At 69.4% G+C, this 55,952-nt stretch carries 55 protein-coding genes and 3 tRNA genes (2 of these 58 cut by a window edge); 42 read left to right on the top strand and 16 right to left on the bottom strand.

Annotated features, from left to right (window positions below; translation table 11 throughout):
- On the bottom strand, positions 1-84 hold the start of the coding sequence (locus AC3A5K_RS04950) for a C40 family peptidase (RefSeq protein WP_487616410.1). 435 nt of this gene lie to the left of the window's left edge; 84 of the gene's 519 nt are visible here — the first part of the coding sequence; the start codon lies at positions 82-84; its stop codon lies off the left edge, out of view.
- A 136-nt stretch (positions 85-220) separates the two neighbouring features.
- Between AC3A5K_RS04950 and AC3A5K_RS04945 the strand changes: the two genes are divergently transcribed.
- The 6 genes from AC3A5K_RS04945 to mdtD all read left to right on the top strand — a co-directional run bounded on the left by AC3A5K_RS04945 (position 221) and on the right by mdtD (position 6,967).
- Positions 221-700: an FKBP-type peptidyl-prolyl cis-trans isomerase gene (locus tag AC3A5K_RS04945; protein ID WP_487616409.1), complete on the top strand. Its 480-nt coding sequence runs from the start codon at positions 221-223 to the stop codon at positions 698-700.
- Between the two features lie 91 nt (positions 701-791).
- Positions 792-2,033: a DUF418 domain-containing protein gene (locus tag AC3A5K_RS04940; RefSeq protein ID WP_487616408.1), complete on the top strand. Its 1,242-nt coding sequence runs from the start codon at positions 792-794 to the stop codon at positions 2,031-2,033.
- 16 nt (positions 2,034-2,049) lie between these two features.
- A complete protein-coding gene (locus AC3A5K_RS04935; RefSeq protein WP_487616407.1) occupies positions 2,050-3,297 on the top strand; it encodes an NAD(P)/FAD-dependent oxidoreductase in 1,248 nt (415 codons plus the stop codon).
- Positions 3,294-4,685, top strand: coding sequence for a glutathione-disulfide reductase (gene gorA / locus AC3A5K_RS04930; RefSeq protein ID WP_487616406.1), 1,392 nt, complete (start codon positions 3,294-3,296; stop codon positions 4,683-4,685). Before AC3A5K_RS04935 ends, gorA begins: the two co-directional genes overlap by 4 nt.
- A 30-nt stretch (positions 4,686-4,715) precedes the next feature.
- Positions 4,716-5,513 carry an N-formylglutamate deformylase gene (gene hutG / locus AC3A5K_RS04925; protein ID WP_487616405.1) on the top strand — a complete coding sequence of 266 codons (798 nt, stop codon included), beginning with the start codon at positions 4,716-4,718 and terminating at the stop codon, positions 5,511-5,513.
- 77 nt (positions 5,514-5,590) lie between these two features.
- Positions 5,591-6,967, top strand: a complete 1,377-nt coding sequence (gene mdtD, locus AC3A5K_RS04920) for a multidrug transporter subunit MdtD (RefSeq protein ID WP_487617054.1) — start codon at positions 5,591-5,593, stop codon at positions 6,965-6,967.
- A 72-nt stretch (positions 6,968-7,039) separates the two neighbouring features.
- Here mdtD and AC3A5K_RS04915 read toward each other — a convergent pair whose 3' ends face one another.
- Positions 7,040-7,957, bottom strand: a complete 918-nt coding sequence (locus AC3A5K_RS04915) for an AEC family transporter (RefSeq protein WP_487616404.1) — start codon at positions 7,955-7,957, stop codon at positions 7,040-7,042.
- A gap of 154 nt (positions 7,958-8,111) precedes the next feature.
- A complete protein-coding gene (gene parE / locus AC3A5K_RS04910; protein ID WP_487616403.1) occupies positions 8,112-10,001 on the bottom strand; it encodes a DNA topoisomerase IV subunit B in 1,890 nt (629 codons plus the stop codon).
- A 294-nt stretch (positions 10,002-10,295) separates the two neighbouring features.
- Between parE and AC3A5K_RS04905 the strand changes: the two genes are divergently transcribed.
- The 18 genes from AC3A5K_RS04905 (at position 10,296) to AC3A5K_RS04820 (ending at position 26,333) form a co-directional block, all read left to right on the top strand.
- Complete coding sequence (locus AC3A5K_RS04905) at positions 10,296-10,583, top strand: hypothetical protein (protein WP_487616402.1); 288 nt, start codon at positions 10,296-10,298, stop codon at positions 10,581-10,583.
- Between the two features lie 137 nt (positions 10,584-10,720).
- Positions 10,721-12,421, top strand: a complete 1,701-nt coding sequence (pyrG, locus tag AC3A5K_RS04900; RefSeq protein ID WP_487616401.1) for a CTP synthase — start codon at positions 10,721-10,723, stop codon at positions 12,419-12,421.
- On the top strand, positions 12,418-13,251 hold the full coding sequence (kdsA, locus tag AC3A5K_RS04895) for a 3-deoxy-8-phosphooctulonate synthase (protein ID WP_232149866.1): 834 nt from the start codon (positions 12,418-12,420) through the stop codon (positions 13,249-13,251). The genes pyrG and kdsA overlap by 4 nt, the downstream gene beginning before the upstream one ends.
- An 80-nt stretch (positions 13,252-13,331) precedes the next feature.
- Complete coding sequence (locus tag AC3A5K_RS04890) at positions 13,332-13,745, top strand: DUF2314 domain-containing protein (protein ID WP_487616400.1); 414 nt, start codon at positions 13,332-13,334, stop codon at positions 13,743-13,745.
- 38 nt (positions 13,746-13,783) lie between these two features.
- Entirely contained in the window at positions 13,784-15,070 is a 1,287-nt protein-coding gene (gene eno, locus AC3A5K_RS04885; RefSeq protein WP_487616399.1) for a phosphopyruvate hydratase, read from the top strand.
- 18 nt (positions 15,071-15,088) lie between these two features.
- The gene (ftsB, locus tag AC3A5K_RS04880) at positions 15,089-15,451 is read left to right on the top strand and encodes a cell division protein FtsB (protein WP_487616398.1); all 363 of its coding nucleotides are present in this window, start codon (positions 15,089-15,091) and stop codon (positions 15,449-15,451) included.
- Complete coding sequence (gene ispD, locus AC3A5K_RS04875) at positions 15,451-16,167, top strand: 2-C-methyl-D-erythritol 4-phosphate cytidylyltransferase (protein WP_487617053.1); 717 nt, start codon at positions 15,451-15,453, stop codon at positions 16,165-16,167. The genes ftsB and ispD overlap by 1 nt, the downstream gene beginning before the upstream one ends.
- 94 nt (positions 16,168-16,261) lie before the next feature.
- Complete coding sequence (gene ispF / locus AC3A5K_RS04870; protein WP_487616397.1) at positions 16,262-16,753, top strand: 2-C-methyl-D-erythritol 2,4-cyclodiphosphate synthase; 492 nt, start codon at positions 16,262-16,264, stop codon at positions 16,751-16,753.
- Positions 16,750-17,844, top strand: a complete 1,095-nt coding sequence (gene truD / locus AC3A5K_RS04865; RefSeq protein ID WP_487616396.1) for a tRNA pseudouridine(13) synthase TruD — start codon at positions 16,750-16,752, stop codon at positions 17,842-17,844. Before ispF ends, truD begins: the two co-directional genes overlap by 4 nt.
- Before the next feature lie 66 nt (positions 17,845-17,910).
- Entirely contained in the window at positions 17,911-18,162 is a 252-nt protein-coding gene (locus AC3A5K_RS04860) for a hypothetical protein (protein WP_487616395.1), read from the top strand.
- Positions 18,163-18,584: 422 nt separating this feature from the next.
- Complete coding sequence (locus tag AC3A5K_RS04855) at positions 18,585-20,252, top strand: 3-hydroxybutyrate oligomer hydrolase family protein (protein ID WP_487616394.1); 1,668 nt, start codon at positions 18,585-18,587, stop codon at positions 20,250-20,252.
- A 119-nt stretch (positions 20,253-20,371) separates the two neighbouring features.
- Positions 20,372-21,016 carry a transcriptional repressor LexA gene (gene lexA / locus AC3A5K_RS04850; RefSeq protein WP_487616393.1) on the top strand — a complete coding sequence of 215 codons (645 nt, stop codon included), beginning with the start codon at positions 20,372-20,374 and terminating at the stop codon, positions 21,014-21,016.
- A gap of 184 nt (positions 21,017-21,200) precedes the next feature.
- Entirely contained in the window at positions 21,201-22,244 is a 1,044-nt protein-coding gene (recA, locus tag AC3A5K_RS04845) for a recombinase RecA (protein ID WP_487616392.1), read from the top strand.
- A complete protein-coding gene (locus AC3A5K_RS04840) occupies positions 22,222-22,818 on the top strand; it encodes a regulatory protein RecX (protein WP_487616391.1) in 597 nt (198 codons plus the stop codon). Before recA ends, AC3A5K_RS04840 begins: the two co-directional genes overlap by 23 nt.
- Before the next feature lie 160 nt (positions 22,819-22,978).
- On the top strand, positions 22,979-25,624 hold the full coding sequence (gene alaS / locus AC3A5K_RS04835; RefSeq protein ID WP_487617052.1) for an alanine--tRNA ligase: 2,646 nt from the start codon (positions 22,979-22,981) through the stop codon (positions 25,622-25,624).
- 160 nt (positions 25,625-25,784) lie between these two features.
- Complete coding sequence (gene csrA, locus AC3A5K_RS04830; RefSeq protein ID WP_487616390.1) at positions 25,785-26,009, top strand: carbon storage regulator CsrA; 225 nt, start codon at positions 25,785-25,787, stop codon at positions 26,007-26,009.
- 52 nt (positions 26,010-26,061) lie between these two features.
- Positions 26,062-26,154 (top strand) — tRNA-Ser (locus AC3A5K_RS04825).
- Between the two features lie 102 nt (positions 26,155-26,256).
- Positions 26,257-26,333 (top strand) — tRNA-Arg (locus AC3A5K_RS04820).
- Positions 26,334-27,121: 788 nt separating this feature from the next.
- Here the strand turns inward: AC3A5K_RS04820 and AC3A5K_RS04815 are convergent.
- From AC3A5K_RS04815 to AC3A5K_RS04790, 6 genes are all read right to left on the bottom strand, one after another.
- Entirely contained in the window at positions 27,122-28,405 is a 1,284-nt protein-coding gene (locus AC3A5K_RS04815) for a nucleotide sugar dehydrogenase (RefSeq protein ID WP_487616389.1), read from the bottom strand.
- Between the two features lie 72 nt (positions 28,406-28,477).
- Positions 28,478-29,326 (bottom strand): alpha/beta hydrolase family protein, encoded by an 849-nt coding sequence (locus AC3A5K_RS04810; protein ID WP_487616388.1) that lies wholly within the window; start codon positions 29,324-29,326, stop codon positions 28,478-28,480.
- Entirely contained in the window at positions 29,323-30,135 is an 813-nt protein-coding gene (thiD, locus tag AC3A5K_RS04805; RefSeq protein WP_487616387.1) for a bifunctional hydroxymethylpyrimidine kinase/phosphomethylpyrimidine kinase, read from the bottom strand. Before thiD ends, AC3A5K_RS04810 begins: the two co-directional genes overlap by 4 nt.
- Before the next feature lie 233 nt (positions 30,136-30,368).
- Positions 30,369-31,769: a PhoH family protein gene (locus AC3A5K_RS04800; RefSeq protein WP_487616386.1), complete on the bottom strand. Its 1,401-nt coding sequence runs from the start codon at positions 31,767-31,769 to the stop codon at positions 30,369-30,371.
- Between the two features lie 124 nt (positions 31,770-31,893).
- On the bottom strand, positions 31,894-32,376 hold the full coding sequence (locus AC3A5K_RS04795; protein WP_487616385.1) for a peroxiredoxin: 483 nt from the start codon (positions 32,374-32,376) through the stop codon (positions 31,894-31,896).
- 83 nt (positions 32,377-32,459) lie between these two features.
- Positions 32,460-33,059, bottom strand: a complete 600-nt coding sequence (locus AC3A5K_RS04790; RefSeq protein ID WP_487616384.1) for a glycine cleavage system transcriptional repressor — start codon at positions 33,057-33,059, stop codon at positions 32,460-32,462.
- A 185-nt stretch (positions 33,060-33,244) separates the two neighbouring features.
- On the opposite strand from AC3A5K_RS04790, the gene dapA reads away from it, so the two are divergent.
- Positions 33,245-34,147: a 4-hydroxy-tetrahydrodipicolinate synthase gene (dapA, locus tag AC3A5K_RS04785; RefSeq protein WP_487616383.1), complete on the top strand. Its 903-nt coding sequence runs from the start codon at positions 33,245-33,247 to the stop codon at positions 34,145-34,147.
- 21 nt (positions 34,148-34,168) lie between these two features.
- Positions 34,169-34,690: a hypothetical protein gene (locus tag AC3A5K_RS04780; protein WP_487616382.1), complete on the top strand. Its 522-nt coding sequence runs from the start codon at positions 34,169-34,171 to the stop codon at positions 34,688-34,690.
- 71 nt (positions 34,691-34,761) lie between these two features.
- Here the strand turns inward: AC3A5K_RS04780 and fdxA are convergent, their stop codons facing one another.
- On the bottom strand, positions 34,762-35,085 hold the full coding sequence (fdxA, locus tag AC3A5K_RS04775) for a ferredoxin FdxA (protein ID WP_487616381.1): 324 nt from the start codon (positions 35,083-35,085) through the stop codon (positions 34,762-34,764).
- A 153-nt stretch (positions 35,086-35,238) separates the two neighbouring features.
- Positions 35,239-35,314, bottom strand: a tRNA-Glu gene (locus AC3A5K_RS04770).
- A gap of 127 nt (positions 35,315-35,441) precedes the next feature.
- Here AC3A5K_RS04770 and pcnB point away from each other — a divergent pair.
- From pcnB to AC3A5K_RS04730, 8 genes are all read left to right on the top strand, one after another.
- On the top strand, positions 35,442-36,767 hold the full coding sequence (gene pcnB / locus AC3A5K_RS04765; protein ID WP_487616380.1) for a polynucleotide adenylyltransferase PcnB: 1,326 nt from the start codon (positions 35,442-35,444) through the stop codon (positions 36,765-36,767).
- A 22-nt stretch (positions 36,768-36,789) separates the two neighbouring features.
- Positions 36,790-37,284, top strand: coding sequence for a 2-amino-4-hydroxy-6-hydroxymethyldihydropteridine diphosphokinase (gene folK / locus AC3A5K_RS04760; RefSeq protein WP_487616379.1), 495 nt, complete (start codon positions 36,790-36,792; stop codon positions 37,282-37,284).
- 4 nt (positions 37,285-37,288) lie between these two features.
- Entirely contained in the window at positions 37,289-38,107 is an 819-nt protein-coding gene (gene panB, locus AC3A5K_RS04755; RefSeq protein ID WP_487616378.1) for a 3-methyl-2-oxobutanoate hydroxymethyltransferase, read from the top strand.
- Between the two features lie 23 nt (positions 38,108-38,130).
- Positions 38,131-38,514 carry a GFA family protein gene (locus AC3A5K_RS04750; protein ID WP_487616377.1) on the top strand — a complete coding sequence of 128 codons (384 nt, stop codon included), beginning with the start codon at positions 38,131-38,133 and terminating at the stop codon, positions 38,512-38,514.
- Between the two features lie 57 nt (positions 38,515-38,571).
- Positions 38,572-39,432 carry a pantoate--beta-alanine ligase gene (gene panC / locus AC3A5K_RS04745; RefSeq protein WP_487616376.1) on the top strand — a complete coding sequence of 287 codons (861 nt, stop codon included), beginning with the start codon at positions 38,572-38,574 and terminating at the stop codon, positions 39,430-39,432.
- 111 nt (positions 39,433-39,543) lie between these two features.
- Positions 39,544-39,924, top strand: a complete 381-nt coding sequence (gene panD, locus AC3A5K_RS04740; protein WP_487616375.1) for an aspartate 1-decarboxylase — start codon at positions 39,544-39,546, stop codon at positions 39,922-39,924.
- A 5-nt stretch (positions 39,925-39,929) separates the two neighbouring features.
- Complete coding sequence (pgi, locus tag AC3A5K_RS04735; RefSeq protein WP_487617051.1) at positions 39,930-41,456, top strand: glucose-6-phosphate isomerase; 1,527 nt, start codon at positions 39,930-39,932, stop codon at positions 41,454-41,456.
- The gene (locus AC3A5K_RS04730) at positions 41,453-41,956 is read left to right on the top strand and encodes a GNAT family N-acetyltransferase (RefSeq protein ID WP_487616374.1); all 504 of its coding nucleotides are present in this window, start codon (positions 41,453-41,455) and stop codon (positions 41,954-41,956) included. Before pgi ends, AC3A5K_RS04730 begins: the two co-directional genes overlap by 4 nt.
- 64 nt (positions 41,957-42,020) lie before the next feature.
- On the opposite strand, the gene queG is transcribed toward AC3A5K_RS04730, so the two are convergent.
- Entirely contained in the window at positions 42,021-43,091 is a 1,071-nt protein-coding gene (gene queG, locus AC3A5K_RS04725; protein WP_487617050.1) for a tRNA epoxyqueuosine(34) reductase QueG, read from the bottom strand.
- 44 nt (positions 43,092-43,135) lie between these two features.
- Between queG and AC3A5K_RS04720 the strand changes: the two genes are divergently transcribed.
- The 6 genes from AC3A5K_RS04720 (at position 43,136) to AC3A5K_RS04695 (ending at position 50,730) form a co-directional block, all read left to right on the top strand.
- Positions 43,136-44,644: an NAD(P)H-hydrate dehydratase gene (locus AC3A5K_RS04720; RefSeq protein WP_487616373.1), complete on the top strand. Its 1,509-nt coding sequence runs from the start codon at positions 43,136-43,138 to the stop codon at positions 44,642-44,644.
- Positions 44,641-45,126, top strand: coding sequence for a tRNA (adenosine(37)-N6)-threonylcarbamoyltransferase complex ATPase subunit type 1 TsaE (tsaE, locus tag AC3A5K_RS04715; RefSeq protein WP_487616372.1), 486 nt, complete (start codon positions 44,641-44,643; stop codon positions 45,124-45,126). Before AC3A5K_RS04720 ends, tsaE begins: the two co-directional genes overlap by 4 nt.
- Before the next feature lie 88 nt (positions 45,127-45,214).
- On the top strand, positions 45,215-46,690 hold the full coding sequence (locus tag AC3A5K_RS04710) for an N-acetylmuramoyl-L-alanine amidase (RefSeq protein WP_487616371.1): 1,476 nt from the start codon (positions 45,215-45,217) through the stop codon (positions 46,688-46,690).
- A gap of 138 nt (positions 46,691-46,828) precedes the next feature.
- Positions 46,829-48,676, top strand: a complete 1,848-nt coding sequence (gene mutL, locus AC3A5K_RS04705; RefSeq protein ID WP_487616370.1) for a DNA mismatch repair endonuclease MutL — start codon at positions 46,829-46,831, stop codon at positions 48,674-48,676.
- 1 nt (position 48,677) lies between these two features.
- Positions 48,678-49,631 carry a DUF1684 domain-containing protein gene (locus tag AC3A5K_RS04700; RefSeq protein ID WP_487616369.1) on the top strand — a complete coding sequence of 318 codons (954 nt, stop codon included), beginning with the start codon at positions 48,678-48,680 and terminating at the stop codon, positions 49,629-49,631.
- Between the two features lie 25 nt (positions 49,632-49,656).
- Positions 49,657-50,730 carry a TraB/GumN family protein gene (locus AC3A5K_RS04695; RefSeq protein WP_487616368.1) on the top strand — a complete coding sequence of 358 codons (1,074 nt, stop codon included), beginning with the start codon at positions 49,657-49,659 and terminating at the stop codon, positions 50,728-50,730.
- Between the two features lie 13 nt (positions 50,731-50,743).
- Here AC3A5K_RS04695 and rnfB read toward each other — a convergent pair whose 3' ends face one another.
- The 3 genes from rnfB to AC3A5K_RS04680 form a co-directional block, all read right to left on the bottom strand.
- Positions 50,744-51,163, bottom strand: a complete 420-nt coding sequence (gene rnfB, locus AC3A5K_RS04690) for an Rnf electron transport complex subunit RnfB (RefSeq protein WP_487616367.1) — start codon at positions 51,161-51,163, stop codon at positions 50,744-50,746.
- A gap of 82 nt (positions 51,164-51,245) precedes the next feature.
- Positions 51,246-53,318: a methionine--tRNA ligase gene (metG, locus tag AC3A5K_RS04685; RefSeq protein ID WP_487616366.1), complete on the bottom strand. Its 2,073-nt coding sequence runs from the start codon at positions 53,316-53,318 to the stop codon at positions 51,246-51,248.
- A 159-nt stretch (positions 53,319-53,477) separates the two neighbouring features.
- On the bottom strand, positions 53,478-53,903 hold the full coding sequence (locus tag AC3A5K_RS04680) for a DUF2147 domain-containing protein (RefSeq protein ID WP_487617049.1): 426 nt from the start codon (positions 53,901-53,903) through the stop codon (positions 53,478-53,480).
- 184 nt (positions 53,904-54,087) lie between these two features.
- Between AC3A5K_RS04680 and apbC the strand changes: the two genes are divergently transcribed.
- Together apbC and dcd are read left to right on the top strand one after the other, a co-directional pair.
- Entirely contained in the window at positions 54,088-54,942 is an 855-nt protein-coding gene (gene apbC / locus AC3A5K_RS04675) for an iron-sulfur cluster carrier protein ApbC (protein ID WP_487616365.1), read from the top strand.
- A 295-nt stretch (positions 54,943-55,237) separates the two neighbouring features.
- Positions 55,238-55,813, top strand: a complete 576-nt coding sequence (gene dcd / locus AC3A5K_RS04670; RefSeq protein ID WP_487616364.1) for a dCTP deaminase — start codon at positions 55,238-55,240, stop codon at positions 55,811-55,813.
- A gap of 116 nt (positions 55,814-55,929) precedes the next feature.
- On the opposite strand, the gene AC3A5K_RS04665 is transcribed toward dcd, so the two are convergent.
- Positions 55,930-55,952 carry the final stretch of an HIT domain-containing protein gene (locus tag AC3A5K_RS04665; protein WP_487616363.1) on the bottom strand. The gene runs 397 nt beyond the window's last position, so only the last 23 of its 420 coding nucleotides appear in the window; its start codon lies beyond the right edge, outside the window — the gene reads right to left on this strand; its stop codon occupies positions 55,930-55,932.

Here is a 55,952-nt window from a genome sequence, read left to right as displayed (position 1 = left end):
GGGTGGCGCAGTGGGGCGCACGTCGGGTCGTCCACAGCCGGCGAGGGCGAAGGTGACCAGTCCCAGTGCCAGGATGCGGCGCATGGTTGGCGTGGATGTGGCGGAGTCCGGATAATGCAGGGTCGGGGGCACGAGGCGCGTCCGTCGGCGAACAGCCGGCATCGTGCCGCAATCCCGCCTTTTTCCTCAAGCGGCGTCGTCCGCGTTACCGGGTAATCCAATGAAGATCGAGAAAGACCGCGTCGTCCGTTTCCATTACAGCGTCGCCGAAGCCGGCCAGGAGCCGGTGGAAACCTCGCGCGACCGTGACCCGCTGGCCATCCTGTTCGGCCACGGCAACATCATCCCGGGTCTGGAAAAGGCGATGGACGGTCACGAGGCCGGCGACACCTTCAAGGCCGACGTGACCGCTGCCGATGCCTACGGCGAGCGTCGCGAGGGCATGGGCCAGCGCGTGCCCAAGAAGCACTTTGGCGCGCAGAAGCTCGCCCCCGGCCAGCAGGTCGTGCTCAACACCAGCTTCGGCCCGCGTGCGGTGACGATCGAGAAGGTCGGCATGAGCGTGGTCGACGTCGACCTCAACCATCCGATGGCCGGCAAGGACCTGCAGTTCGACATCGAGATCGTCGAAGTGCGCGAAGCGTCGAAGGAAGAGATCGAGCACGGCCACGTGCACGGCGACGGCGGCCACCAGCACTGAGTCCACACCGCGGCATGCCGTCCGGCGTGTCGCGTCCGCGGTCCGGGCCATCGATCGCGGTGGCCGGGCCCCGACTGGAAGAACGAGGACGATGCAGGCGCAGACCGCAATGCTGGGCCCGGTGGCGACACGCGACCGGCTGACGGTCATGGACATGCTGCGCGGCGTTGCGCTGCTCGGCGTGTTCGCGATGAACATCGAATGGTTCTCGCGGCCGTTGCAGGCGATGGGCAGCGGCATCCCGGCCGATGCCACGGGTCTCGACCATGCGGTCGCCTGGGGCGTGCACGTGCTGGTCGCCGGCAAGTTCTGGACGATGTTCTCGCTGCTGTTCGGGATGGGGTTCGTGCTGATGGCCGACCGCATCGCGGCCGCCGGGCGCGTCGTCGAACGGGTCTTCGCGCGGCGCATGGCAGCGTTGCTGGTCTTCGGCCTGCTGCACATCGCGCTGCTGTGGCCGGGCGACATCCTGCATACCTACGCGGCGGCCGGTCTGCTGCTGATGGTGCTGCGTGGGCTGTCGCCGACGTGGCAACTGATGCTGGGTCTCGGGCTGTACGTCGGCATGGGTCTGTTCTACCTGGCCAACGCGGCGATGCTGCTGGTGGTGCCCGAGGCCCTGATGGCCGGCCTGCGCGCGGAATTCGCGGCGGCGGCGGCCAATGCGGCCGTGGTCTATCCCGACGGCGGATTCGCGGCGATCACCGCGCGCCGGGTGCTGGATTACGTGCAGGTCGGCCTGCAGGGCCAGATGATCCTGGTGCCGATGGCGGCCGGTGTGTTCCTGGTCGGCAGCTGGCTGATGCGCGGTGGCTGGCTGCACGATCCGGCGGCGCATCGTCGCTTCTGGGGGCGGCTGCTCGCGGTCACGCTGCCGGTCGGCGTGTTGCTCACCGGCGCCGGCGTCGCCCTGGGCACAACCTTCGAGGACGGCGTATTCGATCCGCGCGCGATGGCGTCGGCGGCGCTGATGCTGCTGGGCGCGCTGCCGCTGTCGCTGTCCTATGTGGCGCTGCTGGTGCTGGCCTGGTCGTCCGTCCGCGGCGCGCGCGTGCTCGGCGTGTTCGCACCGGCAGGGCGCATGGCCTTGACGCATTACCTCGGCCAGTCGCTGATCTGTTCGCTGCTGTTCTACGGCTACGGATTCGGCCTGTGGGGCGAGCTCGGCCGTACAGCGCAGACCGGCGTGGTGCTGCTGGTGTTCGCGCTGCAGGTCGCGGTCAGCCATGTCTGGCTGACCCGGCATCGCTACGGCCCGATGGAATGGCTGTGGCGTTGGGCCACCTACGGCCGGCGTCCGCAGTGGTCGCGCGTCGCGGCGGTGCCGGCATGACGCCTGGGACCGTGGCATGAGCGCGCGCGACGACGTGCTGATCGTCGGCGGCGGGGTCATCGGCCTCGCCAGCGGGCTGGCCCTGCTGCAGGCCGGACGCCGCGTGCGCGTGCTCGAAGCGGGCACCGCCGGTTGCGGCAGTTCGCACGGCAACTGCGGCACGATCACGCCCAGCCATGCCGCGCCGCTGGCCGCGCCCGGCACGATCGGCAAGGCGCTGCGCTGGATGTTCACGCCGGATGCGCCGTTCCGCGTGAGTCCGCGCTTCGATCCCGCGCTGTGGGCCTGGATGATCGGCTTCGCACGGCGCTGCAACCGGCGCGACTGGCTGCGGGCGATGCAGGCGCGGGCGACGATCCTGCAGGCCTCGCGCGCGGCGTTTCCGGACTGGATCGCCGCGCACGGCATCGACTGCGAGTTCGAGCCGTCCGGTGTGGATCACGTCTACCGCGACCGCGCGCAGTTCGATGCCTTCGCCGACGAGGCCGCGCAGCTGCGTGCGCTGGGCATCCCGGTGGAGACGATCGACGGTGCGGCCTATCTGCGCGAGGAGCCGGCGCTGCGCGAAGGCGTGGTCGGCGCGGTGCGGTTCGCCGGCGATGCGCGTCTGCGTCCCGACCGCTACGTCGCCGGCCTGGCGCAAGCGTTCCGCGCCGCAGGTGGCGTGCTGCTCGAAGACTGCGAAGTGCTGACCGCCGAAGAGACCGGCGACGGCGTGCGTGTGACCACCACGCAGGGCGCGTTCGACGGACGTGACCTGCTGCTGGCCACCGGCGCCTGGTCGCCGCTGCTGGCGCGGAGCCTGCAGCTGCGCGTGCCGGTGCAGCCGGGCAAGGGCTATTCGATCACCTATTCGCGGCCGTCGCTGACACCGCGGCGCCCGATGGTGCTGCACGAGCGCAGCGTCTGCGTCACCGTCTGGGACAGCGGATTCCGCATCGGCAGCACGATGGAGTTCTCCGGCTACGACCGCTCGCTCAACCGCGTGCGCCTCGATGCGCTGGAACGCGGCGCCGGTGAATACCTGCACGTGCCGGTGGGCCCTGTGCGCGAAGAAGAGTGGTACGGCTGGCGCCCGGTGAGCGTCGACGACATGCCATTGATCGGTCCGGCGCCCGGTCGCCGTCACGTCTGGCTCGCCACCGGCCATGGCATGCTCGGGGTCAGCATGAGTGTCGCCACTGCCCACCTGGTCCGCGATCTGATCTGCGGACGCCAGACCGCCTTCGACCCGTCTCCCTACGCGCCGGCGCGCTTCGCGTGAGCGCGCCGCGCCCGGACGATGCGGCCCTGCTGCATTTCGATCTGATCGTGCTGGGCGGTGGCTCCGGCGGCCTGGCTGCGGCGTTCCGCGCGGCCGAACACGGACAGCGCGTCGCGCTGGTCGAGCCGGATGCGCTCGGCGGTACCTGCGTCAACGTCGGCTGCGTGCCGAAGAAGGCGATGTGGCTCGCGGCCGATCTCGGCGCGCGCATCGCCCAGGGTGCGCAACTGGGATTCGATCTGCCGGCCGACGGGCGTGTCGCCTTCGACTGGCCGATGTTCATCACCGATCGCCAGCGCTACATCCACGGCATCCACGACAGCTACCGCAAGCGGCTCGATCGCGACGGCATCTTCGTGCTGCCTGCGCGCGGACGCCTGGCGGGGCCGGGCCGGGTCGAATGCGATGACGGCACCTGTCTGGCCGCGCCGCACATCGTGCTCGCCACCGGCTCGTCGCCGCAGCGGCCGGACATCCCCGGCGCGTCGCTGGGCGCGGTGTCCGACGATTTCTTCGCCTGGTGCGGGGCGCCGCCGCGCGTCGCCATCATCGGCGGCGGCTACATCGCGATCGAACTGGCCGGCGTGCTGCAGGCGCTGGGCAGCCAGGTCGATGTCTACGTCCGCGACCAGCGGCTGCTGCGCCAGGCCGACGCCGAGATCGTCCTGCAGCTGCAGGAAAACTACCGCCAGCAGGGCGTCGAGCTGGTGTTCGGCTACGGGCTCAAGGCGCTGCATCGCAGCGACGACGGCCGCCTGCGGCTCGAGGCCGAGGACGGCAGCGTGCAGGACGGCTACGACGAGGTCCTGTTCGCGACCGGACGCGGGCCCAATACCGGCGACATCGGGCTGGAAACCGTCGGCATCACGCCCGATGCCAATGGCGACATTCCGGTCGATGCCTGGCAGGCCACGCCGGCGCCGGGTGTCTATGCGGTCGGCGACATCTGCGGCTGCGGGCCGGCGTTGACGCCGGTCGCGATCGCCGCGGCGCGGCGCCTGTGCGACCGCCTGTTCGGCGGCCGCCCCGACGCGAAGCTCGATACCGCGAACGTGCCCTCGGTGGTGTTCTCGCATCCGCCGCTGGCGATGGTCGGGCTGACCGAGGCCGAGGCCCGGGAACAGCACGGCGACGACGTGCACATCTACCGCAGCAACTTCCGTCCGATGCGCGAGGCGCTGGCCGAATCGAACCAGCGCAGCCTGTTCAAGCTGGTCTGCGTGGGTACCGAGCGCCGCGTGGTCGGCCTGCATCTGCTGGGCGATGCCGCCGACGAGATCCTGCAGGGCTTCGCGGTCGCGCTCAAACGCGGCATCACCCTCGACGACCTGCACGACACGATCGCGATCCACCCGACCAGCGCCGAGGAAGTGGTGCTGATGCGCTGAGCCGGGCGGCGACCGGCCTACAATGCGGCCATGCGCACCGACCTGCTCGACCTCCATCGCGGCGACGCGCCGCTGCTGATCAGCATTCCGCACAACGGCACCCGCGTGCCCGACGCGATCGCCTCGCGGCTGACGGATGAAGCCCGCCGCGTGCCCGACACCGACTGGCACGTCGCCGATCTCTACGCGTTCGCCAGAGCACTCGGCGCCTCGTTGCTGGTGCCCACGCATTCGCGGTACGTCGTCGACCTCAACCGGTCCGAGGACGACGTCTCGCTGTATCCCGGCCAGAACACGACCGGCCTGTGTCCCGTCGTGCGCTTCGATGGCGGCCCGGTGTACCGCGATGGCGGCGCGCCCGACGCGGCCGAGATCGCCGGACGCGTCGACACGTACTGGCGGCCGTATCACGCCGCGCTGGCCGGCGAACTGGCGCGCCTGCGCGCGCTGCACGGACGCGTCGTGCTGTGGGAGGCGCATTCGATCCGCGGCACGCTGCCGTTCCTGTTCGAGGGCCGGCTGCCGGACCTCAATCTCGGCACCGCCAGTGGCGCGAGCTGCAGCGCGGCCCTGCAGGCGACGCTCGGCGATGTACTGGCCGCGCAGTCCAGTTACGACGCGGTCGTCAACGGCCGCTTCAAGGGCGGCCACATCACCCGCCATTACGGCCAGCCCGCTGCGGGTGTCGAAGCGGTGCAGCTGGAGATCAGCCAGCGCTGCTACATGGACGAGGCCACGTTCGACTGGGACGCCGGCCGCGCCGCCGCGCTGACGCCGGTGCTGCAGGCGCTGCTGACGGCCGCGATCGGACACGCGCGCCGCGCATGAGCCGCACCGGCCCGCGGCGCACGTCGGACGCGGGCCGCAGCGCACGCGACGCGGCGCTGCTGCGGCCGTTCCGGCCGATGCTGTGGCTGGTCGCGGCCGCGGTGTTCATGCAGATGCTGGACACCACGATCGTCAACACGGCGCTGCCGTCGATGGCCGTGGATCTGGGGCAGTCGCCGCTGCGGATGCAGTCGGTCGTCGTCGCCTACGCGCTGACGGTCGCGATGCTGATCCCGGCCTCGGGCTGGCTGGCTGACCGGTTCGGCACGCGTCGGCTGTTCGTCTCGGCGATCGTGCTGTTCACCGTGGGCTCGCTGGCCTGCGCGCTGTCGCAGGATCTCGATGCGCTGGTCGCCTCGCGCGTGCTGCAGGGCATCGGTGGCGCGATGATGATGCCGGTCGGGCGACTGGCCGTGTTGCGCGCGGTGCCGCGCACGGCGTTTCTGGCGGCGATGAGTTTCGTCACCGTGCCGGGGCTCATCGGTCCGCTGATCGGCCCGGCGCTCGGGGGCTGGCTGGCCGATGTCGCGTCCTGGCACTGGATCTTCCTGATCAACCTGCCGCTGGGCGTGGTCGGCGCGATCGCGGCCCTGAAGTGGATGCCCGACCTGCGCGCGCCGGTCTCGCGCTTCGACCTGCCGGGCTACGGCCTGCTGGCCTTCGGCATGATCGCGGTGTCGCTGTCGGTCGAGGCGCTGTCGGGCCATGCGGCGCGCCATGCCGCGCTGGTGGTGCTGCTGGTCACCGGGCTGGCGGCGCTGGTCGCGTACTGGCTGCATGCGGCGCGCGCGGTCGCGCCGCTGTTTCCCTTGTCGGTGTTCCGCACGCGCAGCTTCAGCGTCGGCCTGCTCGGCAACCTGTTCGCGCGCCTCGGCAGCAGCGGCATGCCGTACATGATTCCGCTGCTGCTGCAGGTCGCGCTCGGCTTTCCGCCGACGCAGGCCGGCCTGATGATGATTCCGGTTGCGCTGGCGGGCATGTTCTCCAAGCGCATCGTCGTGCCGCTGGTGCAGCGCTTCGGTTACCGCAACGTGCTGGTGGTCAACACCGTGCTGACCGGGCTCACGATGGCGAGCTTCGCGCTGGTCGATGCGGGCCAGCCGGTGTGGCTGCACGTGCTGCAGTTCGCGGTGTTCGGCGCGGTCAACTCGCTGCAGTTCACCGCCATGAACACCCTGGCCCTGCGGGATCTGTCCGGTCCCGAGGCGAGCGCGGGCAACAGCCTGCTGTCGATGGTGATGATGCTGGCGATGAGCCTGGGCGTCGCCACGGCGGGCGGCCTGCTGGGCGCCTTCAGCGGTGAGCCGGTGGATGCGACGCCGGTGCTGGCCGCGTTCCGCTGGACCTTCGTCTGCATCGGCGCGCTGACCCTGGCGTCGGCGGCGATCTTCGCCCAGCTCGGCCCCACGCATCGGATTCCCGACAAGGTCGTCGGCACCACCGAGCAGCATTGACGGCTGCGCCCTCGGCTTCATCGGCAGCACCCGACTGCAGACGCGGGCGAAGCCGGCACGGCCCGGTTCCGGTCACCGCATCAGCAGGCCGGGCAACTGCAGCGCGAGCGGCACGGTGACGATGGCGAGCAGCGTCTGCAGGGTGATCAGAGACGCCATCAGCGGCGCATCGCCGCCCATCTGGCGCGCCATGATGTAGGCGTTGGAGGCCGCCGGCAGCGCCGCGTAGAAACAGGCCGCGCGGGTGACATCCGCATCGGCGCCGAGCGCGCGGCAGACGAGTACCGCCAGCACCGGCAGCGCCACGAGCTTCAGGACCGATGTGGTGACCAGCGCGACCGGACGCGCCGCCGACCAGCGGAAATCCAGACCGCCGCCGACGCAGAGCAGGCCCAGCGCGAGCGACGCGCTGCCGACGATGTCGAGCCCGTTGCCGAGCGGCGCCGGCACCGTCACGCCGATGACGTTCACCAGGCCGCCGGCCACCGTGGCCAGGATGATCGGGTTCTGCGCCAGCATCGCGCCGATGCGCGCCAGGCCGACGCGGGTGCCGCCCCACCACGCCAGCGCGACCACGGCGACGACGTTCACCACCGGCAGGCAGATCGCCAGCGCCAGCATCACCAGCGCGGCGGCATCGTCCTCGAACAGCAGCGAGGCGACCGCGAGGCCGAAATAGGTGCTCGGACGCACGGCGCCCTGGATGATCGACGAGCGGCTGGGGTCGGGCAGGCGACGGATGAAGCGCAGCGCCAGCACCAGCAGCGCGACCATCGCCAGCGTCGGCAGCAGGGTGGCCGCGGTCAGGTCGCGCAGCGCGCCGCCGGAAAATTCCAGCCGCGCGGTATTGATGAAGAGCAGGGCCGGAAACGCGACGTAGAACGAGAACCACTCGATCGCCGGGAAGAAGCCCTCGGGCGTCCAGCGGCTGCGGCGCAGCCAGACGCCGAGCAGGACGATCAACAGGACGGGGATGGTGTAGTCGAGCATCGGTCAGGCGATGCGGCCGGGCAGGGCGGCGTGATCCGCCGCCACGTTGCACGTCAGTGCAGAGGCGAGCGCCGCCCGGTCCAACGATGCAGGCACGTCCCGCGATCGCCGGGGTGCCCGCGCCGTCGCCGCGGCAAGGTGGAAGGCGTCGCCGTCAGACTTCCAGCGTTGCCAGATCACCCTTGGTCTCCAGCCACGCCTTGCGGTCGCCGGCGCGCTTCTTCGCCAGCAGCATGTCGATCAGCGAATGCGTCTGCAGGCTGTCGTCGTCGGTCAGCTGCACCAGGCGGCGCGTGTCGGGATGGATCGCCGATTCACGCAGCTGCGAGGGATTCATTTCGCCCAGACCCTTGAAGCGGGTCACGTTGATCTGGCCCTTGAGCTTCTCGCGCGCGATCTTCTCGAGCAGCAGGCGCTTCTCTTCCTCGTCGAGCGCGTAGAAGACCTGCTTGCCCACGTCGACGCGGAACAGCGGCGGCATCGCGACGAAGATGTTGCCGGCCGCGACCAGCGCCGGGAAATGGCGCAGGAAGAGCGCGCACAGCAGCGTCGCGATGTGCAGGCCGTCGGAGTCGGCGTCGGCCAGGATCACGACCTTGCCGTAGCGCAGACCGGCGATGTCCTCCTTGCCCGGATCGCAGCCGATCGCGATCGCCAGGTTGTGCACTTCCTCCGAGCCCAGCACCGAGGTGCTGGCCACTTCCCAGGTATTGAGGATCTTGCCGCGCAGCGGGAGGATCGCCTGGAAGTCCTTGTCGCGCGCCTGCTTGGCGCTGCCGCCGGCCGAGTCGCCCTCGACGAGGAACAGTTCGGTACGCGAGAGATCCTGGCTGATGCAGTCGGCCAGCTTGCCCGGCAGCGCCGGACCCTGGGTGACCTTCTTGCGGACGATCTGCTTCTCGGTCTTGAGCCGCGCGCTGGCGCGGTCGATCGCGAGCTGGGCGATCTTCTCGCCCAGATCCGTGTGCTGGTTGAGCCACAGGCTGAAGGCGTCGTGCGCGGCGCCTTCGACGAAGCCCGCGGCCTGGCGCGACGACAGCCGCTCCTTGGTCTGGCCGGAGAACTGCGGGTCGGTCATCTTCATCGACAGCACGAAGGCGACGCGGTCCCAGACATCTTCCGGCGCCAGCTTGACGCCTCTGGGGAGCAGATTGCGGAAATCGCAGAACTCGCGCAGCGCGTCGGTGAAGCCGGTGCGCAGGCCGTTGACGTGGGTGCCGTGCTGCGCGGTCGGGATCAGATTGACGTAGCTCTCCTGCACCAGCTCGCCGTCGACCACCCACGCGACTGCCCAGTCGACGGTCTCGGTGTCCTTCTTCAGTGCGCCGACGAACAGCTCCGGCGGCAGCAGTTCGCGTTCGGCCAGTTCGCCCTTGAGGTAATCGCGCAGACCGTCCTCGAACAGCCACTGGTCGCGCTCGCCGGTGGCTTCGTCGAGCAGGGTCACGGTCAGGCCGGGGCACAGCACGGCCTTGGCGCGCAGCAGATGACGCAGGGCGCGCACGCTGAACTTCGGGCTGTCGAAATACTTCGGGTCGGCCCAGAAGCGCACGCGCGTGCCGGTGTTCTTCTTGCCCACCGTGCCGACCACTTCCAGCGGCGACGCGCGGTCGCCGTCGCGGAAGGTGATGCGGTGTTCGTTGCCGTCGCGCTTGATGTGTACTTCCACCAGCGTCGACAGCGCATTGACCACGCTGACGCCGACGCCGTGCAGGCCGCCGCTGAAGGTGTAGTTCTTGTTGCTGAACTTTCCGCCCGCGTGCAGGCGCGTGAGGATCAGCTCGACGCCCGGAATCTTTTCTTCCGGGTGGATGTCGACCGGCATGCCGCGGCCGTCGTCGGACACCTCGCAGCTGCCATCCTTGAACAGCGTGACGGCGATCTCGCGGGCGTGTCCGGCCAGCGCTTCGTCGACGGCGTTGTCGATGACTTCCTGCGCCAGATGGTTCGGGCGCGTGGTGTCGGTGTACATGCCGGGGCGGCGCTTGACCGGATCCAGGCCGGAGAGGACTTCGATGTCGGCGGCGTTGTAACGGGTGTTCATGCGAGCCCGGAGCGGAGAGACCGGCGCATGGTAATGGATCGGGCCTGGACCCACCTCGATGCGCACGAACGGGCGGAATCCCGCCACGACCGCATGTAAGCGATTGCAGTTCCGTTACCCCTGTGTGGACGCGATGTAATGCGGCCGTTGTTCAGGCTGAAGCCGGTTGTGGCTGGCTAGGTTGGACCTGTCGACGGCGGCATGCATCGACACTTCGCCGGCCATCCCCCTGATCCATGCCGGCGTGATTGATCCCCTTTCAGCTGTTCTTTCATCCGTTCCAGGGAGAGTCCAATGAAGACCCGCAACGTACTGTTCGCCGCCATCGTCGCCACCGCCTTCGCCGCGCCGGCCTTCGCGCAGGACGCGACCATCGACCAGCAGGCCCGCGCCGCGCAGGCCGCCGCCCAGCAGGCCGAGACCGATGCGCAGACCGCCGAGGCCGCCGCCCAGGCTGCCGAGAACGCCGCGGTCGAGAGCACCTACGCGTCAGACGCCGTGAACGAGGCCTATGACGCCCAGGCCGAGGCCGAGCAGCAGGCTACCCAGGTCGAAGAGGAAGAAGAGGAAGATCCGGCCTGATTCCAGCGCCCGCATCCCCTTCGCGACGCCCCGGCCAGCCCGGGGCGTTCGCATTTTCCGGCCCCGCGTGGCCAGGAGGCCGGGCGCCGATTGGCGTCAGCCTGTAGAATGGGGCTTTCCAGCGACCCGCTGTGCTCATGACTCTCCCCAACAGTTCCGTCACTCCGCTCGTCTTCGTCACCGGCGGCGTGGTCTCTTCTCTCGGCAAGGGCATCGCAGCCGCGTCCCTGGCCGCCATCCTCGAAGCCCGCGGTCTGCGGGTGACGATGATGAAGCTCGATCCCTATATCAATGTCGATCCGGGCACGATGAGCCCTTTCCAGCACGGCGAGGTCTACGTGACCGACGACGGCGCGGAGACCGACCTCGATCTGGGCCACTACGAGCGCTTCATCAATGTGCGCCTGTCGGGCAAGAACTCGATCACGACCGGCAAGATCTACGAGAGCGTGATCCGCAAGGAACGCCGCGGCGATTATCTCGGCGCGACCGTGCAGGTCATCCCGCACATCACCGATGCGATCAAGCGCGCCATCGACGAGGCCACCAAGGGCTACGACGTGGCCCTGGTCGAGATCGGCGGCACGGTGGGCGACATCGAATCGCTGCCGTTCCTCGAAGCCATCCGCCAGATCCGCACCGACCGCGGCAGCGAAAAAGCCGTCTTCATGCATCTGACCCTGGTGCCCTACATCGCGGCGGCCGGCGAGCTGAAGACCAAGCCCACCCAGCATTCGGTCAAGGAACTGCGCTCGATCGGCATCCAGCCCGACATCCTGCTGTGCCGCAGCGAGCAGCCGCTGCCCGATGGCGAGCGCCGCAAGATCGCCTCGTTCACCAATGTCTCGGAGAAGGCGGTCATCTCGGCCGTCGATCTCGACAACATCCACAAGATCCCGATGTGGCTGCATGCCCAGGGCCTGGACGAACTCGTCGTCGAGCGCCTGCGCCTGGGCGAGAAGGCCAAGCCGACCGCGGACCTGTCGGAGTGGATCGACGTGGTCAACGCGGTCGAGCACCCGGTCGACGAGGTGACGATCGGCGTCGTCGGCAAGTACGTCGACCACAAGGACGCCTACAAGTCGGTCGGCGAAGCGCTCAAGCACGGCGGCATCCGCCAGGGCACGAAGGTCGGCCTGAAGTGGATCGAATCCCAGGACATCGAGCGCGACGGCGCGTCCGCGTGGCTGGGTGACGTCGACGGCGTACTGGTGCCCGGCGGCTTCGGTGATCGCGGTTTCGAAGGCAAGGTGCTGGCCTCGCAGTACGCCCGCGAGAGCGGCCTGCCGTATTTCGGCATCTGCTACGGCATGCAGGCGGCGGTGGTCGACATGGCCCGCAACGTCGCCGGCCTCGAAGGCGCCAACAGCACCGAGAACGACCGCCAGTCGCCGCATCCGGTGATCGGCCTGATCACCGAGTGGCGCACCCAGTCGGGCGAACTCGAGCGTCGCGACGAGAAGAGCGATCTCGGCGGGACGATGCGCCTCGGCCTGCAGGAGCAGCGCCTCAAGCCCGGTACGAAGTCGCGCGAGGTCTACGGCAAGGACGTGGTGGGCGAGCGTCACCGCCATCGCTACGAGTTCAACAACCGCTACCGCACCCAGCTCGAGGACGCCGGTCTGGTGATCTCGGCCAAGTCGATGGACGACCTGCTGGTGGAAATGGTCGAACTGCCGCAGCACCCGTGGTTCATCGCCTGCCAGGCGCATCCCGAATTCCTGTCCACGCCGCGCGGCGGGCATCCGCTGTTCATCGGTTTCGTCGGCGCCGCCCGCGCGCGCCGCGCCGGCGAGGCGCAGGTGGACACCACGCGCCTCAAGGAGGCCCACGCATGAAGCTCTGTGGATTCGAGGTCGGTCTCGACCAGCCGTTCTTCCTGATCGCCGGTCCCTGCGTCATCGAGTCCGAGCAGTTGCAGCTCGACGTCGCCGGCCAGCTGAAGGAGATCACGTCCGATCTCGGCATCAACTTCATCTTCAAGTCCAGCTTCGACAAGGCCAACCGCACCTCCGGCACCAGCTTCCGCGGCCCGGGCATGGAAGAAGGCCTGCGCGTGCTGGCCGAGGTGAAGCGCCAGCTCGGCGTGCCGGTGCTGACCGACGTGCACGAATACACGCCGATGGACGAGGTCGCCTCGGTCGTCGACGTGCTGCAAACGCCGGCCTTTCTTGTGCGGCAGACCGATTTCATCAAGAAGGTCTGCGCCGCCGGCAAGCCGGTCAACATCAAGAAGGGCCAGTTCCTGTCGCCGTGGGACATGAAGCCGGTCGTCGAGAAGGCGAAGTCCACCGGCAACGACCAGATCATGGTCTGCGAGCGCGGCGCGAGCTTCGGCTACAACAACCTGGTCAGCGACATGCGGTCGCTGGCGGTGATGCGCGAGACCAATTGCCCGGTCGTGTTCGACGCGACCCATTCGGTGCAGCTGCCGGGCGGGCAGGGCAATTCCAGCGGCGGCCAGCGCGAGTTCGTGCCGGTGCTGGCGCGCGCGGCAATTGCCGTCGGCGTGGCCGGTGTCTTCATGGAAACGCACCCCAAGCCGGAAGAAGCGCTCAGCGACGGCCCGAACGCGTGGCCGCTGGGGCGCATGCGCGCTCTGCTGGAAACCATGCTGGAACTCGACGCCGTCACCAAACGCGCCGGCTTCGCGGAAGCCGACCTCTGACCGGCTGGTGGCCCTGGCTGGCCGCGCTGGCGCTGTGCACGCTGGCGATCGTGCTGGCCGTGCGCAGCGCGCATCGTCAGATGCGCACTGCGATGCCGATCTCGCAGGACGACCGGTTGCTGCATGAGGCCAGCGCCCGCGCGCAGGCATCGATCGACGCGATGCGCCCGCACATCGGCACGCACCGGCAGGCGGGGGTGAAGTTCCCGCTGCGCAACGCCGCCGGCGACATCGAACACGTGTGGGCGACGCCGGAGGCGATGGACGATACGATCGTGACGGCGCGTGTCGTCACGCCCTTCGTCGATGGCGCCCTGCCGGACGATCCCGTCGCCGTGCCGCTGGCCGAGATCGAGGACTGGCAGGTGTTTCTCGATGATGGTCGTATCCTCGGTGGCTACGGCACGCGCGCCCAGATGGCGATCGCGCGTCGTGACGGCCATCCGATTCCCGGGCATGTGCTGGCCCAGGAAGCGCGCTTCGTCGACGCCTGAGTTCCGTTTCCCCTCCCAATGAGACCTACGACCCGACTATGACCGCCATTGCCAAGATCCACGCCCGCGAAATCCTCGATTCCCGCGGCAATCCCACCCTGGAAGCCGAAGTCACCCTCGAAGACGGCAGTTTCGGCCGCGCGATGGTGCCGTCCGGTGCATCGACCGGCGCGCGCGAGGCGGTGGAACTGCGTGATGGCGACAAGACCCGCTACCTGGGCAAGGGTGTGCGCAAGGCCGTGGAGAACGTCAACGGCACCATCGCCGAGACGCTGACCGGCTTCGATTCGGCCGACCAGGCCGGCCTCGATGCACGCCTGATCGATCTCGACGGCACCGAGAACAAGGGCCGCCTGGGCGCGAACGCGCTGCTGGGTGTGTCGATGGCGAATGCGCACGCGCTGGCCGCGTCGAAGAAGATCCCGCTGTGGAAGCTGCTGGCCGGCGATCGCGCCCCGGTGCTGCCGGTGCCGATGATGAACATCATCAACGGCGGCGCGCATGCCGACAACAACGTCGATTTCCAGGAGTTCATGGTGCTGCCGGTCGGCTTCTCGAGCTTCTCCGAATCGCTGCGTGCGGGCACCGAAATCTTCCATGCGCTCAAGTCCGTGCTCAAGGGCCATGGCCTGAGCACCGCGGTCGGCGACGAAGGCGGCTTCGCGCCCGACTTCCGCAGCAATGTCGAAGCGCTGGACACCATCCTCGAAGCGATCGGCAAAGCCGGTTACAGCGCCGGCGACGACGTGCTGCTGGGCCTGGACGTGGCCTCGAGCGAGTTCTTCGACAACGGCAAGTACCACCTGGTCGGCGAGGGCAAGCGCCTGACCGGCGAGCAGTTCGTCGACTTCCTCGCCGACTGGGCCGCGCAGTACCCGATCGTCACGATCGAAGACGGCATGGCCGAGGACGACTGGACCGGCTGGAAGCAGCTGACCGACCGCATCGGCGACAAGGTGCAGCTGGTCGGTGACGATCTGTTCGTCACCAATCCGCGCATCTTCAAGGAAGGCATCGATTCGAAGACCGCGAACGCGATCCTGATCAAGGTCAACCAGATCGGCACGCTGACCGAGACGCTCGAAGCCATCGCGATGGCGGACGCCGCGAAGTACGCATCGGTCGTCTCGCACCGCTCCGGCGAGACCGAGGACACGACGATCGCCGACATCGCGGTCGCCACCACGGCCACGCAGATCAAGACCGGTTCGCTGTGCCGCAGCGACCGCGTCGCCAAGTACAACCAGCTGCTGCGCATCGAGGAAGCCCTGGGCGCGAACGCGCGCTACGCGGGCCGCGATGCGTTCGTTTCGCTGACCCGCTGATCCGGACCTGCCATCGCCATGCGCGTCCGCGCGTTTCTCCTCGTGCTGCTGGGGCTGGCCGGGCTGCTGGCTTGGCTGCAGTTCCGGCTGTGGTTCGGCGTGGGCGGCACGGCCCAGGTGGACGAATTGCGTGGACGCGTCGAGGCGCAGGCGCGCCAGAACGAAGGTCTGCAGCAGCGCAACGATGCACTGGCGGCTGAAGTCACCGACCTGAAGTCGGGCGAAGCCGCGATCGAGGAACGCGCGCGCGGCGAGCTGGGCATGATCAAGCCCGGCGAAACCTTCTATCGCGTGGTCGACGATGCACGCATCGCGCCGCTGCCGGTCGAGCATGGTCTCGATCCGGAGGCGGCGGGTTCCACGCGCGGCGAATCGCCGTGATCCCGGACCAGGCGCGCGGCGGGCTCTGGGCCATCGTGCCCGCCGCAGGCCGCGGTACGCGTTTCGGCGGTGATGTGCCGAAGCAGTACCTCGCAGTCGGCGGCCGCAGCGTGCTGGCGCATACGCTCGACGCGCTGTCCGCGCATGCGGGCGTGGCCGGCGTCGTGCTGGTGCTGGGTGCGGGCGAGTCGCCGGCGTCGGCGGACGTGCAGACGGCGTTGCGTGGCAAACCGCTGCTGACGGCAGTGGGCGGCGCGACGCGCGCCGATTCCGTGCTGGCCGGCCTCGCCGCGTTGCCGGATACCGTGCGCCCCGACGATTTCGTGCTGGTCCACGATGCGGCCCGGCCCAACCTGTCGCACGCCGATCTGGATGCCTTGCTCGAGCGCGGTCGGCTCGACCCGGTCGGCGCGATCCTCGCCGCGCCGGTGCGCGACACCCTCAAGCGGGCCGGCGACGACGGCGGCATCGACGGCACCGAGCCGCGCGAGCGGCTGTGGCGCGCGTTGACCCCGCAGCTGTTCCGGCGCCTGCAGCTTGCACGCGCCTTGGATGCGGCACGCACGCGTGGCATCGCGGTCACCGACGAGGCGATGGCGATGGAGCTGCAGGGTGCGCGGCCGCTGCTGGTGGAGGGCGCCGACGACAACTTCAAGATCACCACCCCCGCGGATCTGGCGCGGTTCGACTTCGAACTGGCGCGACGCGCCCGCTGAATTCCTGGCGGGCCTGCGGGTGCACGCACGGCCGCCGTCTTCGCGCATCACGGCCAGTGTCGGGGTGCGATTCACTCCTATCGAAGCGAGTTCCATGTCCACACATCCCAACATCCGCATCGGCCAGGGCTTCGATGTCCATGCTTTCGGCGATGGCGACCACGTGATGATCGGCGGCGTCCGTGTGCCCCACGGCCAGGGCGTGCTGGCGCACAGCGATGGTGACGTGGCCCTGCACGCACTCTGCGACGCGATGCTCGGCGCGCTCGCGCTCGGCGACATCGGCGTGCACTTCCCGCCCAGCGACGACCGCTGGAAGGGTGCCGACAGCCGCGCGCTGTTGCGCCACTGCAATGCGCTGCTGGCGGACCGCGGCTGGCAGGTCGGCAATGCCGACATCACGGTGATCTGCGAACGCCCGAAGGTGGGGCCGCATGCGGATGCGATGCGCGCCGCGATCGCCGATGATCTCGTCATCGACATCGACCGGGTGTCGGTCAAAGCCACGACCAGCGAGCGCCTCGGCTTCACCGGCCGCAGCGAAGGCATCGCCGCGCAGGCGGTGTGCCTGCTCGTCGCGGCGTGAGCGCACCGACCGCGCTGCCGCGCGCCTACGGCGATGCGGTGCTGACCGCGACGATCCGTCAGGACCCCGAAGATTTCAGGGTCGAGGAGCGCGATGCCTTCGAGGCATCCGGCGCCGGCGAACATCTGCTGCTGACGATCGAGAAGCGCGGCATGAACACCAGCTTCGTCGCACGGCTGCTGGCGCAGTGGGCCGGTGTCGACGAACGCGCGGTGGGCTACGCCGGGCTCAAGGACCGGCACGCAATCACCACGCAGCGTTTCAGCGTGCAGTTGCCCGGGCGTGCCGATCCCGATCCCGCCGCGCTCGAACGGATGGGCGAGGGCGACGGGCAGTCGCTGCGCGTGATCGCGGCGTTCCGGCATTCGCGCAAGCTGCCGCGCGGTGCGCTGGCGGGCAACCGCTTCGTGTTGACCCTGCGCGATGTGCTGGGGGCACACGAGGCGATCGAGACGCGTCTGCGCACCATCGCGGACGGCGGCGTGCCGAACTGGTTCGGCGAACAGCGCTTCGGACATAGCGGCGGCAACGTGGCGAAGGCCTTGGCGATGTTCGCGGCGCCGCGTCGGCGGCTGGGGCGCGAGCAACGCGCGATGCTGCTGTCGTCCGCGCGCTCGGCGCTGTTCAACCGGGTGCTCGCTGCGCGTGTGACGGCAGGCGACTGGGCGAGCGGACTGGAGGGCGAGGTCTGGATGCTCGACGGCAGCCGCAGCGTGTTCGGCCCCGAACCGGCGAGCGACACCCTGGCCGCGCGCGTCGCGGCGCGCGACATCCATCCGACCGGCCCGATGTGGGGCCGCGGGGACCTGCGCAGCGCGTCGGCCGCACGGGCCTGCGAACTCGAGGCACTCGACGACCCGGAATCGCGCGCACTGCGCGAGGGTCTGGAAGGTGCGGGGCTGTCGCAGGAGCGCCGGGCGACGCGCCTGATGGCCGATGCCCTGACCTGGCGCTGGCTCGCCGGCGACGTGCTGGAACTGGGCTTCGGACTGCCGCCCGGCTGCTATGCCACCGCGGTCCTGGCCGAACTGGGCGGGATCGGCAACGCGGCTGCAGACCGGCTGCGCGCGCATCCGCCGACGGACGGCTGAGCCGGGTGCCACGCGCGGGTGTATAGCGGACGCAGGCCGCTGCTGCGGTCGCGATGGAGTCCGCCCATGTCACGACTTCCAGTGGCAAACCCGTGTCGGGTCCTGATGCTGGGCGCAGTGGTGCTCGTCGCCAGCTGCGCCTCGCAGACACCGCGGACGACGGCGCTGCCGGCCGGTCATCCGGGCACGCACGTCGACGACGGGACGTATATCGCCGCGGTCGAACAGAAGGCGCGCAGGCGCGGCCTGCAGGTGCAGTGGATCCATCCGCCGCTGCGTCGCGTCTCGCCCTCCGAGTCCACACGCACCGACCCCTGATGTGCCGCGCGGGGCGGGTGCATCGCGGTCGTGCGATCGGGATGTTTTGAGGATCACGTGCAGCGCGAATCTGGCGGACACCCGTTTTCCGGCACGTTGCGCTCGCGGATGATCGAAAGGCTCAGGGAAGCGATGATCGCGTGCTTGGGCAGGCATGTCCTCGGGTCGATGCGCACGGCCTTTGATGCGTCGAGGTGGTCGTGCCTGACGACTGCAGCCGCACTGCGTGACGCCCCGGCAGCACGCCGCGGCGCATCGCGATGTCCTCGCTCCGGTTGGCTCCGTCAGCGGGATCGCTGGTGCATGAGATCGAGCCACCTTCGAAGGGCCCCGACCGCGTGCGCGGACGCGATGTGGGCAGCCTGATCTCCGCAGACACGGCACGTACGATGGGCCGCGTCCCGACTGCTTCGATGACAGCCATGCCGTCCACCGTTTTCGCCCATGTCCGCAGCACCGCCCATCGCGGCGCCGACGACCTGTTGACAGCGGGGCTCGGGCTTGCCGGTCTGCGCACGACGCGACCACCGGCCTTTGCCGATGCCGCGCATCCGACACCGGCCGAACTGCGCCGCCGCGCGATCTGGGCGAACTGGCGCGGTATTGCCGATCTGTCGGTGTCCGGTGCCTGCAGGGATGTGGCGCCGGTAGACGGCCTCGAATACCACGCGCTGGCGACCGTGCCCGGCGCGAGCCAGCCGCACCGGGTGATGGTGCAGGTGCCCGATACCTTCGATCCGGCCAGACCCTGCATCGTCGTCTCCGCGGCCTCGGGCTCGCGCGGGATCTACGGCGCGATCGCGGTCGCCAGTGCCTGGGGGCTGCCGCCCGGTTGCGTGGTGGCCTGCACCGACAAGGGCGCCGGCACGGACTACGTGGATCTAGAAGCCCGATCCGGCATCGGCATCGATGGCCGCGTGGTCAAGGATCCCGCCAACGCCGCGTTCGCGGTCGACGCGCCGGGCGCCGGCGGGATCGCGATCAAGCACGCGCATTCGGGCGACAACCCGGAGGCCGACTGGGGACGCCACGTGCGCCAGGCGGCCCAGTTCGCGCTGAAGGTGCTGGCGGACGCGTTTCCGGACGCGGGCCCCTTCGATCTGCGCACGACACGGATCATCGCCGTCGGCCTGTCCAACGGCGGTGGCGCGGTGCTGCGCGCGGCGGAGCTGGACGGCGACTGGCTCGATGCCGTCGTCGCCGGCGCGCCCAGCGTGGATACCGACGGCGCGGGGGCGCGCAGCCTCTACGACTACGCGACCGAAGCCGCGCTGCTGCTGCCCTGCGCGCTGCACGTCGTCGACGATCTGCCACTGCCTCTGCCGCCAGCGCAGGCGGTTGCGCGTGGCAAATCGCTGCGCGCGACGGGCTGGGTCGAAGGCGGCGATCTGCATGCGCAGGCGCGTTCGGCGCGCGCGCGGCTCGAGGCCGGCGGTTGGACCGCACGCGCGCTGCGCGCGGCCGCCATCCCGCTCGCCTTCGATCTGTGGCGCGCGATCGCGGTGACCTACGCCTCGGCCTACGGTCGCTACGCGGTCGACGCCCATCCCTGCGGCTACCGGTTTTCGGCACTTCGCGAGGACGGGACCCCGCGCCCCGCGCGGCTAGAGGCGCGGGCGTCGTGGTGGGCGGATGCCACCGGCCTGCCGCCGGGCGCCGGCGTCGGCATCGTGGACCCGCTTGCGACGGGACCCGATCCTGCAGTTCCAAGGCTGCTGGCCCTGCGTGGACTGGTCGACCGCGACGGCGTAGACGGCAGCCGCGTCCGCGCCGGCATCGCGGAACTCCGATGCAGGCCGCCGGCTGCCGGCGTGCCGGTGGTCATCGTGCACGGCGCAGACGACGGCCTGATCTCGATGCGCTTCTCCAGCGCGCCCTACGTGGCCGCCGCGCGCGCGGCCGGCCGTGATGTGCGCTTCCGGCAGGTTGCCGGTGTCCAGCACTTCGACAGTGCACGCGCGCTGCCCGGGGTGGCCGCGCGCTACGCGGCGCTGCTGCCGCATGTGTTCGCCGCGCTGGACCAGGTATGGGCCCATCTCGACGGGCAGGCACCGCTGCCTGCGGATGCCGTCATCGAAGGCGTCCCGTAGACGACGCGTCGGCCGCCCATGCGCTGCGGATGGGCCACTGCCGCGTGCCCGGCGCCGGTCCTGGAGCAGGCAGGGCTCCCGGCTTGCACCTGGATCCGTTAGTAGTAATACTACTAACCATGAATCTCTCCCCGACCCAGCGCGCCATCCTCGACATGATCGGCGACCGCATTGAGTCCGAGGGCATGCCGCCTTCGCAGACCGAGATCGCGCGTGCGTTCGGCTTCAGCGGCGTGCGCGCGGCCCAGTACCACCTTGATGCCCTCGAGGCGGCCGGTGCGATCGAACGCCTGCCGGGACGCGCGCGCGGGATCCGCCTGCGGGTCGCGTTGCAGGCCGCCCAGCACAGCCTGCCGCTGGCCGATGCGCACGCGGCAGATGCGCTGCGCCTGCCGGTGCTGGGACAGGTGGCGGCCGGCCTGCCGATCGGTGCCGACATCGGATCCGACGATTACGTGGTGCTCGATCGCGTGTTCTTCTCGCCGTCGCCCGACTACCTGCTCAAGGTCAAGGGCGACTCGATGCGCGACGAGGGCATCTTCGAGGGCGACCTGATCGGCGTGCACCGCACGCGCGATGCGCGTTCGGGCCAGATCGTCGTCGCGCGATTGGACGATGCGATCACCGTCAAGCTGCTGAAGATCGGCAAGGACCGCATCCGCCTGTTGCCGCGCAACCCCGACTACGCACCCATCGATGTATTGCCCGATCAGGACTTCGCCATCGAAGGCCTGTATTGCGGCCTGGTGCGGCCGAACCGGTGAGCGCGTTCGGCACCTATCGTCGTCGCGGCGTTTCCCGACTGCCCGACGCTTCCTTCGCCACTGATCGGCATGTGTGCCTGGCCCTAGCGTCAGAACCGCCACGCCACCGAGTCGCAGCCTGTGCGATCCACGCCTGCGACGATGCCTTCATCAACCCGGAACACGAATGACAAGGACCACCACGATGGACGAGAACAAGAAGCGCGCGCTGTCTGCAGCCCTGGGCCAGATCGAGAAGCAGTTCGGCAAGGGCTCCGTGATCCGCATGGGCGACCGCGTGTCGGAAGTGGTGCCGGTGATTCCGACCGGTTCGCTGCAGCTCGATCTCGCACTCGGCATCGGCGGCCTGCCGCGCGGCCGCGTCATCGAGGTCTACGGTCCCGAGTCCTCGGGCAAGACCACGCTGACCCTGCAGACGATCGCGCAGTGCCAGAAGCTCGGCGGCGTCGCGGCGTTCATCGACGCCGAGCACGCACTCGATCCCACCTACGCCGCGAAGCTGGGCGTCAATGTCGAGGACCTGCTGGTCTCGCAGCCCGACACCGGTGAGCAGGCGCTCGAAATCGCCGACATGCTGGTGCGCTCGAACTCGGTCGACATGGTCGTCATCGACTCCGTCGCCGCGCTGACCCCCCGCGCCGAAATCGAAGGCGAGATGGGCGACCAGCTGCCGGGCCTGCAGGCCCGCCTGATGAGCCAGGCGCTGCGCAAGTTGACCGGCAACATCAAGCGCAGCAACTGCATGGTGTTCTTCATCAACCAGCTGCGCATGAAGATCGGCATCATGATGCCGGGCCAGAGCCCCGAGACCACGACCGGCGGCAACGCGCTGAAGTTCTACGCCTCGGTCCGCCTCGACATCCGCCGCATCGGTGCGATCAAGAAGGGCGACGAGATCATCGGCAACCAAACCCGCATCAAGGTCGTCAAGAACAAGATGGCGCCCCCGTTCAAGCAGGTCATCACCGAAATCCTCTATGGCGAAGGCATCAGCCGCGAAGGCGAGCTGATCGACATGGGTGTCGAGGCCAAGCTGATCGAGAAGGCGGGCGCCTGGTACAGCGCGGGCGACGAGCGGATCGGGCAGGGCAAGGAGAACGCCCGCCAGTACCTCAAGGACAACCCGGAAGTGGCCGCGCGCATCGAAGCGGGCATCCGCGAGAAGCTGCTGCCGGCAGCCGTGCTGGCGGCAGCAGCAGCGGGCAATGACGAAAACGACGACGACTGAGTCGGGGCCGCTGGCCCCGATCGACGCCCCGGACCGCCAGACGGCGGCCGGGGACGACGTTCGCGACGACGCCGGTGCAGACGATGCGCCGGCGTCGCCGCGTCGGCGCCGCAAGGACGCCACGCCGGCCCAGCGCGCATTGGCGCTGCTGGTCCGGCGCGAACATTCGCGCCCTGAACTGCGGCGCAAGCTGCTGGCCCGTGGCGTCGACGAGGCCGACGCCGACGCCGCGGTGGACACGATGACCGAGGCGGGCTGGCAGGACGATGCCCGCTTCGCCGCCAGCCTGGCGCGGGCCCGGGTCATGAACGGCTACGGCCCGATGCGGATCGAAGCCGAGCTCTCGACCCACGGTCTGGCGCCGGAGATCGTCGCCGGCGCGTTCCAGTCGCTGGAGGACGACGGCGATGCCGACTGGCCGGCGCGCGCGCTCGACCTGCTGACGCGGCGTTTTGATGCGGAGGTCCTGGCCGGCGACCCCGCTGCCCGGCGCAAGGCCGGGGATTTCCTGATGCGTCGCGGTTTCGGCGCCGGGGTCCTGCACAGCGCGATCCGGCGGTTCTGCGGACGCTAGCGATTCCGCGGGGACACCGCGCCCCGCGTCCGTCTGCCAGGCGGGCATCGGCCCCGGCCGGCCTGCTACCCTTTGACGATTGGGCGACAGCTTCTGACCGACACCGCCACGCGGCGGATACGGATCGCAGCGCATGCCCGTTTTCGTCAACGCCAGGCATATGACCACGCACACCCCCACCAGCACCGCCCAGATCCGCAGCGACTTCCTCGAGTTCTTCAAGGCCAGGGGCCACACGGTGGTGCCGTCGGCGCCGCTGGTGCCGGGCAACGACCCGACGCTGCTGTTCACCAACTCGGGCATGGTGCAGTTCAAGGACGTATTCCTGGGCGCCGAGAAGCGCAGCTACGTGCGCGCGGCCGACGTACAGCGCTGCCTGCGCGCGGGCGGCAAGCACAACGATCTCGATGTCGTCGGCTACACCGCGCGTCACCACACCTTCTTCGAGATGCTCGGCAACTGGTCGTTCGGCGACTACTTCAAGCAGGACGCCATCGCCTGGGCCTGGGAGCTGCTGACCCAGGTCTGGAAGCTGCCGGCCGAGCGCCTGCTGGTGACCGTCTACCAGACCGATGACGAGGCCTACGCGCTGTGGCGCGACATGGTCGGTATTCCGGAAGACCGCATCGTCCGCATCGGCGACAACAAGGGCGCGCCGTATGCGTCGGACAATTTCTGGCAGATGGCCGACACCGGCCCCTGCGGCCCGTGCACCGAGATCTTCTACGACCACGGCGCGCACATCGCAGGCGGTCCGCCGGGTTCGCCCGACGAGGACGGCGACCGGTTCATCGAGATCTGGAACCTGGTCTTCATGCAGTTCGACAAGCAGCCCGACGGCACCTTGCTGCCGTTGCCGGCGCCGTGCGTCGACACCGGCATGGGCCTCGAACGTCTGGCCGCGATCCTGCAGGGCGTGCACAGCAATTACGAGATCGACCTGTTCCAGGCCCTGATCCGCAAGGCCGGCGAACTGACCGGCACGCAGGATCTGGAGAACAAGTCGCTGCGCGTGATCGCCGATCACATCCGAGCCTGCAGCTTCCTGATCGTCGATGGCGTGCTGCCTTCGAACGAAGGCCGTGGCTACGTGTTGCGCCGGATCATCCGCCGCGCGCTGCGCCACGGCTGGATGCTCGGCGTGCGCCAGCCGTTCTTCAGCGCGATGGTCGACACCCTCGACGCCGTGATGGGCGATGCGTATCCGGAACTGCGCGAGAAGCGCGAGCTGGTCGAACGCGCGCTGCGTGCGGAAGAAGAGCGCTTCGCGGAAACACTCGATGCCGGCATGCGCATCTTCGACGAGGTCGCGACGCGCAGCCAGGGCGCGATCCCCGGCGAGGATGCGTTCCGCCTCTACGACACCTACGGCTTTCCGCTGGACCTGACGGCCGACATCGCGCGCGAGCGTGGCCTGGACGTCGACATGGCCGGCTTCGACGCGGCGATGCAGCGCCAGCGCGAAACCGCGCGTGCGGCAGGCCGATTCGCGTCCAGCACCAGCCTGCCGGCGGATCTCGTCGCGCAGCTGTCGCCGACCGAATTCGTCGGTTACGACGCGACCGAGGCCGATGGTCTCGAAGTGGTCGCGCTGCTGAAGGACGGACGCCCGGTCGATGCGATCGCCGCCGGCGACGAGGCGGTCGTGCTGCTCGCACGCTCGCCGTTCTATGCGGAATCCGGCGGTCAGGTCGGCGATACCGGTGCACTGGCTGCGGACGGCCTGCAGTTCCGCGTCGACGACACCCAGAAGTACGCCGGTCAGTTCCATGGCCACGTCGGCACGCTGGTCGAAGGCGCGCTGCGCCTTGGCGATCGTGTGGGCGGCCGCGTCGATGCCGCGCGTCGCGGCACCATTCTGCTCAACCACAGCGCCACGCATCTGCTGCACGGCGCGCTGCGCGATCTGCTCGGCACGCATGTCGCGCAGAAGGGCTCGCTGGTGGCGCCCGAGCGCCTGCGTTTCGACTTCTCGCATTTCCAGCCGGTCGCCGGCGACGAACTCGCCGAGATCGAACGCCGCGTCAATGTCGAAGTCCGTGCGAACCATCCGGTGTCGATCGAACAGATGGACATGCAGGCCGCACTCGACGCCGGCGCGATGGCCCTGTTCGGCGAGAAGTACGGCGAGCGCGTGCGCGTGGTGACGATGGGCGAGTCCGTCGAACTCTGCGGCGGCACGCATGTCGACCGGACGGGCCGCATCGGACTGTTCAAGCTGGTGTCCGAGGGCGGCGTCTCCGCCGGCGTGCGGCGCATCGAAGCGTTGACCGGCCAGGCCGCGCTCGATCACGTGCGCGCCGAGGAGGAGCGTCTGCGCCAGGCGGCGGGCCTGCTCGGCGGCACTGCAGCCGACGTCGGTGACCGCGTGCGCGCACTGCTCGATCGCCAGAAGCAGCTCGAGCGCGAACTCGATGCGCTCAAGGCGAAGGCGGCAAGCGGCGCGACGGCGGATCTCGCCTCCGCTGCGATCGACGTCGCCGGCCTGAAGGTCGTGGCCGCGCGCATCGAAGGTCTCGATGCGAAGGCGCTGCGCGATGCGGTCGATCGCATCAAGCAGCAGCTCGGCGATGTCGTCGTCGTGCTTGCCGGCGTCAACGGCGGCAAGGCCGCGCTCGTCGCCGGTGTCGGCGGCGCGGCGACGGGCCGGGTCAAGGCCGGCGAGCTGCTGTCGGATATCGCCGGACGCATCGGCGGCAAGGGCGGCGGCCGTCCGGACCTGGCCCAAGGCGGTGGCGACGATGGTCCTGCGCTGCAGGCCGCGCTGGCCGACGTCGGTCGCTGGGTCGCCGAGCGGGCCGCATAAGCGCGCGCTAAATGCGTTCCGACGGCAGTTGACCGGCCGTCGTGCACGCGACATCCTTCCCGCTTCACGCTGGTCTGTAATCGGTTTCCATAGGTCGAGAGCGGTCCGAGTTGCAGTCCATGCCGGCAGGGTGCTCCCGTGTCGGCTCGAGGAGAGTTCTATGTTGATTCTGACCCGACGCGTCGGCGAGACGCTGATGATTGGGGATTCGGTCTCCGTGACCGTGCTGGGCGTCAAGGGCAACCAGGTGCGCATCGGCATCAACGCACCGAAGGATGTGGCCGTCCATCGCGAGGAGATCTACCAGCGCATCCATCGCGAAGGCGGCGACGAAAACGCCGATCTGCACGAAGACGTGCAAGAAGATTTGCCGCAGACGAGGTGACCGGCTATTCTTCGTCCCGCGCTCGGTTGTTACCTGCCGAGCGTGTTGATCCGGAGAGTTGCCCGAGTGGCTGAAGGGGCTCCCCTGCTAAGGGAGTATGGGGCTTAAAACTCCATCGAGGGTTCGAATCCCTCACTCTCCGCCACTGCTTGATTCAATCGGATTCCGGGAGGAATCAACGAAAAAAATCTCGCAGAGCGGTTGACGAAACGCTCGTCATTCTGCAAAATTCCGCTTCTGTTCAAACGCGCCCGTAGCTCAGTTGGATAGAGCACCAGGCTACGAACTTGGGGGTCGGAGGTTCGAATCCTTCCGGGCGCACCAGAACACACAAGGAAGCCAGCGATCACTCGCTGGCTTTTTTGTGTGTGCGTGTTTCGTCGGTAGTCGAGCGCATGCAGGGCGTGCAGGCAAACATGCGTTTCGACGGCGGTGTCGTCTGCCCGCCGGCGCGATCCCGGGACATTGCGCTCGTAGCTCTATGCCCGATGGTCCAAAGCTGCACATGCAATTGCGTCGCTTGAGCCGACGTCACGAAATCGCGTCCAGGGACTGCGCAGCGCAGTCCGACGCAGTGCGATTGCGCTTGCTGGCCGCGCTTCTGCCAAGCCGGCTGTGACGCGCGCTCTGACGCAGCACGCGGCCTTACGCGTTCGCTTTCGCATGCGGATGCTCTGGAGCGCCTGGAGCAGCGCTGTCGATGATGCAGCGAACTTATCTGTCGGCTCTCGCGCGATGAGATGTCCCGTCTGCGCTTTCTTTCCACGCGGCGTCGTCTGCACGGTGGCGCTGCGCACACACGGTCTCGCCGCTTGAATCGGCGGCTCTGGGCGCGATGCTCATCCTTCGTCATCAAACCCGGCCACAGGCCAGACGTCGAGATGCGGCAGACCTTGAAACCCGGCGCTGTTTGATCGGCGAGTGCGGTGACCGATGCAGTCACGCCGCGTGCGGACAGGCGACGCGACGCCGTGCGCGGGGACTCAAGCTGCGGCACTGTGAAGGCGCGCAGGCGTACCCGCCGACGCGCGCATCACGCGCGCGAACTTACTGGACAGGTTCGAAGCCGAGGCTGGATCGACGCGCGCGTGTACGCGTCGCCCGCCGTGCGCTCAGAGGCGCGCGTCCGCCTCGGGCAGCGCGGCCTTGACGTCGAACAGCACCGCGCCGGTCTTGCCGAACGCGCGGATGCCGGCGCTGCCGAGTGCGATGAACTGCGTATGCGGGACGGCGAGGATCATCGCGTCGTAGGTCTCCGCGGCGGGTTCGGTCATCAGCGCCAGCCCGTGTTCGGCCTGCGCGTAGGCGGGCGCGACCCAGGGATCGTGGACGTCGACCTGCACGCCGTAGCTCTGCAGTTCGTGCACCACGTCGACCACGCGCGTGTTGCGCAGGTCCGGGCAGTTCTCCTTGAACGCCAGGCCCAGCACCAGCACGCGCGCGCCGGCGGTCTGCAGGCCGCGCTGGTGCATCAGCTTGACCACGCGCTGGGCCACATGCAGGCCCATGCTGTCGTTGATGCGGCGTCCGGCCAGGATCACTTCGGGGTGGTAGCCGATCTCCTGCGCCTTGTGCGTCAGGTAATACGGATCCACGCCGATGCAGTGGCCGCCGACCAGGCCCGGCCGGAACGGCAGGAAGTTCCATTTGGTGCCGGCGGCTTCGAGCACCTCGTGCGTGTCGATGCCCAGGCGTTCGAAGATCAGCGCCAGTTCGTTGACCAGCGCGATGTTGACGTCGCGCTGCGTGTTCTCGATCACCTTGGCCGCTTCGGCGACGCGGATGCTCGACACGCGATGCGTACCGGCCTCGACGATGTCGCGGTACAGCGTGTCCACGAATTCGGCCGACGCCGGGCAGGAGCCGGCGGTGACCTTCAGCGTGTTCTCCAGCCGGTGCTGCTTGTCGCCCGGATTGATCCGCTCCGGGCTGTAGCCGACGTGGAAATCCTCTCGGAAGCGCAGGCCCGATGCCTGTTCCAGAAGCGGCACGCAGATCTCTTCCGTGGCGCCCGGATACACGGTCGATTCGAAGATCACCACGTCGCCGCGGCCGATCACTGCGCCCACAGCGCGGCTGGCGCTTTCCAGCGCGGACAGGTCAGGGCGCTTGTAGGCATCGACCGGCGTCGGCACGGTCACGATGTGCACATTGCACTCGGCGAGGTCCGCGGCTTCGGCGGTGTAGCGCAGCTGCGTGGCCGCGGCCAGGTCCTGTTCCGACAGTTCGCGCGTGTGGTCGTGGCCGCTGCGCAGGCCGTCGATGCGCGTCTGGTCGATGTCGAACCCCAGCGTGGGATGTCGGCGTCCGAATGCCACGGCCAGCGGCAGTCCCACATAGCCCAGTCCGACGATGGCGATGCGGATGTCGTCACGTGCGGGCAGCGTTGCGCTCATTGCGTCGGTTCACATGGAAAAGTGCCGACGGAGTGTAGCGGACGCCGGCATCGCGGCCGCCGCTCGGTGTCTTCAACCGCTCGCGAGCAAGGCGTCGACCACAGCAGCGGGATGCCGCATCCAGGCAAAATGGTCGGCGGGTACGCCCAGCGCGTTCGCGTCCAGCGTGGTGACGGCCGGCGCGTGCGTCGCGCCCAGTTTCGACAGCAGAAACGCGAGCGATGACGGCGGCCCCAGCCAGTCGTCCGCGAGGCAGACCGCGTGGACGGGCACATCGACGCGGCGCAGCGCGGCCTCGAGATCGCAGGCCAGACCCGCCGCGCGATAGCGGCCGCTCAGACCGCTGCGGCTCCAGTCGGCGATGACGCCGGGCGCTTCGTTGCCGGCAAAGCCGAGCCGCCGCCCGGGCAGCACGCCGCGCACGCGCGACAGCCACGCGAGGAAGCGGTACAGTGGCGGCAGCATGCAGCCGCGCGGCATCGGAAACGCGCGCCAGTACGGTGCGCCGCTGGCGACCAGCCACAGCGCCTGCGCGGCATCCGGCCGATGGGCGAGATGGCAGCAGGCGAGCTGACCGCCGAGGCTGTGGCCACCGACGACGCGGCCGATCGGACCGAGCGCCCGTTCGATGGCCGCTTCACTGGCCACGATGTCGTCAGCCAGCAGGGCGCGGTAACCCCAGTCCACGCCGCGGCCAGCGCGCAAGGCGCTCGAGCCGATGCCGCGCCATTCGTGCAGGAACACCGCGATGCCGCGCGCCGCGAGTGCCTCTGCAAACGGCAGATAGTGTTTCGCCGGCACGCCCATCGCAGGCAGCCAGAGCAGGGCGCGTCGGGGCTGCGCGGGGAGGCGTGCGATCAGCTCGAAGCGGTGGCCGTCTTCGGCGGTCAGCACATCGACACGGGCCACGACCTCACTCATCGGGTGCGCGGGGCGAGGTGTCCCAGCACGCTGACATCGCTGTTGCCGGGCCGGTAGGCGGCGCGCATCGCCGCATGCACGTAGTCGATCGCCCCGCGACAGGCATCGGCCGGGGTGTCGCCCCGTGCGATGCGTGCAGCGATCGCCGAGGACAGCGTGCAGCCGGTGCCATGGCCGTCGATCGCCATCCGCGGCGCGCGATGCGCGAAGGCGGTGCCGGCGTCCGCATAGCGGTCGACGACCTCGTCGCCTTCGTCCAGATGCCCGCCCTTGAGCAGTACGCCGCGCGCACCGAGCGCGCGCAGCGCGTCGCGCGCGGCGTCGGCGGCGGCTGCATCGACGATCGGATGGCCGAGCAGGAGTTCGGCCTCGGGCATGTTCGGCGTGAGCACGGTCGCGCGCGGAATGAGCCGCGTACGCAGCGCACCCAGTGCATCGTCGTCGAGCAGCTTGGCGCCGGAGGTGGCGATCATGACCGGATCCAGCACCACCGGCACATCGGGGCGCAGGGCCAGCGCATCCGCCACCACGGTGACGATCTCGGCCGTGGCCAGCATGCCGATCTTGACCGCGCGCACGTCGAAGTCGTCGAAGCAGGCGTCGATCTGGGCGAGCAGGAATGCGAGCGGCGGTGCGTGCACGGCAGTAACGCCGCGCGTGTGTTGTGCGGTCAGGGCGGCGATCGCCGACAGGCCGTGGATGTCGTGCGCGGCGAAGGTCTTGAGGTCGGCCTGGATGCCGGCGCCGCCGCCGGAATCGGAACCGGCGATCGTCAGGACGGAAGGCGGGCGCGAGAAAGAAGGGCTCATGGACGCATTGTGCCTGCCGTGCAGGCGATGCGCAGGCGGGAGGTCGCACGACGTGTCGTGATCGCCGGCTTGCCGGGCATGCGATGACGCAGGTGCCTATCGTTTGCGTGGCGTCGATGCGATCACGCCCGGCCATGCGGGCGCGCAACGTGTGTCTGCTTGTCCGAACCGGGACCGTGAGGCCCCGGTCCGGTGCCGGCATCAGCAGGCAGCCGGGCGCATGTGCCCGGCCGTTACAGCACTTCGGACGCGAAGTCGGCCAGACGCGAACGCTCGCCGCGACGCAGGGTGATGTGCGCGCTATGCGCCCAGTTCTTGAAGCGGTCGACCGCGTAGGTCAGGCCCGATGTCGTCTCGGTGAGGTAGGGCGTGTCGATCTGCTCCACGTTGCCCAGGCACACGATCTTCGTGCCGGGACCGGCGCGGGTGATCAGCGTCTTCATCTGCTTGGGCGTGAGATTCTGCGCCTCGTCGAGGATCAGATACCGCGACAGGAACGTGCGCCCGCGCATGAAGTTCATCGAGCGGATCTTGATGCGCGAGGCCAACAGATCGTTGGTCGCCGCGCGGCCCCAGCTGCCGCCTTCCTGGTTGTGCGTCAGCACTTCGAGGTTGTCGGTCAGCGCGCCCATCCACGGCGTCATCTTTTCCTCTTCGGTGCCGGGCAGGAAGCCGATGTCCTCGCCGACGCTGACCGTCGCGCGGGTCATGATGATCTCGCGGTAACGCTGCTGGTCCATCGTCTGCGCCAGCCCCGCCGCGAGTGCGAGCAGCGTCTTGCCGGTGCCGGCGGTGCCGAGCAGGGTGACGAAGTCGATCTCCGGATCCATCAGTGCATTGAGCGCGAAGTTCTGCTCGCGGTTGCGCGCGTTGATGCCCCACACCGCGTGCTGCGTGTGGCGGAAATCGTCGACGATCTGCAGCGTCGCGCGGCCGTCCTCGACGCGTGCGACCCGGAACTCCGATTCCTCGTCGCCCGGCAGGTACAGGAACTGGTTGGGATACCAGCCGTCGTCCTCGTCGGCGGCCAGTTCGTAGAACGTGCGGCCCTTGTCGGTCCAGGACTTGAGGTCCTTGCCGTGGCGCGACCAGAAGTCGTCCGGCAGCGCGGTCGCGCCGGTATAGAGCAGGCTGAAATCGTCGAGCGCGCGGTCGTTCTCGTAGTCCTCGTTCGGGATGCCGGCGATCGCCGCCTTGATCCGCAGATTGATGTCCTTGGAGACGAACACCACCGGGTAGTCCGGTTCGGTGCGCACCAGGTCGAGGATCGCGCCGAGGATCCGGTTGTCGGGCGCGGCCGCGCCGAACGAGGTCGGGTCTTCGCTGGGCGTCGTGGTCTGGAACCGCAGTTTGCCGACGCTCTGCACGCCACGCAGCTGCAGGCCCTGGGGACGCAGCAACGGCAGGCCGTTCGCGATCTGGTCGCTGCCCGCCGCTTCGATCAGTTCGTTGAGGAACCGGCTGACCTGTCGCGCATTGCGGCTGGCTTCGCTGGTGCCTTTCTTGCCGTTGTCCAGCTCTTCGATCACCTGCATCGGCAGGTAGACATCGTGCTCCTCGAACTTGAACAGCGCTGTGGGATCATGCATGAGCACGTTGGTGTCGAGAACGTAGACGCGCTTGCCTTTGGTCATCATCGGAGTGTCGGCGTTCCGTGTTGAAAAGGGATGACGGGAGTGGAGCTTTCGTTGCACACGCACGGCCGCGCCGCCGTGACCCGCGATGCGGGACGGCGAGTGGCACGTTCGGAAGTGGCCGTCACTGCGACTGCGCAGCCTGCAATGCGTCGAGCACGGCCTGCGCATGGCCCGGCACGCGGACCTTGCGCCACTCGGCCGCGATGCGGCCGTCGGGATCGATCAGGAACGTGCTGCGCTCGATGCCCAGCACGGTCCGGCCATACATGTTCTTTTCGCGGATCACGTCGAACGCGCGACACAAGGCTTCGTCGCCGTCGCTGACCAGCGGAAACGCAAAGCCCTGCTTGGCGCAGAAGTTGTCGTGCGATTTCACCGAGTCGCGCGAAACGCCCAGCACGTCGGCGTCGAGTGCCTGGAGCTGCGGCAGCAGCGCGCTGAAATCCAGGCCTTCGGTCGTGCAACCGGGCGTGGAATCCTTCGGGTAGAAGTAGAGGACGAGCCAGCGTCCGGCGTGATCGGCCAGTGTGGCCTTCGCGCCGCCCGACAGCGCCAGCGGTAGCTGCAGGGTGGCTTTTGCGAGCTTCTTGCGTGTTCCGCTCATCGTTCGAACGGGCGTTCCATTGCGACGGTCGTACTCACAATGCGCGCGTGTTCCTGCTTTCGCAAGCGTCCGCGCGCATCACCTCAGAACTTCATCGGATCCATGATCGCGTCGAGGTTCAGGTGGTCGCAGAACTCGAGGAAATCGTCGCGCAACGCGGCGATGTGCATGTTCGCCGGGATGCCGATGGTGATCTGCGCCGAGAACATGTCGGCGCCGGTCTGCATCGCGCGGTAGCGCGAGGAGTGCAGGCTTTCGATCGTGATGCCCTGGCGATCGAAGAAGTCCGCCAGCTGGAACAGGATGCCGGGCTTGTCGGCCGCAACCACTTCCACCACATACGGCAGCAGGTTCGACTGCACCGGTTTCGGCCCGGTGCGGTACCACACCAGCTTGAGGTCTTCCTCGCGCTCCAGGCGCGTGAGCATCGCTTCGAGCTTGGCGACCGCATCCCAGGGGCCGTTCGCAAGCGCGGTCACCGACACGTCGCGACCCACGGTCGACAGCCGGGTATCCACGAGGTTGCAGCCACTGTCGGCGATCCGGCGTGAGACCGACAGCAGCGGCGAGGCCGGATGCGTCGTATACGCGTTGATCAGCAGGTAGTTCTCGTTCGGCGACGGACGGGAAGCGGTATCGGAATCGGTCAAGGCGGGGTCCGCGGCGGGAAATCGGTGTGGCAAGGGGAATCGGCTGCGACTGGAGGTGAACCGCAGCCCGGCGCGGGCGGCGAACGCAGCCAGCATACTTGCCCGTACTTCACGGCCGCAAGTAACATCGGCCGGCGTTTTCCCGCGCCATTCCGCCGTCCGCGGGCCATCCGGCCACACGCGCCGACGCCCGCCCCACGTCTTCTGGAATCTCCATCTTGCGTCTCTCCGGCAGCATCACCGCACTCGCGACACCGTTCACCGCCCAGGGCGATCTGGATCGTCAGGCGTGGAAACGGCTGGTCGCGTCGCAGCTCGAGGCCGGAACGCAGGGACTGGTGGTGGCCGGGTCGACCGGTGAGGCCGCGATGCTGGACGAGGCCGAGTACGACTGGCTGGTGACCTCGGCGCTGGCCCTGGTGGCCGGGCGCGTGCCCGTGCTTGCGGGCACCGGGCAGTCGTCCACCGCGCGCACTATTGCACTGACCCGCCATGTCACTACGCTGGGCGTGGACGCTGCGCTGGTCGTCGTGCCGCCGTATGTGCGGCCGACCCAGGCCGGCCTCGTCGCGCATTTCCGCGCGGTCGCCGAGGACGGCGACGTGCCGGTGCTGCTCTACAACGTGCCCGGCCGGACCGGTTCGGACATGCTGCCCGACACCGTCGCGACGCTGGCTGCGCACCCGCGCATCGTCGGCATCAAGGAAGCGCACAACGGCATCGAGCGCATGCAGGCGCTGCTGGCACTGCGCGGCGACGGTTTCGTGGTGCTGAGCGGCGATGACCCGACGGCCGCGCGCGCCATGCTGGCCGGCGCCGACGGCACGATCTCCGTCGTATCGAACATCATTCCTGGCGCCTTCCGGCAGCTCTGCGATCTCGCGCGCGACGGCCGCGCGGACGAGGCGCAGGCCTGGGACGTGCGCCTGCAGCCGATCCACGATTTTTCCGGTATCGAGCCCAACCCGATTCCGGTCAAGGCGGTGCTGGCGCGGCAGGGCTACGGCCACGGCTTGCGCCTGCCTCTGACCACACTGGCCGACGCGCACCGCGCGCAGGCCGACGATGCAGCGCGACTGGCGGCGGACCTCGAAGCGTCCTGCCGCGCACGCGCTGCCTGATTTCCCAGGAGACCTGTCCCGATGCGTCCATCCAATTCCTTCATCCGCCCCGTCGGCATCGCCGTGCTGACGGCTGCCATCGTGGGCGCCAGCGGCTGCAGCTGGCTCAAGCGCGATAACGCGCTGTACGCCGGCAGCCCGGAGAGCCGTCCGCTCGAAGTGCCGCCGGATCTCGACCAGCCGCGCACCGACGGTGCGATGGCGCTGCCGCCTGCTGAAGGCTCGGTCACGCGTTCGGGCACGGCCGCCGCGTCGTCGGCGCCTGCCGCGTCGAATGTCGCGTTCAACGTGGCGGGCGCGCGCGACGACGTGTTCACCCGCGTCGGCGAGGCGTTGGACGGCACCGAAGGCGTCACCGTCTCCAGCCGTTCCCAGGCTCTGGGCACCTACGAGGTCGCCTATGCCGACAGCCAGTTCCTGGTGCGCGTGAGCGCGGCGCAGGGCGGTGCTTCGGTGAGCGCGGTCGATCCGCGCGGCGTGGCCGCCACTGGCGATGCGCCGGTGCGCCTGATCGCCACGCTGCAGGCGGCGCTGGCCAACTGATCCGTCCGGCAGTCACGGACACGAAACGGGCGCCATCGGCGCCCGTTTTCAATTCCGGCTGCGGCGCGTGTTCAGCGCTCCAGCAGGGGCAGCTTGTCGGGCTTGCCTTCCCAGTCCTTGGCGTCGGGCAGGCCGTCCTTGCGGGTGGTGATCACCGGCCACGCACGCGACAGTTCGGCATTGAGCGCGACGAACTGCTCCTGTCCGGCCGGCACGTCGTCCTCCGGATAGATCGCGTTGATCGGACATTCCGGCTCGCACAGGGTGCAGTCGATGCACTCGTCCGGATCGATGACCAGGAAGTTCGGGCCTTCGTGGAAGCAGTCCACGGGACACACTTCGACACAGTCGGTGTATTTGCACTTGATGCAGTTTTCGGTCACGACGAACGGCATGGGCGTTTCGGTGCGGCTACGAAGGCGGGGGAGTGTAAGGCAGTCGATCGATGCGCTGTGCGAAGCGTTCGCATTTGCCGCAGTGCCATCCGGTCGATGCGGCGCTGACGCCCAATAAAAAACCCGCGTCCGGAGACGCGGGTTTTTCGGATATGGTGCTCCCTACGGGATTCGAACCCGTGTTTTAGCCTTGAGAGGGCCACGTCCTGGGCCTCTAGACGAAGGGAGCGATGTAGGCCGCGGAGCGGCAACCGGTTGGACGACCGGTCTGCAAAACGTTGGATCACGTGTGCAGCTTGCTAGTATATCAGGCTTGCGGGCGCCGCAACGGCAGCCTCTGGAAAATTTTCACATTGATGGACAACGTTCGACCCACCCCCGTCGCTGACCTGCGGATCATCCCGCGCGACCAGCATTCGATCTCACGGCGACAGATCAGTCAGAACGCGCTGCGCGTGCTGTATCGCCTGCACGAGGCCGGCCACGCCGCCCATCTCGTCGGCGGCGCGGTGCGCGACATCCTGGTCGGCCTTGCGCCGAAGGATTTCGACGTCGCCACGGACGCCACGCCCGAAGAGGTCAAGGCGCTGTTCCGCAACTGTCGCCTGATCGGGCGCCGGTTCCGTCTGGCGCACGTGGTGTTCGGCCGCGAGATCATCGAGGTCGCCACGTTCCGCGCGAACGTCGACGACGGCAGCGGTGACCGCGAAGTGCACGACGGCGGTCGCCTGTTGCGCGACAACGTCTACGGCACGGTCGAGGACGACGCGGTCCGCCGCGACTTCACTGCTAACGCGCTCTATTACGCGATCGCGGATTTCTCGGTGCGCGATTACACCGGCGGCTTCGAGGACGTGCAGAACCGCGTGCTGCGCCTGATCGGTGATCCCGACACCCGCTACCGCGAGGATCCCGTGCGGATGCTGCGCGCGGTGCGGCTGGCGGCGAAGCTCGACTTCGCGATCGAACCCGGTACCGCCGAACCGATCCCGCGTCTGGCGCATCTGCTGGGCGAGGCCGCGCCTGCGCGCCTGTTCGAGGAGTGCCTGAAGCTGTTCCTGTCGGGGCATGCGGTCGCCAGCTTCGAGCGCCTGGAAACGCATGGCCTGTTGCAGGCGCTGTTTCCCGAAACCGCGGCGGCGCTTGCGAGCAATCGCAGCGGCGCGCTGCGCGCGATGGTCCTGGCCGGACTGCGTTCGACCGATGCGCGCATCGCCGCGGGAGATCCGGTCTCGCCGGCGTTCCTGTTCGCGACGCTGCTGTGGCCCGCATACTGCCGCGCGATGATGAAGCTGCAGTCCGAGGGCGTGCAGCCCGTCGACGCGCAGCGCCGCGCCGCCGACCGGGTCACGCTGCACCAGCTGGCCACGATCGCGCTGCCGCGCCGCTTCTCGTTGCCGATGCAGGAAATCTGGCTGTTGCAGACCCGGTTCACGCAGCGCCAGCGCAAGCGGGTCACGCGCACGCTGTCGCATCCGCGCTTCCGCGCCGCGTTCGATTTCCTCGTGTTGCGCCAGGCCGCGTCCGACGGACATACGGCCGACGTCGCGTTCTGGCAGGAAGCGCAGCACGATCCGGACCATGCGATCGCCCTGTTCCCGGCCGAGGACGAGGCGGGCGGCGAAGACGGGCAGGCACCGCGCAAGCGTCGTCGCCGTCGCCGGACCGCGGCGTCCGAGTGATCCGCACGATCGCGCCGCGCTGATGGGCGTGCGGATCTTCGTCGGCCTGGGCGCGAACCTGGGCGACGCGGCGGTTACGCTGCGCGCCGCGGCCGATGCGCTGTCTGTGGCGGACGGGTTCGCGGACGTCCAGTGCTCGCGGCTGTATCGCACGCCGGCCTGGGGGCGCGAAGACCAGCCGGACTTCATCAATGCGGTCGCGTCGGCGACCACCCCGCTGCCGCCGCTGGATGTGCTCGCGCGGCTGCTCGACATCGAACGCGCATTCGGGCGCAGCCGCGCGCCGGACGGCAGCGACCGCTGGGGCCCGCGCACGCTGGATCTGGACCTGCTGCTCTACGGCGACGAGCGCATTGCGCTCCCCGGCCTGGCCGTGCCGCATCCGCATCTGCACGCACGGGCGTTCGCACTCGTGCCGCTGCTCGAACTGGCGCCCGCGGCGACGATTCCCGGCATCGGATCCGCGGCCGATGCGCTTGCGCGCGTGGATGGCGGCGGCATCGAAGCGCTACGCTAGACCGATGACGACTTCCGCATCCGCTGCTCCGGTCACCGTGCCGGCCCTGTTCGAGGCCCGCGCCGCCGGCCGCCGCCTCGCCATGCTGACCGCGTACGACGCCGGATTCGCGCGCGTGCTCGACGCTGCCGACGTCGATCTGCTGCTGATCGGCGATTCGCTCGGCATGGTGGTGCAGGGCCACGGGTCCACCTTGCCGGTGACCGTCGACGACATCGCGTACCACACGGCCTGCGTCGCACGCGTGGTGCGGCGCGCGCTGGTGATCGCCGATCTGCCGTTCCAGGCCGATGCGACGCCCGAGCGCGCGCTCGACGCCGCGACGCGCCTGCTGCAGGCCGGCGCGGGCATGGTCAAGCTGGAAGGCGCGACGCCGAACAAGTGCGAGGTCGTGCGGTTTCTGGTCGAACGCGAGATTCCGGTCTGCGCGCATCTGGGCCTGACCCCGCAGTCGGTGCTGCGCTTCGGTGGCTTCAAGGTGCAGGGCCGCGGCGACGCTGCCGCGCAGGCATTGCGCGACGACGCCCGTGCGATCGCCGAGGCCGGCGCGTCGCTGATCGTGCTCGAAGGTGTGCCGGCGCCGCTGGCCGCGGATGTCACCCGCGCATCGCCCGTGCCGACGATCGGCATCGGCGCCGGACCCGACTGCGACGGCCAGGTGCTGGTGCTGCACGACATGCTGGGCCTGGACAGCGGACACCGCCGGCCGCGTTTCGTGCGGGACTTCCTCGCCGAGGGCGGTTCGGTCGATGGCGCGGTACGCGCCTATGTCGCGGCCGTACGCGATGGCAGCTTTCCCGGCCCCGAGCACAGCTACAAGTAATTTCCGCGGTCGGGAGAGACGTCATGGCGAGCGGTGCGTGCCTGTGCGGTGACGTGCGGTTCGAGGTCGCGGGGCCACTGGCACCGCCCGATGCCTGCCACTGCGTGGCCTGCCGGAAATCCTCCGGTCACGTGTTCGCCTCGACGGATGTCCCGGTCGAGGCCTTGACCGTGCTCGATCCGCAGGCCTCGCTGCGCTGGTACGCCAGTTCGGCGCGTGTGCGCCGCGGCTTCTGCGGCCGCTGCGGCGCATCGCTGTTCTGGGCGCCGGTCGGCGGCGCGAAGATCGCGGTGGCCATGGGCGCCTTCAACACCGCCACAGGCACCCGCCTGCACATGCACATCTTTGTGGCGGAGCAGGGCGACTACTACACGATCGACGACGGACTGCCGCAGCACGCGCGCTGACGCGCGGCGCGCCCGATCTGCGAAAATCGCCGGCTCCCCCGTCTCTCCGGATCTGCCGTGATCGATATCGTCCACGACCTGGCCGCCCTGCGCGCGCGCGTTGCCGGCTGGAAGTGCGAGGGTCTGCGTGTCGGTCTGGTGCCCACGATGGGCAATCTGCATCCCGGACATTTCTCGCTGGTGGAAGCGCTGAAGCCGCGGGTCGACCGCATCGTCGCGAGCGTCTTCGTCAATCCCACCCAGTTCGGGCCGGGCGAGGATTTCGACCGCTACCCCCGCACGCCCGACGACGACGCGCGCGGACTCGACGCGGCGGGGTGCGACCTGGTGTGGCAGCCGTCTGTGGAGACGATGTATCCGCTCGGCATCGACGGAACGGTGACCGTCCGCGTGCCCGGCATCACCACCATCCTCGACGGCGCCCACCGCCCCGGACATTTCGATGGCGTGGCGACGGTGGTCGCGCGGCTGTTCAACCAGGTCCAGCCGGATGTGGCCGCCTTCGGCCGCAAGGATTACCAGCAGCTCGCGGTGATCGCCCATCTCGTCGCCGACCTCGCGTTTCCGGTCGAGCTGCTGCCGGTGGCGATCGCGCGCGAGGATGACGGCCTGGCGCGCAGTTCGCGCAACCAGTACCTCGATGCCGGGGCGCGGTCCCGCGCGCCGGCGCTGCATCGCGCGCTGGTGTCGGTGCGCGATGCACTGCAGACCGGGCAGGCAGCGGCTTCGGCCGAGGCGGCCGCCATCGCGGCCCTGGGCGCCGACGGCTTCGACGTCGATTACGTCGAAGTCCGCGCGGCCGACCTGTCGGATTACGCCGGGGGCGCCGGCGTGGTGCTGGCGGCTGCGCGTCTCGGCCGCACGCGCCTGATCGACAACCTCGAATTCAGCTTCGACGGGGCCGGCGCGGGCGGCTGAATCTTCCTGTCGCAGCGGGCGGGCGCGTGTTGCGATGCCACATCGCGTCCCTATACTTGCCGGTTCCTGCGGGACTTTCCGCGTTTCCCGATGCCTTCCGGCCGTATCGCCATGCAACTGACCCTGCTCAAAGCCAAGATCCATCGCGCCTCGGTGACCCATGCCGAACTGCACTACGAAGGGTCCTGCGCGATCGACGCCAACCTGCTCGAACTGTCGGGCATCCGCGAATACGAGCGCATCGAGATCTACAACATCAACAACGGCGAGCGTTTCGCGACCTACGCGATCCGTGGTGAGGCCGGCAGCGGCGTGATCTCGGTCAACGGCGCGGCCGCGCACAAGGCCGGCGTCGGCGACCTGGTGATCATCTGCGCCTACGGCGCCCTCGACGAGGCCGATGTCGCGGCGTTCAAGCCGAAGCTGGTCTACGTGGATCGCCAGAACCGGATGACCCACACCAACGATTCGATTCCCGCGCAGGCCGCCTGATGACCATGGCGGTGCGACTGATCCGAGACACGCTGGCGCCGCATGCGCGGCGCCTCGATTCGGCGCGCATCGCCGACCTCGTCGCCGGCGACGCCGATCGCCCGCAGGATTTCGCGCTGCGTATTGGCGGTCTCTACGCCAGCTTCGCGCGCCAGCGGTTCGATCGCGAGGCACGTGATGCGCTGGTCGCGCTCGGCGCCGACGCGGCATTGCCGCAGGCGTTCCGCGCGCTGTTCGACGGCGTGACCGTCAACACGTCCGAGGGCCGGCCGGCGCTGCACGTGGCCCTGCGCTCGGCGTTGTCCGACGCGGCGGTCGCGCGTGACGCGCACGCCGAGGCGGCTGCGGCGCGTGTGCGCATGGCGGAACTCGTCGCCGCGCTCGAGGCGTCCGACGTCACCGACATCGTCAATGTCGGCATCGGCGGTTCCGATCTCGGGCCACGCCTGGTCGTCGACGCACTCAAGGATTTCGGCACCGGTCGTTTCCGCGTGCACTTCCTGACCAATGTCGACGGCAGCGATGCCCAGCATCTGCTCAAGGGACTGGATCCGGCACGCACCGCGGCGATCCTCGTTTCCAAGACCTTCAGCACCCAGGAAACCCTGCTCAACGGCGCCGTGGTCCGCGACTGGCTGGGCGGCAGCGACCGCCTTTACGCGGTCAGCGCGAACGTCCCGCGCGCAGAGGCCTTCGGCGTCGCGCCCGAGCGCGTGCTGCCGATGTGGGACTGGGTGGGTGGCCGGTATTCGCTATGGTCAGCGGTCGGTTTTTCGATCGCGTTGGCCGTCGGCATGGACGGTTTCGAAGCGCTGCTGGCCGGCGCAGGCGACATGGACGCGCACGTGCTGGATGCTCCGCTGTCGGACAACCTGCCGGTGCTGCATGCACTGACGGCGATCTGGAACCGCAACGCGCTGGGCCTGTCGACGCACGCGGTGCTGCCCTACGACGAGCGCCTGGCGCTGCTGCCGGCGTATCTGCAGCAGCTGGTGATGGAGAGCCTGGGCAAGTCGGTCACGCCCGACGGCGCGCCGGTCGGCGCGGACACCGTGCCCGTGCTCTGGGGCGGCCCCGGCACCAATTCCCAGCACAGCTTCTTCCAGGCCCTGCACCAGGGCACGCAGATCGTGCCGGCCGATTTCATCGGCGTGGTCACGCCGGCGCATCCGTATGCCGACAACCACGCTGCGCTGCTGTCGAACCTGCTGGCGCAGACCGAAGCGCTGGCGAATGGCTTTGCCGCCGACGATCCGCAGAAGTCCTATCCGGGCAACCGCCCGTCGACGCTGCTGCTGCTCGACCGTCTCGATCCGCGCAGCCTCGGCGCCCTGATCGCGCTGTACGAACACAGCGTCTATGCGCAATCGGTCCTGTGGGGCATCAACGCCTTCGACCAGTGGGGCGTCGAGCTGGGCAAGCGCATCGCCGGCGAACTGCTGCCGGCCGTACAGGGCAGTGGTGCGGCGGTTGCCGATCCGGTCACGCGCGCGTTGCTGGACGAGATCCACACCCGCGCCGGGCGCGGGTGAGCGGCGAGGTCAGGATCCGTCATGCCGAGCCGGCCGATGCGGCCGGCCTGCACGCCCTGTTTTCCGAGGCGTCGGCGTATGCCGGCACGCTGCAGCTGCCGTATCCGTCGCTGGCCGCCTGGTCGCGGCGGCTGACCGATCTGCCGGGCCATGTCGTGCAGCTGGTGGCCGACGATGCGGGCGTGGTCGTCGGCGCGGCAGGATTCGATGTGTTGCAGCCGCCACGACGGCGGCATGTCGCCAACCTCGGCATGGCGGTGGTGGCCGAGCGTCGCGGTCAACGCATCGGCAGCGCCTTGCTCGCGGCGGCGATCGACACCGCGGAGCGCTGGCATGGTGTGCGCCGGCTCGAACTCGAGGTCTATGTCGACAACGCGGCTGCGATCGCGCTCTACGCGCGGCATGGCTTCGAACACGAAGGTGTCGCGCGCGGCTACGCGCTGCGCGACGGCCGGTATGTCGATGTGGCGCTGATGGCGCGGATCGCGCCGGACGCCTGACGGCGCGCAAACGGTTCGACATGTCGTCGCGCGCCAGTGCGTGGCGTGCGTGCACGCGGTCGGCTCAATCGACGCGATGCCGCGCCAGCGCCCATTCGATGTGTTCGTCGACCAGGGCATCGCCCGAATGCCGGCGGCTGTGCAGGGCCGCGACCGTGCCCGGTGTGGTCGGGGCATTGCCCAGCGCGACCGCGATATTGCGCAGCCAGCGCCGGTGGCCGCTGCGCCGGATCGGCGAGCCTTCGGTGCGCTGCAGGAATTCGTCTTCGTCCCAGGCGAACAGCTCGGCCAGCGTCGCGGTATCGAGATCGTTGCGGGCGCGGAAATCCGGCTCGTCGGTGCGTTTCGCGAACTTGTTCCAGGGGCAGACCAGCTGGCAGTCGTCGCAGCCGAAGATGCGGTTGCCGATCAGCGGTCGCAGCTCGGGATCGATCGCGCCCTCGTGCTCGATCGTCAGATAGGCGATGCAGCGCCGCGCATCCAGCCGGTGCGGCGCGACGATCGCCTGCGTCGGGCAGACGTCGATGCAGCGCGTGCAGGTGCCGCAGTGCGCGGTGGCCGGTGCATCGACCGGCAGCGGGATGTCGACGTAGATCTCGCCGAGGAAGAACCACGAGCCGCCGTTCTTGTCGATCAGGCAGGTGTGCTTGCCGATCCAGCCCAGGCCGGCATTGCGCGCCAGTGCACGTTCCAGCACCGGCGCCGAGTCGACGAACACGCGATGGCCGAAGGTGCCGAACTCGCCGGCGATACGATCCGCGAACTTCTGCAGACGGTTGCGCATCAGCTTGTGGTAATCGCGGCCCAGCGCGTACCGCGCGACGTAGGCACGTGTGCCGTTGGCCAGCGTGGTCCAGGCGCTGTCGTCGTCGTTGCGGCCGTAGTCCAGACCGACCGAGATCACGCGCACCGTGCCGGGCAGCAGTTCGGCCGGACGCGCCCGCAGGTCGCCGTGCCGCGCCATCCACTCCATCGTGCCGTACAGGCCCTGGGCCAGCCAGTCGCGCAGATGCGCCGCGTCTTCGCCCAACTCGATGCCGGCGATGCCGCAGCGCTGGAATCCCATGTCGGCTGCGATCTCGCGCACGCGCTCGGCCATCCGCAACGGCGACGGCGCGCATGCGACATCGTCGATGGCGGGGGGCAGGCTCATGAGAGGCGAAGTATAGAATCCGCCCGATGAGTGCTCCCAGTCTTCCCGCATTGCCCGGCACGCCGCTGTACACCAGCGCGTCGCTGCGCGCGATCGAAACGGCGGCGCTTTCGGATCTCGTCGATCCCGGCGCGTTGATGGCACGCGCGGGCCAAGCCGCATGGACCTGCCTGCGCGCGCACTGGCCGCAGGCGCAGCGTCTGTGCGTGGTCTGCGGGCCCGGCAACAACGGCGGCGATGGTTACGTGCTCGCACGCATCGCCCATGAGGCGGGTCTGGACGTCGACGTCGTCCGCTTGCCGTCGCATACGCCGCGGGGGGCGCTGGCGCAGGCGGCCTGCGCGGCCTTCGTCGAGGCCGGTGGACGCGTCCTTCCGTTCGAGGGCGGTGTGCTGCAGGCAGACGTGCTGGTGGATGCGCTCTACGGCATCGGCCTGTCGCGCGCGGTCGAAGGCGACAGCGCGGCGCTGATCGACGCTATGCAGGCGACGGATGCGCCGGTGTTCGCCCTGGACGTACCGAGCGGTTTCGATGCCGACCTCGGCAGCGCGCCGGGCACTGCGGTCCGCGCGACGCGCACCCTGCAGTTCCTGGCCGCGCACGTGGGGTTGCAGACCGGCGACGGTGCCGACCATGCCGGCGCGCTTTCGCTGGCATCGCTGGATACCGATCCTGCACGGACGGCGGCCGCTCCGATGGCCGCGCGCCGTATCGCCGTTGCCGATCTGGCGCACTGGTTGCGGCCGCGTGGGCGCAACAGCCACAAGGGGGCATCCGGCCGGGTGCTGTGCATCGGTGGCGACCACGGTACCGGTGGCGCAGTCGTGCTGGCCGCCGAGGCCGCACTGCGCACCGGCGCGGGTCTGGTCCGCGTCGCGACGCGGGCCGCGCACGTCGCGCCGCTGCTGGCGCGCTGCCCCGAGGCGATGGTCAGCGTGATCGAGACCGATGCCGTGCTGGCCGGCCTGCTCGATGCGGCCGATGTCGTCGCGCTCGGGCCTGGCCTGGGGCAGGGCGCGTGGGCGCACGGCCTCTACGCCGACGTACTGGACGCCGCGCCGGTCCTGGTGCTGGACGCCGATGCCCTGAACCTGCTGGCCGCACGACCGCGTGCCGTGCCGCCCGGCACCATCCTCACCCCGCATCCGGGCGAGGCCGCGCGTCTGCTCGGCTGCGCGACCGCCGAGGTGCAACGCGACCGCCTGGCCGCGGTGCGCGCGCTGGCCGAACGCCACGCCGCCGTCGTGGTGCTCAAGGGCGCCGGCACCCTGGTCTGCGCGCCGGGCGCCACGCCCTGGCTGATCGCCGCCGGCAATCCCGGCATGGCGACCGGGGGCATGGGCGACGTGCTGACCGGCGTCATCGCCGCCTTGCGGGCGCAGGGAATTGGACCAGAGGACGCCGCTGTGTGCGGCGCCTTGCTGCACTCGGCCGCAGGCGACATCGCCGCAGCTGCGGGCGGCGAGCGTGGCCTGCGCGCGACCGACGTGATCGCGGCGCTGCGCCGGCTCGCCAATCCGGAGACACGCTCATGAACGACGACACGATCCGCTGGCCGCTTCCCGACGAAGCCGCCACGCTCGCCTTCGCCCGCGCGCTGGCGGCCACCGCGCCGATGCCGGCCGTGGTGCATCTGGCCGGCGATCTGGGCGCCGGGAAGTCGACCCTGGCGCGCGGCTGGCTGCGCGCGCTCGGCGTGACCGGCACGGTCCGCAGCCCCACCTACACCCTCGTCGAGCGCTATCCGGTACCCGGCGGCGAGGCGCTGCACCTCGACCTCTACCGGATCGGTGACATCGGCGAACTCGAGTTCCTGGGCCTGGACGACGTGGCCGCCGCGCTGTGGCTGATCGAGTGGCCGGATCGGGGCGCGGCCGCGTTGCCGGCGCCGGATCTGCGGATCGAACTGGCGCAGGCCGGTGCAGGCCGGATCGCCTGTCTCACGCCGCTGAGCGCACCGGGACGGGCATGGCTGGACGATCGCCTGATCACCCATCGGCTTGAGTCCGCTTCCTGAACCGAAACCACAGGAAGGGATCGCAGGTCGTGGATTTGAAAGGGAAAACGTATTGCATTGTTCAGCCTGCGGTGATTGACTAGGCCGCATGCGTATCCGGGGAATCAATCTGTCTCAGGCACTGCTGGCGCTCGCGCTGCTCGCGGCGCTGTGCTGGAACCTGGCCTACGGCGCCGAATTGCGCGGTGTCGACCTGCGCAGCGGGCCGACCGGTACCTCGGCCGAACTGCGCCTGGACGGCCGGGCGGAGTTCAAGGTGATCCCGCTGGCGAATCCCGACCGGCTGGTCGTCGACCTGCCGGGCACCACGCTGCGCAATGGCATCGCGCTGCCGTCCGGGCAGGGCATCGTCAAGACGGTCCGCAGCGGTCAACCGGTTGCCGGCACCACTCGCATCGTGTTCGACCTCGCCGGTTCCACCGTGGCGATGGCGCCCCGCCTCGAAGACGGCCCCGATGGCGTGCGCCTGGTGCTGCAGTGGCCGGGCGACGGCGATGCCGATCCGATCGCGCGGATCGCGCAGCAGGCGAGCATCGGCGGTGCGAGTGCGGTGGCCGCCGGCAACGCGCCTGCGCCCGCAGTCGTGGATCCTGCCGCCACATCGAACAGCGCCACCTCGCGCCTGATTGCCGACATGGGCCAGCGCGATACGTCTGCCGCAGTGCCGGCCACCGCGACCGCCGCCGTCACGACGAACTCGCCTGCCGCGACGCCGCCGGCCGCCGCACCGACGCCCACGCCCGAACCCGCGACGCCCGCACCGGTGGCCGCAGCGCCGGCAACCCGCGCACGCACGGCATCGCCGCCGGTCATGACCTCGAGCATGCGGCCGCTGGTGATCGCCATCGACGCCGGTCATGGCGGCCAGGATCCGGGCGCCATCGGTCCGGCCGGCACCTACGAGAAGCACGTCGTGCTGTCGATCGCCCGCGAACTCGCCCGGCAGATCGACGCCACGCCCGGTATGCGCGCGCATCTGGTCCGCGACAACGATTCCTATATCGAACTGACCCAGCGCGCCCGTCGCGCGCGGCAGGCGAAAGCCGACATGTTCGTCTCGATCCACGCCGATGCGGCGCTCAACCGCGCGGCCTATGGTTCCTCGGTCTATACGCTGTCGCTGCGCGGCGCATCGTCGCAGCAGGCGCGCTGGCTGGCCGATCGCGAGAACAACGCCGATCTCGTCGGCGGCGTGCGCCTGGAGCGCGACACCCTGTCGTCGGTGCTGCTCGACCTCGCGCAGAGCGGCCACATGCGCGCCTCGCAGGATGCCGCGCAGCACGTGCTCACGGGTCTGCGCGCGGTCGGCAAGACTCACAAGCCGAACGTCGAATACGCCAACTTCGCCGTGCTCCGCAATGCGGACATGCCGGCGATGCTGGTCGAAACCGGGTTCATCTCGAATCCGGACGAGGAAAAGCGGCTGCTCGATCCGGCGCACCAGCGCCGTGTGGCCACGGCGGTGCTGGAAGGCATCAATGCCTTCTTCACCAACCAGCCGCCGCCGGGCACGCTGTATGCCGCGCGCGCTGCGGCCGCAGCGCAGGCCGGCGGCAGTCCCTGACGCAGGCGTGCGCGCCCATCCGGGCGTGACCTGCCAGGTTGAACCGATCCAGCGACGCGCATCCGGTCCCCGGCATCCGGGCAGGCCGGTATCATCGATCCCCGTTTCCCTGACGGCGCGTCCGGCGCCGCACTGCCTGTGCCGATCCGCCAACTGCCCGACATCCTGATCAACCAGATCGCCGCCGGCGAGGTCGTCGAACGGCCGGCCTCGGTCGTCAAGGAACTGGTCGAGAACGCCCTCGATGCCGGCGCGCGGCGGGTCGACATCGATCTCGAAGAAGGTGGCGTGCGCCTGATCCGCATCCGTGACGACGGCAGCGGCATTCCGCCGGTCGAGCTGCCACTCGCGGTGTCGCGCCATGCGACCAGCAAGATCGGGTCGCTGGACGATCTGGAATCGGTCGCCACGCTCGGGTTCCGCGGCGAAGCGCTGCCGTCGATCGCATCGGTGAGCCGGTTCTCGCTGGCCTCGCGGCGCGAGGACGCGGCGCATGGCTCGATGCTGCAGGTCGAAGGCGGCAAGGTCGGCGAGATCGTGCCCAGCCCGCACCCGCGCGGCACCACGGTGGAAGTGCGCGATCTCTTCTACAACGTGCCCGCGCGGCGCAAGTTCCTGCGCGCCGAGCGCACCGAACTCGGCCATATCGAGGAATGGTTGCGGGCGCTGGCCCTGGTGCGCCCGGACGTCGAACTGCGGGTCAGCCACAACGGCAAGCCGTCGCGCCGCTACAAGGGCGACGACGCCCTGTTCTCCGACACGCGGCTGGTCGAAACGCTGGGCCGCGAGTTCGCCGATGCCGCGCTGCGCATCGAGCACGCCGCCGCGGGCCTGCAATTGCAGGGCTGGATCGCCGCGCCGGCGTACTCCCGCGCGAGCGCCGACCAGCAGTACCTGTACGTCAACGGCCGTTCGATCCGCGATCGCAGCGTGGCCCATGCGGTCCGCCAGGCCTATGCCGACGTGATGTACCACGGCCGCCAGCCGGCGTACGTGCTGTTTCTCGAACTCGACCCGACCCGCGTCGACGTCAACGTGCACCCGGCCAAGCACGAGGTGCGGTTCCGCGATGCACGCCTGATCCACGATTTCGTCTATCGCACGCTGCACGCCGCGCTCGCCGCCACGCGCGCCGGGCAGGGCACGCAGCCCGTGGACCCGCAGGGCGCCGTCGAGACGCCGCCGGCGGGCCTGGCGGCGGGCGCCGGATCCTCGCCGTGGACGCGCCCGATGCCGCAGTCGCATCTGAGCCTGCGTGTCGACGATGCGCGCGCGGCCTACGCCAGCCTCTACGGCGGCGGCTACGGCAGTGCCGAGCCGGCCGCATCGCCGCCGCCTTTGCCCGCCGACCTGTCGCCGGTCGCTGGCGAGGGATCGCAGCCTTCGCCGACCAGCGCCGACGTGCCGCCGCTGGGATATGCCGTGGCGCAGCTGCACGGCATCTATATCCTCAGCCAGGCGGCCGACGGCATGATCGTCGTCGACATGCATGCCGCCCATGAGCGCATCGGCTACGAACGCCTGAAGAACGCGCACGATGGCGAAGGCGTGCGCACGCAGCCGCTGCTGGTGCCGCAGACGGTCGCGGTGGCCGAGCGCGAAGCCGACGTCGCGGAACAGGAAGCAGCCACGCTGGCCGAGCTGGGCTTCGAAGTCTCGCGCGCTGGTCCGCAGTCGCTGCTGCTGCGCAGCGTGCCGGCGCTGCTGGCGCAGGCGGACACCGAAGCGCTGCTGCGCGACGTGCTGGCCGATCTGCGCGAACACGGCGAAAGCCGGCGTGTCCGCGCCGCCCGCGACGAACTGCTGTCGACGATGGCCTGCCACGGCGCGGTGCGCGCCAACCGTCGTCTCACGCCGCCCGAAATGAATGCCCTGCTGCGCCAGATGGAGGCCACCGAGCGCTCCGGCCAGTGCAATCACGGCCGCCCGACCTGGGCGCATTTCCCACTGGCGGAAATCGACCGCTGGTTCCTGCGGGGACGCTGACGTGTACCGACCGATCCACCGTATCCGCGCTGTCGTCCTGGGTCTGGCCTGCGTGCTGACCGCCTGCAGCGGTCCGGCGGCGCCGGAAGGTGATGCGCGCGCCGACGCGGAAACCGCGCGTCTCGAAGCGGAGTTCACCTCGCGCACCCAGGTCGCCCGCATGGCGCGCGAAGAAGCGCTGACGGGCGAGCAGGGCTGGACGCGGCTGACCGGCCTGCATCGCATCGAGCTGCGTTCGCATTTCGTCGGCAGTGCCGCCGGCAGCGGTATCCGCCTCGTCCATGGCCCGGCGAAACTCGGCCTGCTGCAGTCCGAAGGCGGCAGCTTCGCGTTCACGCCCGAGCGCGGTGTGGCGCTGACGCTCGACGGCGCACCGGTGGAAGGACGCGTGCGCCTGCGCAGCGATCGCGACGGCGCGGCGGACGAGCTGGGTTTCGACGACGGGCAGGGCGCGCTGTCGATCATCGAGCGCGGCGGCGCCGCCTTCGTGCGTGTGCGTCATGCCGATGCCGAGGCAAGGCGTCTTTTTGCCGGGCTCGAGTATTGGCCGATCGATCGCGGCTGGCAGATCGACGCCGCGTTCACGCCGACGCCGGCCGACGCGCGGATCGATGTCGCCAACATTCTCGGCATGGTCGAACCCGTGCGCACGCCGGGCACCGTCGCCTTCGAACGTGACGGCGTCGACTACACGCTGCACGCGCTGGAAGGCAGCGACGGCGGCCTGTTCCTGATCTTCGCCGATCGCACCAGCGGCCGCGGCAGCTACAGCGCCGGCCGTTACCTCGACACCGCCGCGCCCGGCGCGGATGGGCGTGTCGTGCTCGACTTCAACCGCGCCCAGAATCCGCCGTGCGCGTTCACCGCATTCGCCACCTGTCCGCTGCCGCCGGACGGCAACCGGCTCGACCTCGTGGTCGATGCCGGTGAAAAGGCCTACCGCACACCGCGCTGAGCGCGTGTCCGCCACTGGAGTGTCCATGCCGTTTCGTCGTCCCTCGCGTGTCCTGCCGCTGCTGCTCGTCGCCCTGTCGCTGTGCGTCGGCGGCGCCGCATTTGCCGAACGTCCGCTGGTCCCGCACATCGCCGAGGTGCCGGAGACCGCGACCGCGCCCGCCGACGTGCTGTCCACGCCGGTGCCGTTCATCGCCGACGTGCCGCTGCCGCCTCCGCCGGTGCCGCTGCTGTGGAAGGTCGCCGGCGAGCACGGCGACCTGTACCTGCTGGGCTCGTTCCATTTCCTCAAGGCCGAGGATTACCCGCTGGATGCGGACGTCGACCAGGCGTTCGACTTGGCGAACGAAGTGGTGTTCGAACTCTCGCCCGACGAACTCGGTTCGCCCACGCTGGCGATGCAGATGATGCAGGCCGGTCTGCGCACCGACGGCAGCCGGCTCGACGATGATCTGGATGCCGCCGCCGTGGGCCGGCTGGCCGGCTGGGCACAGGCGAACCAGCCGACGCTGCAGGCGACGGGCATCGGCGCGCAGGCCTTCCAGCTGTTCGAACCGTGGTTCGCATCGCTGCTGGTCACCACCACCGAACTGGGCCGCTACGGCCTGCAGGCGCAACACGGCCTGGACGTGCATCTCGCGCGCCGCGCCCGTGATGCCGGCAAGCCGACCGCCGGCCTGGAAACCGCGATCCAGCAGATCGAATTCCTCGATGGCATGGCGACGGCGGACCAGGTGCAGATGCTGATCGAGGCGCTGGAGCAGGCGGATGCCGGCCCGGCCGCGATCGAAGCGCTGCACGCGACCTGGCGCGCGGGCGATGCGGACACGCTCTGGACCGGCATGGCCGGCGAGATGCGCGAACGGTCGCCGACGCTCTATGCGCGCATCAACACCCAGCGCAACGATGCCTGGCTGCCGAAGCTCGAGCAGATGCTGCAGCAGCAGGGCGACATCCTGGTCGTCGTCGGTGCGCTGCACCTGCTGGGCGAGGATGGCGTGGTGGAAAAGCTCGCCGCGAAGGGCTATGCGGTCGAACGCGTGTGTACGGCCTGCACCACGCCGGCGGCATCGGCGGGCAGCAGCGCGACCGCGCGCTGAGCAGGCGACGCCCTCAGGCGTCGATCATCTCGATGCAGTCGACCGGACATGCCGGCACGCACAGTTCGCATCCGGTGCACAGTGGTTCGACGACGGTGTGCATCAGCTTCGAGCCGCCGATGATCGCGTCGACCGGGCAGGCCTGGATGCACTTGGTGCAACCGATGCAGTCGGCCTCGATCACCAGCGCCAGGCGCGGCGTTGCATGCCAGCGGCCACGCGCGCGGTCGAAGGGGCGGGCCGGCACCTCGAGCGTCCGCGCCAGTGCGCGTGCACCGTCGTCCCCACCGGGCGGGCACCGGTCGATGTCCGCATCGCCGCGCGCCATCGCTTCGGCATACGGCCGGCAGCCGGCATAGCCGCACTGCCCGCATTGGGTCTGCGGCAGCAGGCGGTCGAGCCGTTCGATCAGGGGCGAAGCAGGCGCATGCATCGTCGGACACCGCGGCGTGCAGGAGCGGTCCGCGCTGCGTCACGCGGAACGGGATGCGGCCAATGGCGCGGCCGCAGGTGCATCAGCGGACCGGCATGCCGGGCAGGGCGCTGGCGTCGGCATCCAGCAGCGCGAGCGCGCCGCCGTCGAAGCCGGCCGACAGGATCATCCCTTCGCTGATGCCGAAGCGCATCTTGCGCGGCGCGAGATTGGCGATGAACACCACGTTGCGGCCGACCAGCGTGTCCGGCGTGCCGTAGCTCGCGCGGATGCCGGAGAAAATCTGGCGCGTGCCGAGATCGCCGGCGTCGAGCTCGAAGCGCAGCAGCTTGTCCGAACCTTCGACGAACTCGCAGGCGACGACCTTGCCGATGCGCAGGTCGAGCTTGGCGAAATCGTCGATCGAGATGTGCGCCGGCGCATCGGCGTCCGCGACTTTCGCAGGCGTTGCGGCAGGCGCTTCGGCCGGCTTCTTGGCAGCGGCGGGCGCGGCCGGTGCGGCGGCGAGAGTGTCCTTGGAGGCGTCGGTCATGGCGTCGATCTGCTTGGGGTCGATTCGGGTGAAGAGCGGGGCGTAGGGCTGGATTGCATGGCCGAGCAGCGGCGCGTCGAGCGCGGACCAGGTATCGGCCGGTGCGGCGAAGAACGCATCGACCTCGCGCGACACGCGTGGCAGCACCGGCCGCAGCGCCGTCGCCAGCACGCGGAACAGGTTCAGGCCCTGCGTGCAGACGGCCTGCAACTCGGCATCGCTGCCGTCCTGCTTGGCGATCACCCACGGCTTGCGGTCGTCGATGTAGCGGTTGGCCTCGTCGGCCAGCGCCATCACCTGCCGCAGCACGCTGGCCGGCTCGTTGCGCGCATAGGACTCGCGGATCGGCGCCAGCGCCTCGACGAAGCGCGCATAGGTCTCCGGCTCCGGCAACGCATCGGCCAGACGGCCGTCGAAGCGCTTGCCGATGAAGCCGGCGCAGCGGCTGGCGAGGTTGACCAGCTTGCCGACGACATCGCTGTTCACACGCGCGATGAAGTCGCCGAGGTTGAGGTCGAGATCGTCGACGCCGCCCGAGGATTTCGCTGCGTAGTAGTAGCGCAGCGCCTCGGGATCGAGGCCCTGGTCGAGATACGTGCGCGCCATGACGAAGGTGCCGCGCGACTTCGACATCTTCGCGCCGTCGACGGTCAGGTAACCGTTGACGTGCAGGCGCGTCGGCACACGCAGGCCGGCGCCGTGCAGCATCGCCGGCCAGAACAGGCCGTGGAAATTGACGATGTCCTTGCCGATGAAATGGTGCAGCTCGGTCGCGGCATCTGCCGCGAGCCAGGCGTCGAAGTCGATGCCCTCGCGCGCGCACAGCGCCTTGAAGCTGCTGAGGTAGCCGATCGGCGCGTCCAGCCAGACGTAGAAGAACTTGCCCGGATGGCCGGGAATCTCGAAGCCGAAATACGGCGCATCGCGCGAGATGTCCCAGGCGCGCAGGCCGCCGTCGCCGTCGAGCCATTCGGCCAGCTTCGCCTTGACGCCGGCCAGGGCGACATCGCCCGACAGCCACTCGCGCAGGAAGGTCTCGAAATGGCCCAGCTCGAAGAAGAAGTGCTCGGACTCGCGCAGCTCCGGCTTGGCGCCGCTGACCACCGACACCGGATCGATCAGGTCGCTCGGCGAATAGGTCGCGCCGCAATGTTCGCAGTTGTCGCCGTACTGGTCGGGCGTCCCGCACTTCGGGCAGGTGCCCTTGACGTAGCGGTCGGGCAGGAACATGCCGCGCACCGGGTCGTACAGCTGCGCCACGTCGCGCCGCGCGATGTGGCCGCCGGCGTCGAGGCGGGCATAGATCATCTCGACCGTGTCGCGGTTGGTCGCCGAGTGGGTCGAATCGTAATGGTCGAAATCCACGCCGAACGCCGCGAAGTCGCGCTCATGCCCGGCCTGGATACCCGCGATGAAGGCTTCCGGCGTCGTGCCGGCCTTCTCGGCGGCCAGCATGATCGGCGTGCCGTGGGTATCGTCGGCGCAGACGAAATGCGCGGTGTCGCCATCCATGCGCCGGGCCCGCACCCAGATGTCGGCCTGGATGTAGCCCACCAGATGGCCTAGGTGCAGCGGGCCGTTGGCATAGGGCAGAGCGGTGGTGACGAGCAGCTTGCGGGGCATGGGCGTGGCGGGTGGAAACGGAGCGCGATTATCGCATGCCGGTCGCAGCACTCCGCCGCATGGCGTGGCCGCAACGCCGCGGAGATGTCCGCCAGCTGCCAACAGAAAGGCCCGGCAATTGCCGGGCCTTGTCATCACCTTGGTCTGGTGGGTCCTGCGTCACTCGCGCTGCCACACCTGCTCGCGGCAGATGAAGGCCACGCAGCCCGACACGCCGAGGCGGTTGGCGTCGAGCAGCTTCGCCTTCGACCGGTAGGTCTTGCCGTTGGCGGGGTCGAGGATCGTGCCGCCGGACCACTCGCTGCCGTCCGGCTTGAGGTCCCAGAGGATCGTCATGCCGGTGATCGGCCGGTTGCGGCGGTCGCCGCTGCACTTGTCGCAGGTCGGGTTGGGGCCGCGGTCGGACTGCAGCACCTGGGCGACACGGCCACTGAGCGTGCCGTTGGCGGCCTGGCTGATCTCCACGATCGATTTCACTTGGCCCGTCGCGTCGTCGATCGTCTTCCAGCGGCCCACCGGCGACTGCGCCGAGGCCGACAGCGAGGCCAGCATCAGCGGCAGGGCCAGGGCGGCCAGCACCCCCATCTTGTTCTTCGACATCGGTTTCCTCCCTCAAGGACTGCGACGACTCGGCAGGCTTGCCCGCGCAGACGGCGGATATATACCCGATCCGATCGGCGCGCGTCGAAGGGGCGCCGCGTCGTTCAGCGCGCGGCGTGCCGGGCGCGCGGCACTTAGAATGGACGGCCGTTCGTTCCCCTGGTCCGCCATGTCCCCCCGAGCAGTCTCGCGCGCGCCGCAGGGCACGCTGTCTCCCCATCCACGCATCCGCAACATCCTGGCCATCGGCTCGGGCAAGGGCGGCGTGGGCAAGTCGACGACGACGGTCAACCTGGCGCTGGCGCTGGCTGCCGACGGTGCGCGGGTCGGTGTGCTCGACGCCGATGTGTACGGCCCCAGCATTCCGATGATGCTGGGGCTGTCCGGCAAGCCCGACAGTCCCGACGGCAAGTCGATCCTGCCGATGCGCGCCCACGGCATCGAGGCGATGTCGATCGGCTTTCTGGTCGAATCCGACACGCCGATGATCTGGCGTGGCCCGATGGCCACCTCCACCTTGACCCAGCTGCTCAACGACACCCTGTGGGGCGGCGACGAGGGGCTGGATTACCTGCTGGTCGATCTGCCGCCGGGCACCGGCGACATCCAGCTGACGCTGGCGCAGAAGATTCCGGTGGCGGGGGCGGTGATCGTGACCACGCCGCAGGACGTGGCGACGCTGGACGCGCGCAAGGCGCTGAAGATGTTCGAGAAGGTCGAAGTGGCCGTGCTCGGCCTCGTCGAGAACATGGCCCAGCATGTCTGTTCGAACTGCGGGCATGTCGAACACCTGTTCGGCGCCGGCGGCGGCCAGCGCATGGCCGACACCTACGGCGTGCCGTTGCTCGGCGCGCTGCCGCTGGAGATCGGCATCCGCGAGCAGGGCGATGCCGGCGTGCCGATCGTCGCATCGGCGCCGGATTCGCCAGCGGCGCAGGCCTATCGCGAGACCGCACGGCGACTGGTCGCCGCGCTGGAGCAGCGACCGCGGGGCCCGATGCCGATCGCCGCGTCGCTGGTCTGACCTTCGGGCACAGGCAACGCATTCCGCGACGGCGCGGCTGCAGGGTCATTCGAGCCGGCTCACGGTGCGGCGTCGCGGGTCCAGGGCCGTCGTGGCACGTGATGCACGCGCGTCGGAAATCCCGGCGTCACGCGCCGGGCGACACATGCTTGGGCCGCGCACGCGGTCGCCGACAGGGGCGCGGGCGATGCATCCAGAGGCCGCGATCTCGGCCCCGCGCGCGGACGGGGGTGACGCGGGACCGGCCGGACGGCGACAATGCGGGTCCTTGCACCGCGCCGCAGGCCCGTACCCGATGAGCATAAAAAGCGACCGCTGGATCCGCCGCATGTCCGAACAGCCCGGCGGCATGATCGAGCCGTTCGAGGCCGGACAGGTCAAGCAGGCCGACGGCAAGCGCATCGTCAGCTACGGCACCTCGAGCTACGGCTACGACGTGCGCTGCTCGCGCGAGTTCAAGATCTTCACCAACATCAACTCGACGATCGTCGACCCGAAGCATTTCGATCCGGGCAGCTTCGTCGACGTCGAGGCCGACGAGTGCATCATTCCGCCGAATTCCTTCGCGCTGGCACGCACCGTCGAGTATTTCCGCATCCCGCGCGACACGCTGGTGGTCTGCCTCGGCAAGAGCACGTACGCGCGCTGCGGCATCATCGTCAACGTCACGCCGCTGGAACCCGAGTGGGAAGGCCACGTGACGCTGGAATTCAGCAATACGACGCCGCTGCCGGCGCGCATCTACGCCAACGAAGGCGTCGCCCAGATGCTGTTCTTCCAGGCCGATCCGGATGACATCTGCGAGACGTCCTACAAGGACCGTGGCGGCAAGTACCAGGGGCAGACCGGAGTCACGCTGCCGCGCACCTGATTGCGTGGTGTCACGCGCGGTGCGCCGGCGGCGTGCTGCGCGAGCGGCGCCTGTATGGCGGGCCTCGCGGCAAAAGTGTTCGGGCAGCGCGCTCGACGCTGCCTGCAATGCAGGCCTCAGCCGGGCAGGCGCTCCAGCA

The sequence above is a fragment of the Luteimonas sp. Soil_C_5 genome (assembly GCF_057656615.1).
This window is presented reverse-complemented; position numbering and strand designations above follow the sequence as displayed.

Bases quoted from the DNA above. Each gene is read 5' to 3' on its own strand.
- AC3A5K_RS04945 (WP_487616409.1), top strand. From the start codon at position 221: ATGAAGATCGAGAAAGACCGCGTCGTCCGTTTCCATTACAGCGTCGCC.
- AC3A5K_RS04940 (WP_487616408.1), top strand. From the start codon at position 792: ATGCAGGCGCAGACCGCAATGCTGGGCCCGGTGGCGACACGCGACCGG.
- AC3A5K_RS04935 (WP_487616407.1), top strand. From the start codon at position 2,050: ATGAGCGCGCGCGACGACGTGCTGATCGTCGGCGGCGGGGTCATCGGC.
- hutG (WP_487616405.1), top strand. From the start codon at position 4,716: ATGCGCACCGACCTGCTCGACCTCCATCGCGGCGACGCGCCGCTGCTG.
- mdtD (WP_487617054.1), top strand. From the start codon at position 5,591: ATGCTGTGGCTGGTCGCGGCCGCGGTGTTCATGCAGATGCTGGACACC.
- AC3A5K_RS04915 (WP_487616404.1), bottom strand. From the start codon at position 7,957: ATGCTCGACTACACCATCCCCGTCCTGTTGATCGTCCTGCTCGGCGTC.
- parE (WP_487616403.1), bottom strand. From the start codon at position 10,001: ATGAACACCCGTTACAACGCCGCCGACATCGAAGTCCTCTCCGGCCTG.
- AC3A5K_RS04905 (WP_487616402.1), top strand. From the start codon at position 10,296: ATGAAGACCCGCAACGTACTGTTCGCCGCCATCGTCGCCACCGCCTTC.
- pyrG (WP_487616401.1), top strand. From the start codon at position 10,721: ATGACTCTCCCCAACAGTTCCGTCACTCCGCTCGTCTTCGTCACCGGC.
- kdsA (WP_232149866.1), top strand. From the start codon at position 12,418: ATGAAGCTCTGTGGATTCGAGGTCGGTCTCGACCAGCCGTTCTTCCTG.
- AC3A5K_RS04890 (WP_487616400.1), top strand. From the start codon at position 13,332: ATGCGCACTGCGATGCCGATCTCGCAGGACGACCGGTTGCTGCATGAG.
- eno (WP_487616399.1), top strand. From the start codon at position 13,784: ATGACCGCCATTGCCAAGATCCACGCCCGCGAAATCCTCGATTCCCGC.
- ftsB (WP_487616398.1), top strand. From the start codon at position 15,089: ATGCGCGTCCGCGCGTTTCTCCTCGTGCTGCTGGGGCTGGCCGGGCTG.
- ispF (WP_487616397.1), top strand. From the start codon at position 16,262: ATGTCCACACATCCCAACATCCGCATCGGCCAGGGCTTCGATGTCCAT.
- AC3A5K_RS04860 (WP_487616395.1), top strand. From the start codon at position 17,911: ATGTCACGACTTCCAGTGGCAAACCCGTGTCGGGTCCTGATGCTGGGC.
- AC3A5K_RS04855 (WP_487616394.1), top strand. From the start codon at position 18,585: ATGCCGTCCACCGTTTTCGCCCATGTCCGCAGCACCGCCCATCGCGGC.
- lexA (WP_487616393.1), top strand. From the start codon at position 20,372: ATGAATCTCTCCCCGACCCAGCGCGCCATCCTCGACATGATCGGCGAC.
- recA (WP_487616392.1), top strand. From the start codon at position 21,201: ATGGACGAGAACAAGAAGCGCGCGCTGTCTGCAGCCCTGGGCCAGATC.
- AC3A5K_RS04840 (WP_487616391.1), top strand. From the start codon at position 22,222: ATGACGAAAACGACGACGACTGAGTCGGGGCCGCTGGCCCCGATCGAC.
- alaS (WP_487617052.1), top strand. From the start codon at position 22,979: ATGACCACGCACACCCCCACCAGCACCGCCCAGATCCGCAGCGACTTC.
- csrA (WP_487616390.1), top strand. From the start codon at position 25,785: ATGTTGATTCTGACCCGACGCGTCGGCGAGACGCTGATGATTGGGGAT.
- AC3A5K_RS04815 (WP_487616389.1), bottom strand. From the start codon at position 28,405: ATGAGCGCAACGCTGCCCGCACGTGACGACATCCGCATCGCCATCGTC.
- AC3A5K_RS04810 (WP_487616388.1), bottom strand. From the start codon at position 29,326: ATGAGTGAGGTCGTGGCCCGTGTCGATGTGCTGACCGCCGAAGACGGC.
- thiD (WP_487616387.1), bottom strand. From the start codon at position 30,135: ATGAGCCCTTCTTTCTCGCGCCCGCCTTCCGTCCTGACGATCGCCGGT.
- AC3A5K_RS04800 (WP_487616386.1), bottom strand. From the start codon at position 31,769: ATGACCAAAGGCAAGCGCGTCTACGTTCTCGACACCAACGTGCTCATG.
- AC3A5K_RS04795 (WP_487616385.1), bottom strand. From the start codon at position 32,376: ATGAGCGGAACACGCAAGAAGCTCGCAAAAGCCACCCTGCAGCTACCG.
- AC3A5K_RS04780 (WP_487616382.1), top strand. From the start codon at position 34,169: ATGCGTCCATCCAATTCCTTCATCCGCCCCGTCGGCATCGCCGTGCTG.
- fdxA (WP_487616381.1), bottom strand. From the start codon at position 35,085: ATGCCGTTCGTCGTGACCGAAAACTGCATCAAGTGCAAATACACCGAC.
- pcnB (WP_487616380.1), top strand. From the start codon at position 35,442: ATGGACAACGTTCGACCCACCCCCGTCGCTGACCTGCGGATCATCCCG.
- folK (WP_487616379.1), top strand. From the start codon at position 36,790: ATGGGCGTGCGGATCTTCGTCGGCCTGGGCGCGAACCTGGGCGACGCG.
- panB (WP_487616378.1), top strand. From the start codon at position 37,289: ATGACGACTTCCGCATCCGCTGCTCCGGTCACCGTGCCGGCCCTGTTC.
- AC3A5K_RS04750 (WP_487616377.1), top strand. From the start codon at position 38,131: ATGGCGAGCGGTGCGTGCCTGTGCGGTGACGTGCGGTTCGAGGTCGCG.
- panD (WP_487616375.1), top strand. From the start codon at position 39,544: ATGCAACTGACCCTGCTCAAAGCCAAGATCCATCGCGCCTCGGTGACC.
- pgi (WP_487617051.1), top strand. From the start codon at position 39,930: ATGGCGGTGCGACTGATCCGAGACACGCTGGCGCCGCATGCGCGGCGC.
- AC3A5K_RS04720 (WP_487616373.1), top strand. From the start codon at position 43,136: ATGAGTGCTCCCAGTCTTCCCGCATTGCCCGGCACGCCGCTGTACACC.
- tsaE (WP_487616372.1), top strand. From the start codon at position 44,641: ATGAACGACGACACGATCCGCTGGCCGCTTCCCGACGAAGCCGCCACG.
- AC3A5K_RS04710 (WP_487616371.1), top strand. From the start codon at position 45,215: ATGCGTATCCGGGGAATCAATCTGTCTCAGGCACTGCTGGCGCTCGCG.
- AC3A5K_RS04695 (WP_487616368.1), top strand. From the start codon at position 49,657: ATGCCGTTTCGTCGTCCCTCGCGTGTCCTGCCGCTGCTGCTCGTCGCC.
- rnfB (WP_487616367.1), bottom strand. From the start codon at position 51,163: ATGCATGCGCCTGCTTCGCCCCTGATCGAACGGCTCGACCGCCTGCTG.
- metG (WP_487616366.1), bottom strand. From the start codon at position 53,318: ATGCCCCGCAAGCTGCTCGTCACCACCGCTCTGCCCTATGCCAACGGC.
- AC3A5K_RS04680 (WP_487617049.1), bottom strand. From the start codon at position 53,903: ATGGGGGTGCTGGCCGCCCTGGCCCTGCCGCTGATGCTGGCCTCGCTG.
- apbC (WP_487616365.1), top strand. From the start codon at position 54,088: ATGTCCCCCCGAGCAGTCTCGCGCGCGCCGCAGGGCACGCTGTCTCCC.
- dcd (WP_487616364.1), top strand. From the start codon at position 55,238: ATGAGCATAAAAAGCGACCGCTGGATCCGCCGCATGTCCGAACAGCCC.